Origin of the sequence: Nitrincola sp., assembly GCF_048264025.1 — a bacterium.
GTDB lineage: Bacteria > Pseudomonadota > Gammaproteobacteria > Pseudomonadales > Balneatricaceae > Nitrincola.
Map to the genome: position 1 here is coordinate 1 of NZ_JBLXDN010000007.1, position 56,247 is coordinate 56,247.

A 56,247-nucleotide genomic window follows, 5' to 3' on the forward strand; every position below is an offset into this window, starting at 1 on the left:
TGGTGGGCGAAGAGGGGTTCGAACCCCCGACCCCCTGCTTGTAAGGCAGGTGCTCTCCCAACTGAGCTATTCGCCCATAACGTAAATCTGCAAAAGTGGCGGAATGGACGGGACTCGAACCCGCGACCCCCTGCGTGACAGGCAGGTATTCTAACCAACTGAACTACCACTCCGTTTTGGTGGGCGAAGAGGGGTTCGAACCCCCGACCCCCTGCTTGTAAGGCAGGTGCTCTCCCAACTGAGCTATTCGCCCAAAACGTTGTCTGGCCTTGTGATGTAAGTGGCGGAACGGACGGGACTCGAACCCGCGACCCCCTGCGTGACAGGCAGGTATTCTAACCAACTGAACTACCGCTCCACATACATCACTACTTTTGCATTCGTTGCGTTTTGCCAAGTAGCATCCCGTAACGAGGTGCGAATTCTAATGGAATTCTGATCTTTGTCAAACAGTTCAGCGAAAAAAAATAACTATTTTTCTATCTGCACGGCAAAGATATCGATCTATGCCTTGCCACACGTGGCATACGGCTATTTTAGCAACGAATTGTTCTTGATCACAACAAACACCAACCGCTAGAGTTAGCCTACTAGTATTTCACCAAAGAGTTAGCCCATGACATCGATCTCGACCTCAGTGACAACCGCACTGGATCAATTTATCGAAAAACTGCAACAAAACTGCCAGGCCCACGGCTGGCCACAACAAGCCTACGATCCTGAATGGCCTAGCCCTTGCTGGCAAAATGAAGCTGAAGAAGGCGTTTTGACCTTATGGAAACCGGTACCACAACAGGAAGCCACCGATATGTTTCAGCGCCTAAGTGAAGCGCTGGAAACCGAACTGCATCCGGACATTGCTGATTTCTACAGCCGCTATTGGTCTGATCCACTTCCAGCTAAGGCCGAACAAGGAGAACTCTCCTTACTGCAAGTCTGGAACAAGGATGACTTCGAGCGCCTGCGTGCGAACCTGATTGGACATGCCTTAGAGAAAAAGCGCCGCAAGTTGCCATTGACTCTTTTCTTTGCAGTCACCCAACCGGATGCTAATCTAATGCTGAGCCTGGACAATGCGGATGGCAGCATCTGGCTTGAAGCACCAGGAAAGCCTCCCCACCAGCGCCTGGCTGACTCACTGGCTGAATTTATAACCACCCTTGAACCCTTACCCTTTGACTGAGAGGTACTCTGCCGTGCGCCCAACACTTCGTCTGATCCTGATAGTGACATGCATTGCCTTGATTGCAGGCTGCTCAGGCCCTACCCCCCAACGGGTCAATCTGCAACCGGAAGTTATTTCTGTCCCTCGCCTGCCGCAATCCATGCCACTGCGTGTTGATGTAGCCTACCCTTCCCGACAGTTGCAAATCGGCAGCATTGCGGACCGTCTTGGCAACGAGGTGCCGGTTTCAATCACGGATGATATCCGCACCGAACTAACGCAGGCGGCTTTGAAAACACTGGAGCGAATGGGCGTAGTAACCTCCAGTCAGGCCAATGCTCAACTGACGCTGACACTCGAAAATATCAGCTATCACTTACGTAGTGATGGTGTCCGACGTGAGCTGATCGGTGTGATGCGCATCAACATGGAAGCTGTCGATGGGCAACGGCGCTATCAAGGTGGTTTTGAATCTGAAACCCGTGAAGAGATTCTGCGCACGCCGACGGATCAGAAAACCCGGGAATTCCTTAACGACCTGGCTAGTGAAGTGCTGTTCCAGGCCTTTAACGATCCCGAATTCACCCGCTACCTGATCGCCGGAGCCAGGTGATATAAACGGGCATTGAATTTAGCCTGCCAGAGCGTATTATAGTCGGCCTTGAATAACCAGGCCGACAAGCACTAAGCCACAGCACCACTGATGGAGCGCAGGATCATCAACATGCCCGTAATTCGCAAATCCAACAAACTGATCAACGTCTGCTATGACATCCGTGGCCCGGTGATGCAGGAAGCCAAGCGCCTGGAAGATGAAGGGCACCGTGTCCTCAAACTGAACATTGGTAATCCGGCCCCCTGGGGCTTCAATGCTCCGGAGGAGATCGTTCAGGACGTGATCCACAATCTGTCCGAAGCACAAGGCTACTGTGATTCCAAAGGCGTGTTTTCAGCGCGTAAAGCGGTGATGCATGAGTGCCAGCGTAAATCGATCCGCAACATCACCCTGGAGGATATTTATATCGGTAACGGGGTCTCGGAGCTGATTGTCATGGCGATGCAAGGACTACTCAACGACAACGATGAGATGCTGATCCCGGCACCTGACTACCCACTCTGGACAGCCGCTGTCAGCCTGTCAGGTGGTACCCCGGTTCACTACCATTGTGATGAACAAAATGAGTGGTTCCCGGACATAGACGATATCCGCCAGAAGATCACCGAGCACACCCGTGGCATCGTGGTAATCAACCCGAACAATCCAACCGGTGCACTCTATCCAGAATCCCTGCTGTTGCAGATTCTGGAGTTGGCACGTGAGCATTCGCTGATTGTGTTTGCTGATGAAATCTACGACAAAATTCTTTTCAATGGTGCTGAACATACCTCACTGGCCGCACTGGCCGACGATGTGCTTTGTCTGACGTTTAATGGTCTGTCTAAAACCTATCGTGCCGCCGGGTTCCGCTCTGGCTGGATGATTGTCAGCGGCCCGAAACACCGTGCCCGGGATTATATTGAAGGGCTCGACATGCTCGCCAGCATGCGACTCTGCGCCAATGTACCGGCTCAATATGCTATTCAAACAGCACTGGGCGGGTATCAGAGCATCAATGAACTGATCATCCCCGGCGGCCGTCTATATGAGCAGATGGAGCTGGCCCACCGACTGCTTAACGCTATTCCGGGTGTATCTTGCGTTAAACCCAAAGGGGCCTTGTACCTTTTTGCAAAGCTGAATCCTGAGATGTATCCGATCCACAATGATGAAAAGTTTGCACTGGACCTGTTGCAGCAACAAAAAGTGTTGGTGGTTCAGGGTAGCGGCTTTAACATGCAGGACACTCAGCACTTCCGCCTGGTGTTTCTACCTTCGGTTGACCTGCTCAGTGAAGCGATAGAACGCATTGCAAACTTCCTGAAAACCTATGAACAATAAAGTATTTGCAACAAAGCCGGTCTATACTAAAGACGTCTAAGATCAAATCAGGAATGACAGCTAACATGTTTATCAAGATTAAAAAGAACTCTGGTATTTCAATGCAGCACAACGGCATCGACAAGCGTCATATTGTACCAGTGACCTCCAATTTTCTGCTTAACCTTGACCAGGTTGCAGAAGCGTCTTTCTACACCCTGAAAGAAACCAAGATCAGTTATGACCTCGAAGGCCACCCGATAGAATTTCCGATGCACACGGCCGTTGTCCACCTGCATATGTGCTACCTCTACGCACTTTACACAGAAGACCACAATAAGCGTAAAGGGCGTATGGCCGAGCGGCAGTATTACAAACTTTTCTTCCGCCCGGAAAATCTGGATGCTTATCAAGAACTGCGCCAGGCGATAGAAACACAGGTTGCTAACCTGTAACAGCTCAACGACTGAAGCCTCGCAAACGGGGCTTCATTTAAACACTCGTCCCGCGGGTGTTAACGTGCGTCCGCTCTTGAAACTTTATCCTCCCGCCCCTATCTAAACAGCAGATTATTAAACTTGATGGAAGCTGACTGCAATGAGAATTCTACTCTTTCTAGCCACTAACCTGGCCGTGCTGGTGGTGGCCAGCATTACCCTTAACCTGCTGGGCGTCGGGCACTATCTGGAGGGCTCTGGGCTCAATATGACCTCACTGCTCATCTTCTGTGCTGTGTTTGGTTTCGCCGGTTCGTTTATCTCACTGTTTCTGTCCAAGTTCATGGCAAAACGGGCTACCAACACTCAGATCATCGAACAGCCACGCACGGCAGAAGAACGCTGGTTGATGGAAACTGTAGCTGAACTGTCCGAAAAAGCGGGCATCAAGATGCCTGAGGTGGGAATTTTTCCGGCTCAGCAATCCAATGCCTTTGCTACCGGGTGGAACAAGAATGATGCCCTGGTTGCCGTGAGTGCGGGTCTGCTACAGCGTTTTCGACCCGAAGAAACCCGCGCCGTGCTGGCCCATGAAATAGGCCACGTTGCCAACGGTGATATGGTTACCCTGTCGCTGATTCAGGGTGTAGTGAATACCTTTGTGATGTTCTTTGCCCGCCTAGCCGCGCATGCCGTGAATAGCTTCGTAAACCGAGGAGAAGGCGGCCGAGGTATTGGCTACTTTATCACGGTGTTCGTATTTGAAATTATTTTTGGCATTCTGGCATCCGTTATAGTTTCCTGGTTCTCACGCAAACGCGAGTTCCGCGCGGATGAAGCCGGTGCGACGCTGGCCAGCCCGGCGGCGATGATCGGTGCATTACAACGCCTCAAAGCCGAACAGGGCATTCCTGACCAGATGCCGGACCAGTTAATGGCCTTTGGTATCAACAGCCACTTGAAACAGGGGTTGATGCAGTTACTCTCAACCCACCCACCGCTGGATGATCGTATCGCCGCCCTGCAGCAATACCGCTAAACCAGCAGTCAGACCGCAATCGGCAAGGGTGGTTGCGGTCTCTGCGGACCTTGTGGGTCATCATCCCGATCTGTCTGTTCGTGAATGTATGCCTGAATCGCATCAGCTACACGCACATGCAGATCAGGCAACCCCGTGTTGCCAAACAAACGATTAAACTCCAGCACATAGGGATGATCACCGACCATGGCGATATCAAACCCGGCATGATCCAGATTAAGCACCTCGGCCAAGTGCAGCGCCAGCTTTATCGCCGCTGGATGCAGCGGACTAAGATCAACCTGACCACCGCGGGAGACATTATTATGAAACCCATCCTGGCCCTGTAAGCGCCAGTAACCAGCGACCAATTGTTTACCGACGATGATGATGCGCATATCGCGATCGATTGGCAGGTATTCCTGAGCATAGATAATGTCAGTACGCGCCAGGTAAGCCGTCCAGTCAGCCCGATTTTCAATCAGAAATACCCCCTCCCCCATGCTGCTTTTGGGGATTTTGGCGACAAAGGGTAGATCCATTTTGTCCCAGACTTCTGCTACTCGCGACTCAGTATTGGCGTGTATCGCTGTTTCAGGTGTATTGGCAGGCACCAGCAGCCGGAAGGCGCGGGTCATCTCAATTTTATTATGTCCCAGCAAATAGGATGGCAAGCTCGGAAATATTTTTTTCTTTAACCCAAATACCAGTGCATTGACTTGCCAGTACTCGGGAAATAACACCCAGTCAGCGGCCAGTATCTCGTCTTTCTGGCGGAACATATTTTCGGGTTTAATGAACGTAACGCCAGGAAGGCGCAGGGTGCGGAACGCATCAAAGGATACGATGTTCATTTAGTGTGAGTCAGTAGTTGAATTGCCGCCGATTTTACTGCTGGACTAACTTGGCGTCGACTACTATTTACACTAGCTGTAGGGCAGCTGATCTCTTACAATAGCCCTCTTGCAGGAATCAGCCAGCCTAGCGCCTCCCGCAACAGGATTGTCACCTCCGGGTGCGACGATACTCACTAACTCTGAACCACAGGCTGCCACTCATGAAGTTCCGTTTTCCCGTCATCATCATCGATGAAGATTTTCGCTCCGAAAACATTTCCGGCTCAGGTATTCGCGATCTAGCCCAGGCCATCAGCAATGAGGGCATGGAGGTGGTGGGCTTTACCAGCTATGGCGATCTGACCTCGTTTGCACAGCAGGCCAGCCGTGCCTCCTGTTTTATTTTATCCATTGATGATGAAGACTTCGCTGAAGCCGGCGAAGATCAGTCCGGCTGTGCTTTGAACGCGATCCGGGACTTTATTATTGAAGTGCGTAAACGCAATGATGACATCCCGGTATTTCTGTATGGTGAGACGCGTACCTCAAGACACATCCCTAACGACATATTGCGTGAGCTGCACGGCTTCATTCATATGTTTGAGGATACGCCCGAGTTTGTCGCACGCCACATTATTCGTGAAGCGCGTAAATACCTTGATAACCTGGCACCCCCGTTTTTCCAGGCGCTGATGGAATATGCCAGTGACAGCTCCTATTCCTGGCACTGCCCCGGTCATTCCGGTGGTGTTGCGTTTCTAAAAAGTCCGGTTGGGCAGATGTTTCATCAGTTTTTTGGTGAAAACCTGTTGCGTGCTGATGTCTGTAATGCGGTCGAAGAACTTGGTCAGTTGCTGGATCACACCGGCCCAGTATCGGCCAGTGAAGACAACGCCGCACGCATTTTCAATGCCGACCATCTGTTTTTCGTTACCAACGGCACCTCCACATCCAACAAGATTGTGTGGCATTCAACCGTGGCACCCGGTGACATAGTGCTTGTCGATCGCAACTGCCACAAATCGATATTGCACTCCATTATCATGACCGGTGCCGTGCCGGTATTTTTGATGCCAACTCGCAATCATTACGGCATCATCGGCCCGATTCCAAAATCTGAATTTGAACTTGAAACCATTCAGCGCAAGATAGAGCAAAACCCGTTTGCGCGTGAAGCCGTGAACAAGAACCCGCGTATTCTAACCATCACTCAGAGCACCTATGATGGTGTGCTCTATAACGTCGAAACCATCAAATCCATGCTCGGTGATACCATCGACACGCTGCATTTTGATGAAGCCTGGCTGCCACACGCCTCTTTCCACGAGTTTTATAAAAACATGCACGCCATAGGCCCGGACCGTCCACGTTCGGAAAACTCGCTGGTGTTTGCAACCCAGTCCACCCACAAACTTCTGGCCGGCCTGTCACAGGCGTCTCAGATTTTGGTACAGGACGCCAGTGTTCGTAAACTGGATACCCACCGCTTCAATGAATCCTACCTGATGCATTCATCCACCAGCCCGCAGTATGCGATTATTGCCTCCTGTGACGTAGCAGCAGCGATGATGGAGCCCCCGGGTGGCCATGCCCTGGTCGAAGAATCCATTCTGGAAGCACTGGATTTTCGTCGTGCCATGCGCAAGGTGGATGCCGAGTTTGGCAGTGACTGGTGGTTTAAGGTCTGGGGACCTGACTATCTTGTCGATGAAGGTATTGGCAACCGTGAGGACTGGGTCATTCATGCCGGTGATACCTGGCATGGCTTTGGTGAAATTGATTCCGGGTTTAACATGCTTGATCCGATCAAGGCTACCATCATCACGCCGGGGCTCAATCTGGCCGGTGAGTTTGATGAGCAGGGTATTCCGGCGGCGATTGTCAGCCGCTATCTGGCCGAGCACGGTATCATTATTGAAAAAACCGGCCTGTACTCCTTCTTCATCATGTTCACCATCGGTATTACCAAGGGACGCTGGAACTCCATGGTTACCGAACTGCAACAGTTCAAAGATGATTATGACCGTAACCGCCCATTATGGCGGGTGATGCCGGAGTTTGCCAAAAAATACCCGGCCTATGAACGCATCGGCTTGCGTGATCTGTGTAACCAGATACACAACGTCTACAAGGAGTATGATGTTGCTAAAGTGACTACGGAGATGTATCTGTCCGAGATCGAACCGGCCATGACACCAGCTGATGCTTGGGCACGCATGGCCCACCGCGACGTTGAACGGGTGTCAATTGATAACCTTGAAGGTCGCGTCACCGCAATGCTGGTCACACCTTATCCACCGGGTATCCCATTACTGGTGCCGGGTGAGCGTTTCAATGCTACGATTATTCGCTATCTGAAGTTTGCCCGCGATTTCAACGCCCTGTTCCCTGGGTTTGAAACCGACGTGCATGGTCTGGTACGTGAGAAGGTCGAAGGTGGTGATGCTTACTTTATCGATGTCGTTAAAGATTAAGCTCACCACCTGACTGGGTGTCACCCAGGGTCAGTTAGTGCGTGTATCTGGGTCGGGCTGTGTCTGCAACAGACTGCCCAGATTATCGCGGTAACGGCCCTGCTGTTCAGCATCAGCCTGCTTGAAGCGAGTGTCCTGTTCCACCAGAGCCTGCATTAACGATTTGGCAAAGTCTTGTTGCTGCTGCACAAAATCCAACAAGGGGCTGTTGATCTGCTCTTTCAGTTGCTGCATCAACTGTTCCAGACGACGTCCTGATGTTGGCTGATCTTCGGCATCTGATAACTGCTGGGTTTGTTGATACTGACTGGCAACACTGCGCACTTCAGTACGTGTCATGCTGAGATCAAACGCACTGAGCTGGCTGGCATCCAAAGACAAGCCCCCCACCTGTTCGAAAGCCTTCTGCACATCGCCATGAAAAAACTCATCAGCCAACTGGCTGACATCACGAATCAGGTTCTGAATAGAGTCGATTTCGTCAGCATTAAGATCACCCTCGACTGTAAATGAAAAGCCGGAACTTTGCGTACGGCTTACATCAAACACCATCGCGCTGTTACCCTCTCCATCAACAGCCGCCGCGACCCCCGACTGAAAAGTATCACTGCGATCAAAGCGAATTTTCACCTGATCACCTTCACGCGTAGTAATATTCAGCTCAAAACTGTCAGCCCGCTCGAAGCGCTGCGCGACCGACATGGAGACAAGGTCCATAGCCGTGCTCTGTTCAGGTGAGAGCGCACGCAGTTTCTCAAAGGTAAGCTCTTCCGTTCGTGCTACATCGTTAGCAACTTTACCCTGAAGAACATCCAGGCCAGCGAGAATTTCTTTGGCTTCTTTGAAGCCCTTCTCCACCCCTTTCATCGCACGATCATACATCGCCTGGACTTTCTCTTCCGAATCTCCGCGCGCCCGAGCCATCTCCATACCCTGTGCAACAAAGTTACTGATACGCTCAGACACTTTTTCAGGGGTGAAGTTATTGGCATCCAGCTTTTTCAGACCATCCAGATTCATACCTGGAACATGCTGTAGCAGACTTTCGAGTATCTTGCTTTGCAATTGATTCAGTACAGGCCCGGAATCTGATTTATTAGCCGTCGCTTGTGATTGACGTGATTCACCAGAGCGTACATACGCAGGCTGGAAAGAAGAGATATTAGTCATGACCCTACCCTCAGTTTATTTGCACAGGTTATCGGCACAGGCAGCAAAAACTTTAATTTTCACCCAGAATGAAGTGCTCTCCATGGCTGCCTATCACCCAACGCTCAACGCCAGCTGTAGTATCAATTTCAGCCCATTCTGCCAGTTGATAGTAAACATTTCGCTGAATACGCCCTTCCATCCCCCTACGAATCATCAAATAGGGTGAAGGCTCTCCTGTATCCGGATCAGTTTCTACCCGTAACGAATGTTCGGCGTTAGCTTCAACGCGTTCTCCTGTGGCTGTTTCAAATACCAACACCGGCGGGTCCTGCTCCAGGCGCTGAACACTGATGACCTGAAAGGGCACATCCTCGACTTCAATGCCGACCTTCTCCACCGGAGTTTTAAGAAAATAGCGCTCACCCTCTTTCCACAGAATACGTGAAAACATTTTCACCATCGCCGCACGCTTGATCTCGCCTCCTTGATAGAACCAGCGACCATCACGGCTAATACGCATCGGAATATCGCCGCAAAACTCCGGATTCCATTGTTCCAAGGGCGGTAGTGGCTGGTCTGTACGCACCTGTTTAAGCAGGTTTTCAGGATGTGTTGGTGTTGTCATCTGTGCCTCCGGTTTATAGGTTAGAGCATAAGCCAGTGGGTGCTTGTTGTCATGTTTGTGCCTTGCCGAGATTGTGCCTTGCCGAAACAGTGCCTTGCTGGGGTGATGGTATCGCTTTGGTGTGACACGCTTTTCGCCGTCCTGGCCGCTCGACTGCCGCCCTGACCGCCATGGATGGCGGGAATGCCGAAAATGCAGGAGCATTTTTCGGCCATGGCGGCAGACGGTCACTCCAAAGCGATACCACCACCCCGCCCACAACCCTGTGCCAGTTTCAGGATAAAAAGCAGGTTATGGCATAGACCAGCAAATTAAGTTGAGGATTCGGCAGTATGGCAAGGACCTGCCGCGAATACGGATTTTAAGCTGACCTTACGCTGGCACCCAAGTTGGTGAGTGCTGATGGGATCGGGTATGGCTGACCCTGTGCGCCAGGGATGGCGCACCGGAGCCATCAGGGATGATTTCACGGCGAGTCAGACATATCCGATCCCATTAGCCCTGATTTCAACAAACCTGACCCCATGATCCGTAGTTTCAACAAACCCGACCCCATGATCCGAGTATCTATGAATACCACTCATCCATACCTACAAATATTTCACAGTGAAATATAGTTTATTGAATAGAATTCATTGTTAAACTATTCACGACTGCTACTTAACTGACAACGACATACCGGGTAATTCATGAGCCGCACACTTTCAGACAAATTCCGCGACCCGCAACAAGGGGTCTATTTTATTGGTACCACGCCACCTCGCGCTGGAACCGATGATGAAGCGATGGCGGGCATAGCTGAAAAACTACTCGGTCGTCTGGACAGTATCGATTACGATGGTGTGGTGGTGTATGACATCCAGGATGAGAGCAGCCGTACAGATCAGCCCCGTCCCTTTCCTTATATGGAAACCCGCGATCCTCGTGATTACGCCTGGTTGCTGGCAAAATTGTCTGGTCGTGACACCATAGCCTACAAAAGCGTCGCTCAGCGTGACCGCGCCAGTTTTGAAGCCTGGCTGCAGGAAACCAGTGATAAATACAGTCAGCAGCACTTGGTGCTGGTTGGCAGTCCGTCATCACACGGCCAGATACGTCTGAGCTTGCAAGATGCTTATGCCGCTCTGCGGGACAGCCAACTACCCTTTAATCTCGGTGGTGTTACTATCGCCGAACGTCATGCGGTCAAGGGGAATGAGCCGTTGCGTTTGTTGCAGAAAAGCACTGAAGGCTGTGAGTTTTTCATTTCTCAGGCTGTTTACAACCCGCAGGCCACTATCGATTTACTCACAGGCTACGCACGCGAATGCCGCCAGCGTGGTGAAACACCCAAACGCATTATTCTAACGTTTACCCCTTGCGGTAGTGAAAAAACGCTAGGATTTATGCAATGGCTAGGTATTTCTGTACCGGAAGCAACCCGCTGGCGGATTCTGGATGCCGAAAACCCCTTGTCAGAATCGATTCGTATCTGTCAGAACAGCTTAGAACAGATACTGGAAGCCTGTCTGCCACTGGGACTGCCATTAGGATTAAACATTGAAAGCCTGACCAATCGCAAGGAAGAGATAGACGCGGCAATTCAGCTGTTCAGATTGCTTAAAGCTACTCTGGATCTTCAGCTGGCTCAGCAAGCGCTGCAATAGCGGCTTCCATGTCGGCCCGCTGCTGCTTGAGTTCAGCAATGCGGGCCGGGTCCCAAATAATCTGCGCGGCGTCAAAATCGATGCGGTACTCAACCTGACGCAAAAAATCCATACCTAACAAGCCATCATGTGCCCCGGCTCCCCCCTGAAAGTCGATGATATCAGCACGAGGGCCATCAATCTGATAAGGACCTATCTCAATACGATCAAAGCGTGCCGAAAAGGTTTCGATCACATCCCCGCTTGCCACCTGTGCATACCCAGAAGGGCGTGCATCAATGGGTAACTGCGCCAATTTATCACGATGAAACACCGTTGAAGACGCTCCAGTATCCAGAACCATCAGGGTATTGGCGGTACGTCCTCGCAAGGTCACCTTAACAGGTAGCATCACTGAGTTGCCCCGCATTGTCAGAGGCGTTTGCAGTGCTGCAATGGCCTGATCCAACTGCCGTAAGTATTGCTGCTGTTGCTGCGCACTCAAGCGTGCCTGTCGTTCCAGCTCCAACTCATCACGACGCTCCGGGGTCAGCCGCGAACCGCGGACCTCCAGTTGATCACGATAGGCATGCGGTACTTTGCTGATGTTATCGACATAAACACGCCGACCACTCTCATCAATGTAACGGAGAATCTGCGCTTGCAGTGCTGTTGAAGGTAAAAAACAGAGTAACGCGAGCGCTAAGTAATGGGCACAAAGGGTAATAGGCTTCCTATGCATCAAGCTAACTCCTGTATAAAATTGACCTGTATCCGAGTTTTATAGCTCAGATACAGGCCAATTTCCACTACCACTCACATCAATATCATCACCACACATGATGCTGTCAATCCGCCCATAAATCGATTGAACAGACGCCAATGATGTGGGGTTTTTATCAACCGTCCCAGTAACACGCCAAAACTGGCCCAGAGTGCGATGGATGGCAGATTCACCACGGCCATGGCAAGAATAATCAGTACCACAGAGGCAATAAACGCATCGCCGCTAAGGGTGAAGGAAGCCAGGGCTGAAATAGCCATCATCCAGGCTTTGGGATTAACGAACTGAAACAGGGCCGCCTGAAAAAAAGTCAGCGGGCTACCGGTCATTTCTGTACGGATTTCAGGTGGTGGCGAGTGAAAAATTTTCCAGCCCAGCCAAAGTAAATAACCACTACCTAACACTTTTAACAGCGTCATTAATTCCGGCCAACGCTCAAACAGAATACCCAGACCCAAAGCCACTGAAGACATTAGCAACATCACACCCGCGGTAATACCCAGCATATGTGGAATGCTGCGCACAAAACCGTAATTAGCGCCGGATGCCGTCAGCATGACATTATTCGGGCCAGGTGTGACCGACATGCTGAATGAAAACAGCAAAACCGGGATCATCAACGTCAGCAGTTCATAGCCAGGCAGTTCCATAACCTCCTCCAAAATTGTATTGTATGGATACAATTTAATTAATATAGTTAATATTGGGTTTACAAATGCATACAATTAACCATAGTGTGTATTAATTAATGCAGCAATTACTTAATTGTCCTGCAAACAATCCTTTGTATTCAGGACAATCAACTCGGAGGCCAGGTGAGCATTCAACAAAAAGCACGATCCCGCTGTCACTGGCTACCCACACTGGATAAAAGCCAGGATACCCTGTATCTGACACTGGCCGATCAGTTGGCGGCCGATATTGCGGCGGGCAAGATGAGTCCCGGTGATAAACTGCCCCCTCAGCGCCTGCTGGCTGATGCTCTGGGCATCACACTGGGTACCGTAACGCGGGCTTATCGGGAAGCGGAACGCCGTGGACTCACTGAAGCCCGAGTGGGTAGTGGTACGCGTGTACGGGGTACCCAGGCCGATGAACCGGTATTTCACCACCTATCCCGTGCCAGTGCTGGCAGCATCGACTTGTCACTCAGCATTCCGATTCCCAATCCGATTCGGGCAGAACAACTGGCCTTTTGCTTGCAGCAGATAGCTAATCAACCAGACATAACGCGTCAGGCATTGGCGTATCAACCGGAGCAAGGCAACCTGATCCAGCGTGAAACTCTGGCTGAATGGATGACACGGCATCAGTTACCCGTTGATGCCAGTGAGCTGCTGATCACTGAAGGTGGACAGCACGCAGATTATCTGGCCATGCAGGCACTGATCCGACCGGGTGAAGCCGTGGCCTCTGCCGCGTTAACCTATCCAGGTATGATCGCGATTGCCCGACAATTGGGTCTTAAACATATTCCGGTTCCAACCGATCATCAGGGCATCCGTCCGGATGCTCTCGAACGACTGTGTCAGCAACAAAAAATTCGACTGCTTTATGTGATGCCGGAGTACAACAATCCGACCGGCGAACATATGAGCCAGGCCCGCCGCGAAGCGATTGTAGAGATTGCTCGACGTCACGACCTGCTGTTACTCGAAGATGGCATACAGTATGTGATTCCATCACACCGTGGCACACCCTTTTATCGCCTGGCGCCGGAACGTTCACTGTATATTTTTAGCGTATCTAAAATTATTGAAGGAGGGCTACGCTTCGGTGCCTTGCGGGCACCCTCTAATTTGATCCCCAGGCTGAGTGCAGCGCTACGAGCTCAATGCTGGTCGGTTCCCGGCTTGATGGGGACTATTGCCTGCCAATGGCTCAGTTCTGGTAACGCCGACACCTTGATTGACTGGCAATGGACTGAAGTCAGCCATCGCCAGGCATTGGTTAAGCAGGCATTATCCCACTATGAAACCGAAGCCCATGCGTATGGTTTTCACGCTTGGTTAAAACTGCCAGAACCTTGGCGAGCTGTGGATTTTGTGGCTGAAGCTGCACGACGTGGTGTCACTTTGATCGCATCAGACCCTTTCTGTGTTGGTAGCCATCCGGCACCGCAAGCCGTCAGAATTTGCGTCACCCCTCCGGCAGAAACCGCTATTTTTGAAACCGGTATACAGCGACTTGCCACGCTGCTGCAAGAAGGGCCTTCCCATGCGGCACCTCTGGTATAAGTTGTTATATGGGCGTAAAATAGTCAATCGACCGATTTGGCTTAAGTTTGACTTTCCTCAGGTATCCACCATGGCATTATCACGCCACATTTCATCACGTATTATTCTTAACGCTGCGCTGTTTTCCTTGCTATGCACGGCCGTCCAGGCCGAAGAAACACAAGAGATTTTCAGCGAACAGCAAGCCATCACTGAAGTACGTGAACGCTGGGTACTTAATCTCTTTTTTGAGAATGACCTGTTCAGTCAAACCGATCAGCAATACACCAATGGCGTACGGGCTTCCTGGGTTTCACCTGACATAGACAGCTTTATTGATGATGAACGCCTGCCTCTGTGGATGCGCCAAGCCAACCGATTACTGACGCCTCTGGATCCCGTCGCACCGGGATCAAGGGAAGAAGTCAGCCGCCGGGTTGTTTTTTCTCTAGGCCAGAAGATGTATACCCCGGATGACTCGGAAGGCACCAGCATTGATCCTGATGATCGACCTTATGCAGGCTGGCTTTACGCTGGCCTGGGTTATCACACCCGTACGCTGAACCGACTGAATTCGTTTGAAGTTAATCTGGGTATGGTTGGTCCGGCATCGCTGGCAGAGGAATTTCAGAACCTGGTTCATGATATGCGTGGTTTTGATCGCTTCAATGGCTGGGATAATCAATTACATAACGAGTTGGGTGTCCAACTGGTTTATGAACATAAAAACCGCGTTTTCCAGGGTCGGCTAAGCGACACAATACAGCAAGACCTGATCCTGCACGGTGGCGGTAGCCTGGGTAACGTAGCCACCTACCTAAATACGGGTGCCCAATACCGGATTGGACGAAATTTACCGGCCGATTTCGGTACTTCAGCTCTGCGTCCAGGTGGGGATAACAGCGTGCCCGCCCATACCAATGGTAAGAGTACCGATAATTGGGGTATGCATGGCTTTGTTTCCATGGATGGTCGCTGGGTACTGCACGATATTTTCCTTGATGGTAACACCTTCCGTAGCAGTCATTCCGTGGATAAAGAGGCTTTGGTGGGAGATTTATCCATAGGTGTTGCGGCCACTTTCGACCGTTGGAAGCTATCTTATGCCAATATCTGGCGCAGCAAACAGTTCAAATCGCAGGCAAGCTCTCATAGTTATGGGTCGCTAACGGTTTCTTATTCTCTTTAAACAGCCACATAAGCTAACCGGTTACGCCTGAAACCGGTTCATCTATCGGAAAATTTGACACCTAAAGCCTTCCGCTGCCAGATGGATACTAACGTATTAGCATCCAACCGGATAAATACTGCGTAATCAGTTAATATATGCAGAATAACAAATGAAATCTGGACGAACGGCTGATTTATTACAACAATGAATGAGTTCAATAAGGGAAGATGTGAGGTGACAGAACACCAATGACTACTTTGGCAGGTCTGGGGTCAGGATAATTTTCATAAAAGGGCAGTGTTATGGCACTTCTGAAAAAAAACTTATGGTCAATTTTCTACATTTTGACCCTGCTCTTTACCCTTTACTTTGCTTTTGTCTCTTACGCCCAGTGGCAACGGCTTTTCGCCGACGCCAAAAACTCCCAAGAAAACACCCTCAAACTGATTGCTGGCTCCACTCAAGCCCTTTATAGAACCAATGAGATCATGCTAGACATCCTCGGACACCGATTTTTAGAGGATGCCACCTACCAAGACAATCAAAACGCCATGACCATGCTTAATGCGGCCCTTGAAGAAAGCCCTGCAATCATCGCCATTGCCCTGGTTGACCCTGAAGGAAACATGCTTTTTGCCACCAACAATCTGGATGTATCTAATTTCCCTAACCTCCTGGAGCAACCTCAATCTCGTGCTTCATTTATGCAAGTGATGGATTCCAGGACAATGGTTTTTGGACGAACCTATTTCTTTGAGCCCTTCCAGGACTGGATTGTTCCTATCCGCAAAGCCATACGCAATCCCGATGGCAGCGTCTATCGTGTTATCACGGCGGCTTTACGCCTGGAAGATTCTTTTGGACACATAGTCAAAACGATTGACCATGAAAACCGTTATATTTCATTAATTGTGCGTGAGGACATGCACGTGCAATACGCCAGTAACGGCAAAGAACTCGATTACCGCCCCTACCAGGAGCTGCTTTCAAACAGCAAACAAGAGGCGATGAAACAAGCCATAGCGAAAGCCCATAGCAACGAGTTAGATGGCTTTTGGCACGACTATCAACCCATCTCGTATGTGGATAGCTCGGAAGACACCTCCCAATTAGTCTCCATCCAATATAACACCGCCTATAACCTCTGGTTTATGCTCATGACTGAAATGAAAGTGCTTTGGCAGGAGTTTGCCAAGGCACTAGGCGCCTATTTTTTGATTTTTGTGTGTGTGGAAGGAATACTGTATGTTCTGTTTCGCATCATTGCCACCGCGGAGGCCAAGCGTAACGCGGACTTGCTTCACCAAGCTACCCACGATCAACTCACCGGACTTTTAAACCGCAGCTACCTCAAAAATAATGTGCATCACTGGATTTACCCGCAAGCTAGCCCTTTTGGACTGCTCTATGTGGATCTGGACAATTTCAAAAATGTTAATGACAGTTTTGGCCACCATCACGGTGATTTGTTGTTGCAAGAGCTGGCACAGCGGTTACGTACTATTTCACCCAAAGGGGCTGCATTATTACGCTACGGAGGTGATGAGTTCATTCTGCTAACGCCCACCCATGATGACAAGGTTCTGATAGCCTTGGCAAAGCAACTCATCGACACGGCGTCAAAATCCTATCAGATTAACTCTATGCGTTTACATGTCGGTGCCAGTGTGGGTATTGCAAAATACCCACAGCACGGCGAAAGTATGGATGATTTGTTGCGTGCAGCCGACATTGCCATGTACGAATCCAAGCGTCTTAAAAACACGGTGCATCTTTTTAAAGACGCGATGCAAGAGAACTACCTGCGCAACATCAATATTGAACAAGCGCTTCGCGGTGCCATAGAAAATCATGAGTTTTTCATGGTTTATCAACCGCAAATCAACGCCGATGGCAGCTTTTACGGGGTAGAGGCGTTAGTTCGCTGGAACAGTCCAATCCTTGGCAGCGTCCCCCCGGATGCCTTCATTCCCGTTGCGGAAACGGCTGGACAAATGCCCACTCTGGGGCGATACATCATTGAAACCACCTTCAAAGACATCAAGCAGATACAGCAGGCTCTTGGCACCACGTTTTACACTTCTATTAATCTGTCTGCGCGGCAACTGTTAGAACCTGACTTTGCGTCTTATTTTATTGGCAAGATGCAGCAAGAAAACATCAATGGTGTTTGGGTAACCTTGGAGATTACTGAGAGTTTGCTCATTGAAGATATTCCAAGTGTTCTGCCCCTCTTGCACACCCTCAAAAGCTACGGTGTGCAGCTATCTATGGATGATTTTGGTACAGGCTATTCTTCTTTGAGCATGTTGCGCATGCTGCCCATTGATGAGCTGAAAATTGACAAAAGCTTTATTGATGCCGCTTTAGCCGACAAAAGTGCCCAACAAATGGCCCAAAGTATTGTCACTATCGGTAAAAACCTTGAAATTGATGTAGTAGCCGAGGGAATAGAAACCCAAGAACAGCTAGAGATGCTTACCCGTTTTGGTTGCGACAGGTTTCAAGGCTACTATTTTGCTCGACCTCTGGGTAAAGAAGACTTGGCTCACTTCGTTAAAGAAACGCTTTCGCTGATCAGCCGCCGGCCAGTTTGACCTTAAAACCTTCCGCTTCCAGGATAGATTTAATCAACTCTCGCTGATCACCCTGTATCTCAACAATACCGTCTTTGACCGATCCCCCGGTACCACAACGTTGCTTGATCTTCTTAGCCAACTGTTTCAGTTCAGCTTCGGCCAAAGGAATTCCGTTGACAGTCGTAACACCCTTGCCCTTGCGACCAGCCACTTCACGGCGGATACGCACTATGCCGTCCAACGTTGCCAGACGTGACTGCTCAGCTAACTGCTCACAAACACATTCAGCCAGCGGCTGAGAACACTCAGGGCAATGTTTTCCGCTTTCAGTCGAATAGACCAGTCCACTGAGTTGATCTTTTAATGATGCCATTCATTACCTCCTATCACTCGGTACAGCTTAACCTACTCCGCCGCCTATCTGGCGAGCCAAATAATTGGCGTAAGTGTCTGTCATTCCGCCAATAAAATCTACAGCACGCATATAGCTGTCGTACAACGGCCAACTTGCCGGAGGTGCATGAATACCCAGCAAGGTAATAATCTTTTCGGTACGATACCCCAAGGCTTCGCCCTGTCGCTGATGGGATTCATACACAGCATCGCAGAAGGCATCCAGTAAGACACCCAGGGTGGTGTAGGCCCCCACCTCCTGCTCGGCTTTACGGTTATTTGGAAATACGCGGGTACGGGCAATACTTTTGGCCGTGTTCAGTCCTTCAGCCACCATCGGATCACCATCACTGAGCAGTTCCCCCTGGAAAGAACCCGCCATGATGGATTCATAATGCTGACAATAGGTCTGCACCGCCGCATTGACCATGTTTTCCATGGCTTTGCCACGCAGTGCCGAAATCTTGCGCCGAGCGGAAGCCTGAGAGTTGAAAATAGCATCATCAAAACTCAGATCGCCACACAGCTGCAGCAAGATAGGTTTGACCTCCTCGAAGGTGAGAATCTGTAGTTCGATGGCATCTTCAAGATCGAGGATGGCATAACAGATATCATCGGCGGCTTCCATCAACCAGGCCAATGGATGGCGTGACCAGTAATTCTCTCCCAGTGAAATAAGGCCCAGCTCATTACCCAAAGCATTGAGGATATCCACTTCGGTCTGGAATACACTGAACTTACCCTTGTCCCCCCCCTGATCCACCGTCCAGGGATACTTTAACAACGTGCCCAGAGTGGGATAGGTCAAACGCAAGCCACCGTCAAACAAATTGTTCTCGATACGAGTGACCACCCGAAATCCTTGTGCATTACCTTCAAAGGTTTGCAGGTCAGCCAGTTGCAGTGGGCTTAAACTTTCAAAGCGCGGATCTTTGGCATGCCGCCTGAACCAATCACGTATTGCATATTCCCCCGCATGGCCAAACGGCGGGTTGCCGATGTCATGCGCCAAACAGGCCGACTGGACTATGGTACCCAGATCATGCGGTGTTACCCAGGAGGGCAATTGATCAGCAAGCAACTCGCCTACTCGAATGCCCAGGCTACGCCCTAAACTACCGACTTCGATCGAATGGGTCAGTCGGGTATGAATATGATCGTTCAATGCCAGTGGGTGTACCTGAGTCTTGCGTCCCAGACGCCGAAATGCACTGGAAAAGACAATGCGATCATTGTCCTTGTGAAAATGACTTCGACCTGTCTCTTCAGCTGTCAGCAACTCATGACCATAGCGTTTGGTGGTTAACAAACGTGACCATTGCATACTTCTGCCCATGTTTTTCAATCCTGCTTGAGCACGAGTGCCTGACCTTCAAACGCCACACCCGACCAGCCGTGACGCATGAAGTTACGAATATTCTGATGATCGTCAGCCTCGGGATGCTGCAACACATCCACAAGGTAATAGTCACCGAAAGCGTTCAGAGTGGCAGTTTCACTCAGGCCATGTTGTTGGGCAAAGGCCAAGATTTTGCACGAGCCGTTGTTGCTGCCTGCTGCATTTAACAATTCACCGTTACGAAAAGCCATCGGGGTAAAATCATAAAAGTGATCAATACACGCAATAACCTGGGTAAAACTAACCGAAGCCCGCTGTAGGGATTGAATCAGCATTTCAGGAGTCATAGCCTGTTGTGTCATTAGATAGGGTTTCCTCAGGGAATACGTAAGGTCAGGGTGCCATCACGCTGGGTCATTTCAAGGTTTTTCATAAAGCTCATTCCCAGCAGCACTATGTCAGACGGCATATGCGGATTGATATGCGCCTGAACATGATCCAGACGGATATTACCTAACTGTACCGTTTTCAGCTCTGTCTGGTAAACATCAATCACACCACTGGCCGTGGTAACACGGCTGGACCGCCCGGGCTGCAATTGCGCCTGTCGCGCGACAGCTTCTGGCACACTGATTGTAGTCGCTCCGGTGTCGAGCAGAAATACCACCGGATGACCGTTGATCATTCCCGGTGCAATGTAATGGCCACTGCGATTACGCTGCAACACGACTTCTGCTGGCCCGTCTGTTTCTGCCAGTGTCAGATGCTGGTTAGGATGATCACGACGCTCAAGATAACCACTGAAGTAAAGGGCAAAGGCGAGCAACAACAGCAACCAGAAGGCCACCTGGAACAGGCGTGCAGTCGTACGACGAGTCTGATCCGGATGCCTCATAAAGGATTATGCCCTGTGTTTCAATGCTATTACGTCAGAGTATACCTAGGAGCGCTGCTGATAGTCATCCAAAGCGGACTGTCGAGCCGACTTATAGTCAATAATCGGCGCCGGTCGCCCCATCGACTGACCTGCACCCGGGAGGTGGCGTTGTCGACGTGATACATTAGCCAGTTCCGGTAGCCAATGCAGCAGAAAAGCGCCATCTGGATCGAACTTTTCACTCTGAAGCTGGGGATTGAATATACGAAAATAGGGCGCGGCATCAGCGCCTACCGATGCCGCCCATTGCCAGCCACCCAGGTTAGAGGCAAAGTCAGCATCGATCAGGTGTGCCATAAAAAAATCGGCACCCAAGCGCCAGTCAACGCGTAGCAATTTGGTCAGAAAAGAGGCAACCACCATGCGCAAACGGTTGTGCATCCAGCCGGTAGTCAGTAACTGTTTCATCGCTGCATCTACAATGGGATAACCAGTTTCACCACGACACCAAGCGTCGAACAAGGCAGGCTGATGCTGCCAACTGATACGCTGTTCCACGTCAGCTCTGAAGGGCTCCAGGCGGCTCATCTCTGGCCAGGCGACCAGCAAATGACGGTAAAACTCCCGCCAGATCAACTCGTTCAACCAGATACTGTCCAGCCAGGCATCGCTTCCAGACTCAACCTTAAGGCATTGCAAGCACTGTAAGGGCGACAGCGCACCAATAGACAAATAGGGCGACAAGCGCGAGGTGCCATCGATAGCGGGAAAATCCCGCTGACCGGCATAGTCACTTACCGCGTTGTGGATAAACGCATTCAGGCGGGCATGCACCGCCGCTTCACCGACTGGCCAGCCTTGCGGATCATAGGGCATTAACCGTGAAGCCAGTGCCTGGTAACCCAAGTCATCAGGGAGACTATCCGAAGGAGTGATGTCGGGCTGAGCTGCCGGCATACCCAAGGGTTCGGGTAGCTGTTGCAGGTATTTTTGTCGCCAGGCGCGACTGAAAGGCGTGAAGACTTTGAACATCCCACCCTGCCCGGTCACCACCTGACCCGGTGGAATAATCAATTCGCCATGATACCCCAGGCAACGTACCCCAGCCGCCTCCAGTTCAGCGCAGACCTGTTGGTCGCGACGACGTTCATTGAGTGGGTATTCGTAGTTGAAATAGAGTGTATCCGCTTGCAACTCAGTGGCCAGTTGCTGCAACGTAGCGGGTACCTCGCTAAAACGATTAAGCTGCACGACCCGCAAGCCAATATTCAATTCAGCCAGGTCTGACTTCAAAGCCCTAAGCTGATCTCGCCAAAGTGCCAGCCTTGCGGGTGCCTCACTGTGTAACTGCCACTGCTGCGGCGTCAGCGTTACTACAGCCGTCACACCCGCTTGTGTTTCACAGGCATAAAAAAGCGCCGGATTATCCAGCCGGCGCAAATCGTTACGTAACCAAACCAGTTTCATCGACACGCTTACATACCAATAAAGGGTTGAACCAAACGCCCCATCAGCCCGGTAAACTTCAAAGGAGCATCTGTAGCAATCAGACAAATACAGTCTTGGTCTGTATCTACCAACGGCTGATGATGCACTTCGCCATCCAGGTCAGCCACATCACCAACACTGAAGCGTCCGATTTCATCCGAGTAAGACCCGCTCAGGATCAGGGTTAGCTCACTGCCGCTGTGGGTGTGGTGCGGGACAGAGACACCCGGTGCTATTTTTAGCAAGCGTGTAGTGCCCTTACCGCCAAGATTCAGATCGATATGATGAACGCCGTACCCCAGGCGTTTCCATGGAAGCTGCTCCAATGAACTATTGATGTAATGATACAAGGGCGCAGGGACACCCGCTGGTATTTCTGGTGACTTGACCAGTGATGAAACTTCCGTCGCCATGTCATCATCCAGGCGTGCCATTAATTGATCCAGAGCACTGTCATGTAAGGGTAAAGGGGCGATTTTATCCAGCAAAACGCCGCCGATGGCTTCGGCCTGACGCACTCGCTCGCAGCATTCCGGGCACCAATGCAGGTGACAAGCAACCAACAGTGCCATGCCTTGGGGTAAACTACCGGCTGCATAAGCCATCAGGGTAGCATCGTCGAAGTGGTGGCGAATATTCATTCTTCCTCCCCCCAATGTGCTTTGAGTTTACTAAAGGCCAGACGCAGTCTGGATTTCACACTGCCTAAAGGAATGCCCAGTTGATCGGCAATTTCGGAATGGGACTTGCCCTCGTAATAAGACAGGTGCAGCACCTGTGCCTGATTTTCAGGTAACTGAGCTATAGCGTTTTGCATACGTTCTTCAATAATGGCATGTTCTGACATATCGCGTTGATCAGGATCGGGTTCTTCTTCAGGTAATTCATATTCCACCGCCTTTTCACGACGCATACGGTCAATACAAAGATTTCGTGACAGAGTGAAAATCCAGGTACTGGCACTGGCTTTAGCTGAGTTGAACATATGGCTTTTGCGCCATACGGACAACATCGCCTCCTGAGTGACCTCTTCAGCCGTAGCCAATGGCATGCCCAGGCGAACGATATAAGCCTTCACTCGGGGAGCAAAATAGCCAAAGATAGCCGCAAATGTTGCTTTGTCTTGTGTTTCTGCCAAAGAAGTAAGGCGTGCTGACCATTCATCACGTTCCTTTTTTTTCTTCTCTTCGGTGATTTTGATGACTGCGTTCACTTCGCCTCCCGTGGGCTCATCTTCCTGCATTACATACTCCTACGCTGCCATTAAACGGGTGGATCACTGAAAAATAAATCTAGCCAATTGAAGATAAAATACTACAAATCTAGTAAACCCTGATGATCTACAAGCTTATACCGAAACGTAAGCTATGGATATATCGAGACACATCGGCATGAGGCCAGATTTTATGAATGTAAAAGTAATGCGTCCCCTGAGAATAGCGGTTATTGGCTCAGGCATCTCAGGCTTGTCCTGTGCCTGGCTACTGAATCAAAACCACGACGTCACCCTGTTTGAAAAAGATGACCGTCCCGGAGGACACTCCAATACAGTCGATGTGAATTTTTCCGACGCCACCAGCCTGGCGGTTGATACAGGTTTTATCGTATTCAATCCGGTCAACTACCCCAACCTGGTGAAATTTTTTGACCACCTGCAGGTTGACAGTGTTGAGACAGAGATGTCATTTGCCGTGAGTATGGATCAAGGTCAACTCGAATACAGTGGCACCAGCCTGAATGGTTTGTTCGCACAGCGTCGCAACCTGGTGCGCCCTATGTTCTGGAAACTAATCCGGGATCTGCTGCATTTTTACAAACACTCAGACAGTTTCGCTAACAATCCCGCAAATGCCAACTTATCCTTGGGTGAATTATTGCATCAACAGGGTTACAGTCACGCCTTTATTCATCAGCATCTGATCCCTATGGGTGCCGCCATCTGGTCAACACCGGCTGATAAAATGCTGGACTATCCAGCTTTGACTTTTCTACGTTTCTGTCAGAACCATGGCTTGGTACAACTCACAGATCGGCCACAATGGCGTACCGTCGTGGGCGGGAGTCGAGCATACGTCAACAAGATTATCCAACAGCTGAAAAACCCCATCAGACTCAATAGCCACATTCATCGGATTCACCGCCACAACGGCCAGGTGATTCTGGAAGACCTGCATGGCAAGCGCGAGACCTTTGATCATGTCGTTATGGCCGGTCATGCCGACCAGTCACTCGATATGCTGGCCGAACCAACTGTTGATGAACAGCAGTTACTGCAACACTTTCCTTATCAGCGTAACCGTGCCATTTTGCATAGTGATACCACGTTGATGCCGAAACGTCGTGCCGCCTGGGCCAGTTGGAACTATCTGGCCAGCACAGCGGCGGACCAGACCGCGGATGTGAGCGTGACTTACTGGATGAACGGCCTGCAACACCTGCCCGAAGACAAGCCCTTATTTGTCACACTTAACCCCGTTGAAGAGCCTGAAGCCGGTAGCATCCATCGCAGTTTTCTTTACGACCATCCAGCGTTTAACCTGGAGTCTGTCGCGGCACAGCAAAAACTCTGGAATCTGCAGGGCGTACAGAATACCTGGTATTGCGGTGCCTGGTTTGGCTATGGCTTTCACGAGGATGGGCTGCAATCTGGCCTTGCCGTGGCTGAAGCACTCGGTGGTATGAGACGCCCCTGGCATTTGGATAACCCTAACAGCCGTATTCATGTCATGCCCAGAACCCGTCCAGAAACGCGCTTATGCCGGGAGGCAGTGGCATGAACCAAGCATTGCACTCTGGCATTTACCTTGGTGAGGTGATGCACCAGCGTCTACGCCCGGTAAAACACCGCTTTGTGTATCGGGTCAGCGCCTGGTTGATCGATCTTGATGAGCTTGAAGCACTGGATCAATTCAAGTGGCTCTCTATCGATCGCTTTAACTTGTTTGCATTTTATCAACGTGATCATGGTGATGGTTCAAGTACAGCGCTAAAAACTCAGATCAAAGCCCTGCTGCAGCAACACCATATCGATACGGGTTCTGGCGCTATTCGCTTACTCTGCTATCCACGCCTGTTTGGCTATGTGTTTAATCCATTAAGCGTATTCTATTGCTATAACGCATCCGGCGATCTTAGCGCCATTCTGTATGAAGTCAGCAATACCTTTGGCCAGCGTCACAGTTACCTGATACCTGTCGAGACGACCTCCGCAAATGCTATTCGCCAACAAGCTGACAAGGCTTTTTATGTATCGCCGTTCATGCCGATGCAAACCGCCTATCAATTCCGATTACAGCCACCGGATGAAAACCTGGCTGTTATGATCCGCCAAACTGACGATCAGGGTCCGTTGTTTGATGCCACCTTCTCCGGGCGACGTATTGAAATCACCCAACAGTCGATACTGAAAACCTTCATCCGCCACCCGCTCATGACCCTAAAGGTAATCGGTGGTATTCACTGGGAAGCACTGCGCCTCTGGCGCAAGGGTATGAAAGTTCAGCCTCGGCCAGATCAGCCTAGTTATCGTGTTTCGCTGGTCAATACACAAGGAGTCACGCTGTCATGAAGCCTTCTAACTATCAATTACCGCATACAGGTGAGCTGCTGGCCGAGCATAGCTGGTTTAATCGTACGTTATTGAAAAGTGTATTGCGTCAGCTACCTGAGCTGAATTACGGCACCCTGGACCTGCAACTGCCTAATGGACAGCAGCTACAGCTGGGCAAGGTGCAGGAGGGCGAACCCAGAGCTGAAATCCGCCTGAACAATTTCCGCCCACTGCGCCGCTTACTGCAAGGTGGACAACTCGGTATGGCCGAAAGCTATATGGCCGGTGAGTGGGACTCCCCGGATCTGGTAGCACTGATGCGCTGGGCGCTGGGTAATGAGCGACAGATGCCGGATCTGAGTAATGGCAAACTTTGGCTGCGCCTGCTCAACCGACTGCTACATTTGCGCCGAGCCAACACCAAACGCGGCAGTCGACGCAATATTGCCTACCATTACGACCTGGGCAACGATTTTTACCGACTCTGGCTGGATCCAAGCATGACCTATTCCTCTGCCCTGTTTAGCTCAGCTGAACAGTCGTTGTTTGAAGCGCAGCAGCAGAAATATCGACGTATTGCACAAATGCTGGATCTGCAGCCTGGCCAGCAAGTACTGGAAGTCGGCTGTGGCTGGGGCGGTTTTGCCGAGCTGGCCGCCACTGAATTTGGTGCCAGTGTGCATGGCATTACTCTGTCACAGGAACAGTTGCAATTTGCCCAACAGCGCATAGCCGAGGCAGGCCTGTCTGAGCAATGCAGCTTCAGCCTGACCGACTACCGTGATCTCGAAGGCCAGTATGACCATATTGTTTCCATTGAAATGTTTGAAGCCGTCGGAGAGGAGCATTGGGCCACCTACTTCCAGACACTTCAACGTGTACTTAAACCGGGTGGTCGTGCGGTGCTGCAAGTCATCAGCATTGCTGAAGAGCGGTTTGAGGAATACCGCCGCAATCCGGATTTTATTCAACGCTATATTTTCCCGGGAGGGATGCTACCCAGTCCATCACGCCTGCAAGCCGCACTGGAACTGCAGCAACTGAAACTCACCGACAGCCAGTTTTTTGGTCTGGATTATGCAAAAACCCTGACCATCTGGCGGCACAATTTTATCGAGCAATGGCCAAGAGTGCAGGCACAAGGCTTTGATGAGCGTTTTCGCCGTATGTGGCTCTATTATCTGGCCTATTGCGAGGGCGGCTTTCGCCATAACACAGTCGATGTTGGCCTTTATCAGTTGGAGCACTCATGAGCCAACCGCTTACGCGGCAGGCACTATTCAGCTATGCACTACCGGCCTTACCGCTGGCCGTGCCTACCGTTGCTATTTATATTCTGCTACCCACCTACTATGTAGAAGAAGTAGTTTTGCCGCTGTTCATCACCGGGTTACTGTTGATGCTGGCACGCTTGAGCGATGTCATTACCGACCCATTAATCGGTCGCTGGCTGGACTTCGCCTCTCCACGGCAGTTCAAAGCCACACTGGTTACAGGCGGCTTGATCTGCATCCCCTCATTGGCACTACTCATACACCCGCTGGCGTCTGCACCAGGCCTGTCACTGCTGTTCGGTGCACTCTTTTTGTACCTGGGGTGGACGCTGGTGCAAGTACCTTATATTACCTGGCTCAGCCATCTGAGCGACAGTAGTCTAGAACGTACTCGAGCTGTGTCATTACGGGAAGGTTTTGCTCTGCTGGGGTTATTAGTCTCTGCAACTGTGCCCTTGCTGGTACTCGCCGGACTCAGCAGCACACAGATGCTACAAGTCATGGCGTTGATCACCTTGTTACCGGGTGGCTGGTTTATTTTCCGACTCCTGACCCGCCTACCCGGTCCTCAGCCGGGTGAAAACCTGTCACAAGGACATTGGCGCGACTTAATCAAAAACAGCCCAGCCATGCGTTTAGTGGCCGCCTGGTTTACCAATGGAATCGCCAATGGCATTCCCGCTGTGCTTTTCCCGCTGTATATCACCTCGGTACTGGGGCTTGAAGCGACCACCAGGCCGGTTTTTATTCTGATCTATTTTATAGCCGCCTGCTGTGCCCTACCGATCTGGCTGAAACTGAGTAAGCAGCTGGATAAGGTGTTGCTCTGGCAAGTCGCCATGCTGATAGCCATAGCAGCCTTCCTGCCTGCAGCCTGGCTGGGACCGGGTGACACCTACTGGTTTGTGCTTATTTGCGTGATTACCGGTGCCGCACTGGGGGCTGATTTGGCGTTACCCCATGCGATCCAGGCCGAAGTGACCGACTGGGATAGATTCCGTTACCGCCGCCGACAAACCGGCTTGCTGTTCGCTGTTTGGAATGCCGCCACCAAACTGGCACTCGCGCTGGCTGCAGTGGTAGCACTGGGGTTACTGGAGCTGGCCGGATTTGAACCTGAATTGGCGGCCCCGGCAATGGCGCTAGGGCTGATCTATGCCCTGATTCCCAGCGTATTGAAGGGTGTAGCCATTATGATGCTGTGGCAATTCCCACTTAAAAGCCGTCACCACAAGGTCATTATGTATCGACTAACCCAACGATCTGAGCGGAGCTCTAACAATGATTTACAGATTAAGCCGGTTGCTTCTGATCAGTCTGCTGCTGGCAGGGTGTAGCCACATGAATATAGACGAGTTTGAACAGCGAGAACCCAAACTGGTACTTGAGGAATACTTTCAAGGGAGAATCTATGCCTGGGGTATTTTTGAAGATCGCTTCGGTAATCTACGACGTGAATTCAAGGTAGAAATAGATGCACGTATGGAGGGCGATACCCTGGTACTGGATGAATACTTCCTCTATTCAGATGGTGAAACTGACCGGCGTGTCTGGCAAATCACACCAACGGCTGAAGGCGAATATCAAGGACAAGCGGATGATATTATCGGTGTAGCACTTGGACAGATCAGTGGTAATGCGCTGAACTGGCGCTATCAGATGGACCTGAAAGTCGGAGATAGCAGTTGGCGCGTCAGCTTTGATGATTGGATGTATTTACAGCCAGGTGGTGTATTGATTAACCGCGCCAGCGTTAAAAAATGGGGCGTAGAACTCGGTCAGGTCACCCTGTCATTCATTCGGGCTGAACAACTCAAGGAACCGCCCTTCAACCTGATTCCGGAATAATCAGCTTGCCGACATACGCCGCTTTATCAGACGTAATAACCCGCCGATTAAGGGTAGGCGCAGATACACCGGCGCACTGTCCCAGTAATCGATATGCTCAGTGATCAGGCCATTATAGTGATCAAACTCCAGGCGGGTGGCACCCTCAACAGATAACAAACCGATAACTGGCACCTTGGCGGTAAACTGCCAGCGCAACCAGGCATGATCGGCATAGACACTTTGCTCCAGCACGTTAAAGGCCGGGTTTTCGGTGTTTTCGAACATATCCTCCAAGATCCGACGCATCTTGCTGAAGCCCCGGACATCGTTGAAAGGATCACGAAAATGCACCTGTTCAGTCACCAAATCTTTAAATTGATCGAGTGTCTCTGGGCTCAGATTACTGAATACCTCGCAATAGCGCTCGCAAAGCTGTTTGGAAGGCGTAAGTGGCATCTAGTTTCCTCAGGGTAACAATTTCCGCGTCAGCCTGAAGTAGAGTGAATAGGGCAACAGACGCAGTACTTTTAACAGCATGACAAAAATTCGTGGAAATGCAATTTCAAAACGCTTGGTTTGCAAACCACGAATGATCACGGCAGCCGCCTGATCCGGCTCGATCAGGAAGGGCATGGTAAAGGTATTCTTATCTGTCAGTGGGGTTTTTACAAATCCCGGGTTAATCAACGACAGCTGTATGCCTTGCGCCAGCAGTTCAGGATAGAGTGCTTCGCAGGTATTAATCAAGGCCGCTTTGCTGCCACCATAGGCAGCCGCCGTAGGTAGCCCGGAATAACCGGCTACAGATGCCACCACACCTATTTGTCCGCGCTGACGACTTAATAAATCAGGCAACAAAACCGACAGACAGTTCACTACGCCAAAATAGTTAACCGCCATCAGTTGTTCAAAGGGTACAGGAGTAAAGCCCTCCAGACTCACCGGCTGATGATTTCCGGCATTCAATAACACCAAATCCGGTACGCCATGATCAACACGGAGCTTTTGCCAGGCGACCTGCACAGCTTCCAGAGAAGTCACATCACAAACCAACGGATGTAACGAGCCTGAGGGAATAGCATTATTGATCTGAGCACAGCTTGCCAATAAAGCCTGTTCGTGACGACCACTGATGATGACCTTAGCACCCTTGCTGGCTAACTGTCGCGCTACGGCCAAACCAATACCGCTGCCCCCGCCGGTAATCCACACCAACTTCCAGCGACTATCCACGTTGACCTCCAATATAACGGTTGATCAGGCGTATACGCGAATTGTCTCGCGCACTGAACTCCATGCCCAGCCAACGGCCCTGTTCGTCATACCAGGTGTCGGTGTCCTCAAGTTCCCCACCTAAGCGGTATAAGCGCACCGGTACCTCTTTATCACCAGCAGGCGCGGTTGACTCACCCAGAAATTCCACAGCCAGCTGACTGGTCTCACCGGTCAGGGTATTAAGCACAGCCGATTGAGACAGAATCGCCATATTCCAATGGTTGGTGGTCAGCAGCTCGGCCGGTAGTTGCTGCGATTGATTCGCTTGAGTCAGTTGCAGATGCTCACCCTCACGACGAGCGAACAATTCTGTCAGGTCACCATCATCATCAACACGCACATCCAGCCGCTGTAACTGCCCCTGCTGCCACCATTCACTGGCAAGGTAACGGTACTCATAGGAGAATAACGCCAGAAAACGGATGCGCAGATCCATCTCGATATCCACCCGCAGCATGCCCTGCTCTTCACTGAAGTCCAAACGGTGTGTGCCAATGGTTTGACCACTACGCTGCACATCAAATACCAGCGTACCACCATAGAGTTCGATGACCTGATCGGGTGTTTTCACCTCAGGTGCCAGTTGATTTGCATGTAATATTGATGAGGCCAGGAAACCAGCCGTGAATAGCGTAACGACAATTGATCTGAACATAATAAGCTCCTTTTACTTAGGTACGTAAAAGGAGCTCAGCCAGTTCAGCGGCTACCTATAGCAGCGCTGCTGTGAATTACACGCGAAAGCGTGATACCAATTGGTTCAGACGTTGTTCCAAAGAAGCCATGCGCTCAGAGGTATTGGCCACTTCATCAGCGTTGCGCTTACCATGCTCGGCAGTATCAGCAATTTTCTGAATACTCTGACTGACTTCATTGGCCACCGCTGTCTGCTCTTCTGCCGCACTGGCAATTTGCGTATTCATTTCAGTGATGGTGCCAACAGAACGTGCTATGGTTTCCAGAGACTCATTCGCACCAGCCGCCCGTTTCACGGTATCCATAGATGTTTCACGACTGCGCTGCATCACGCTGACCGCATCGCGTGTACCCGCCTGCAGACTATCAATCATCTGCTGAATCTCATTGGTGCTCTGCTGCGTTCTGTTCGCCAGGGTTCTGACTTCATCAGCAACCACAGCAAAGCCCCGTCCATATTCGCCGGCACGCGCGGCTTCGATGGCGGCATTCAATGCCAACAAGTTGGTTTGATCAGCAATATTTTTGATCACGCTGACCACTGTTCCGATCTGTTCGGCATTTTCACCCAGCTTCTCAATAACATCCGCAGCTCGGTTAACATCATCAGCCAGGTTATTGATGGCCTGAATCGTCTGACTGACAATCTTCTGACCGTCATTCGCTTCTCGATCAGCTTCCAGAGCGGCCGCTGCGGCTCTGGAAGCACTCCCAGCGACCTCTTCGACCGCGGCTGACATTTCATGAATAGCCGCAGCCACCTGAGTGGTTTCTGTTTGCTGCAGGGACGAATCTTCATGGCTGCGCGTAACCACAATTTTCATCGCCTCAGTCGATTCGGTTAATTCTTCCACTGAAGTTTTAACCTCACGAACCAACTGATGAATCTTGTCAGTAAACAGGTTGAACTCTTTGGCCACATCCCCAATTTCATCCCGACTGATAACATTAAGACGTTTGGTCAGATCACCTTCACCTTCAGCAATATCTTTCAGTGCAGCTGACGTTTCCTGAGCGGGTCTGACAATTCGACCACCGATAACCCATACGGCAAGGAACACCAGGACCAGGATAACTACCGCACTGATAACAATACGCAGCAGCACGGTCGTTACTTCGGCTTCGAACAGGGCCTGCTGAACTGCTACAGCCTGTTCCACATCATCGATGTAAAACCCGGTACCCACTATCCATTGATTAGACAGCAAAGGTTCGGCGTAGCTGAGTTTAGGGGTCAGGCCATTGCGGGTGGGTTCATCCCAGATGTAGCCCACATAACCACCTCCATTAAGACCTTCCCTAATCAGGTCTCTGACCAGATAAACCCCCTCAGGGTCTGTCAGATCATTCAAATTACGCCCTTCCAATTGCGGCGACATACCATGTACCAGAGTATTACCGAGCTTATCAAAAATAAATATGTAGCCATCTGATCCAAAACGCATACTACGCAGCACAGTTTTTGCAGCATCCAGCTGTTCAGCTGAAGGGTTGGGGCTGGTCATGTAGGGCTTGACGGCGGTGATCGCAATTTCAACATAATGCTGCAAAGCCTCACGCTTGGCATCCATCATGGATTCACGAATACGCTCTACTTCAGCAGTACCGGCAGCACGCATCTGGAAATTTACCAGCAACAACAATGCCAGCGTAATCATCAGCATCGGTACCAGTGCCATCAGCAGCAGCTTCGACTTAAGTTTCAATGTGTTCATCCAGGACTTCCTTAGATATTACTTTTATTTTTAACAGCTGGCATTTTGATGGAATTAGTCAGTAAAATCATGCTCTATTTTTCAACAACATATTTAACACTAAAATCCACACAGGGATCCCCTCATGAAAAAAGTGAGTATTTTTGTCATACTTTTAACACTTTTGCTGCCTATACAGGCCGTTGCACAAGAACCTTCCGTACAGATTCGCATGATTACCAGCCAGGGTAATATTGAACTGGCACTGGATCCGGTTAACGCCCCTGTCACTGTGGAAAACTTTCTGGCTTATGTGGACAGTGGGTTCTACGAAGGACTGACATTCCACCGGGTCATTCCTAACTTTATGATTCAGGGTGGTGGCTTAGATGTAGAGCTTAAAAAGCAGGATACACGATCCGCTATTATCAATGAATCAGCCAATGGTTTAAGTAACCGCCGCGGCACCATTGCTATGGCCCGTACCAATGACCCTGACAGTGCTACATCGCAGTTTTTTATTAATGTTGCCAACAACGAAAACCTGGATGGTCACCCGTTGCGAGCAGGCTATACCGTGTTCGGCGAAGTCACAGCGGGTCTGGATGTAGTATTCGGTATTGCTCGGGTTCCAACCCGGTCACGCGGTGGACTTCAGAATGTACCTATCACACCGGTGATCATCGAAAAAGTGGAACGTATCCTACCCACTGAATAAGCGTTAAGGGCTAACGTCGGATTGCGACATAGACACTTTCAAGCTGCAGTGCCAGTTCGATTCCTTGAAAAATCTGAATGGATAGGGGCAGGCTGGCTTTACCCCGACTTTGCAGGCGTTCACGAAAGCGCTCACACAGTGACGTGTCTGGCAAACTCACCTGCGCGGTAAAGTCGGCGGTAACCGGTAGCAGATAACGCACATGGCTTTCAGCCGCAACTACATTAACATCCTCACCCTGATCACGGGCATAGAGTGTGGTCAGACTCCAGCCAGCCAGGGTGGCCAGGGCTGTCAGCGAACCCGCAAAACCGGTACCCTTGTCATTCACATTTGCCGCTAACGGGGCACTGAGTTGCAGTTGTTGGCCATCATACTCACAGGTCGAAATCGCCATCGCACGCGTCAGGGGAATGGATTGCTGCAGCTCGTGCAAAAAGGCGGTCTGTTTCATCCAAGACCCCATTTCTGTACAAACTCACCGGGCTGTGGGCAGGGAACGACACGGTGCTTACGCGCCTTGCCAAGATAAATGAAACCGACTATCTGTTCATCGGCTTCCAGACCAAGGCGTGCCATCACCTGCGAATTAAAGGCCATGGCGCCACTGCGCCAGATAGCATCAACACCCTGTGCAAAGGCGGCCAGCAGTATGCCATGTGCCGCACAACCGGCAGCCAATTGCTGCTCTATAGCCGGCACTTTGGGATGAGGTTGCAAGGCCGCGATCACCACAATAATCAACGGTGCTCGCAAAGGCGCATTGAGTAACTTCTGGATCTCCTGCTCACTCATATCCGCCTGCGTTGCACGCGCGGCATCGACAAAAACCCGTCCCAATTTTTCTCGGCCCTCCCCTTCTATCTGCAGAAAACGGTAAGGTCGTAAACCCCCATGATCCGGAGCCCGCAGTGCAGCCCGATAGATCAGATCCAACTGTTCAGCCGTAGGAGCAGGTTCTTCTAAAACCGGTGATGAAACGCGTGTTAACAACAGATCTAGGGCGTTCATGGAGTATCCTGTGGTTTATTGGCGTGATAGTCGTGGATTGCCCGGCTCACCCGCCAGACTGGAGCGATAGGGATTGATATCCAAGCCACCGCGGCGCAGATAACGGGCATAGACTGTCAGCTTCTGAGGTTTGCACGCATGCCAGATGTCCATAAAGATATTTTCGACACACTGTTCGTGAAAATCGCCCTTTTCGCGGTAAGAGATCAGATAAGCCAGCAGCCCGCTATGGTCTATCGCAGGCCCTTTATAGCGTATCTGGATACTGGCCCAATCCGGTTGCCCGGTTACTGGACAGTTGGATTTGAGCAGATGGCTAACCAGACTCTCTTCTACCACCCGCGTTGTCGTTTTCAGGCATTCCGGTGCCGGATTGTAATGACTAACCGTCAGCGGCAGTTCATCCAGGCACTCGCCCTGCAGGCGTTCGATCGGCGCGGCATCATTCACTTTGATCAGCCGCACCTGCACCTTGCCGCCCGCCGCCGCGCTCAGATCTTGCTGCAGGCGTGCCACCACCTCAGATTCTGACTGAAAGCGGGTCAGGTTGAAGGAGTTAAGGTAAAGCTTGAATGACTTGGATTCGATGATGTGGCTGGAGCTAGCCGGAATACGAAATTCACCGATACGCACCAGGGGTTTGCCCTGCTGATTCAGCCAGGAAATCTCATAGGCATTCCACAGATCAACCCCTTTGAATGGCAGACTATCACGCCCAATACCACGGGCCTGCCAATTCAGATCACGGGCGATGGGATAGAGCAATGACGCGTCATACTGGTTGATATAACCAGTTTCCTGCCCCAGGGGTGAATGCATTACCACATCATCTTCGGTCATTAACTGCGAATTCCTTTACCGGTATTAAGCAGATGCATAGAGTAAGCACCCAGTACAACAATGAAGCCTGTAATCATAGCAAAGGCAAACACAATATTGATATCACTGACCCCCAGAATACCGTAACGAAAGCTGTTTACCATATACAAAATCGGATTCAACTGAGACACGCCCTGCCAGAAATCCGGCAGCAGAGAGATGGAATAGAATACCCCACCCAGGTAAGTCAGTGGCGTTAAAATAAAGGTCGGCACGATGGATATATCATCAAAACTATTGGCATACACTGCATTGATAAAGCCACCCAAGGAAAACACAATCGCGGTCAGTATCACGGTACTCAGCGTGATCCAGAAGTGACTGATATGCAACTGGGTAAAGAACAGCGACAAAATCGTCACAATAATCCCGACTCCCAAGCCTCGTGCAGCGCCCCCGGTGACATAGCCGGCCAGAATCACCCAGTTGGGTACCGGAGCTACCAGCAGCTCTTCTATATTGCGTTGAAACTTGGTACCAAAGAACGATGACACCACATTGCTGTATGAATTGGTAATCACTGACATCATGATCAATCCAGGCGCAATGTACTCCATGTAGCCAAAGCCGCCCATTTCACCAATACGTGACCCGATCAGGTTACCGAAAATAATGAAATAGAGGGTCATGGTAATCGCTGGTGGTAGCAGAGTTTGTACCCAGATACGGGTAAAACGGCGTATTTCTTTTACCAGCAATGTCCAGAAAGCGATAAAGAGTAACTGCGCGTTCATACAGCCGCTCCCTTGCTTAGAGTTTTTTCCACCAGTGACACAAATAATTCCTCAAGGCGGTTAGATTTATTACGCATACTCAGCACGGTGATTCCCTGTTCGGATAGCTGTGTAAATAGCTGATTGACCCCCATGTCCTTTTGTATATTCACTTCCAGGGTATGGGCATCGATCTGGCGGAGGGTGTAACCCGATAGTGTTGGTGTTTCCACTAAATCAGCGGCCAGATCGAGGATAAAGGCTTCAGTATTCAGTGTCTGCAGCAGTCTTTTCATACTGGTATTTTCGACAATACGGCCCTGATCGATTATGGCAATGTTACGACACAAAGACTCCGCTTCTTCCAAATAATGGGTAGTCAAAATAATCGTTGTACCACGCGCATTGATCTCTTGCAGAAAGCTCCACATGGAGCGACGTAGTTCGATATCGACACCGGCTGTAGGCTCATCGAGAATCAGTAGTCTGGGCTCATGCACCAGTGCTCTGGCAATCATCAAACGGCGTTTCATGCCACCCGATAACATACGCGCAGGCTCATTACGTTTTTCCCACAGCCCCAGCTTCTTTAAATAAAATTCGGAGCGCTCCAAAGCCTGTTTACGACTGATACCGTAATAACCTGCCTGAGTGACGACTATGTCCTGCACCCGCTCAAAGGTATTAAAATTAAACTCCTGCGGCACCACACCCAGTTGCATCTTAGCCTGGGTTTTCTCTGTATCCAGATCATACCCGAAGATCTTAACCTCACCGGCGGTTTTATTCACCAGCGATGAGACAATCCCCAGCGTGGTGGACTTGCCTGCACCATTCGGGCCCAGTAACGCAAAGAAGTCGCCCTCTTTTACCTCAAGCGAGATACCTTTGAGAGCTTCAAAGCCGTTGTTGTAGGTTTTCTGCAGTGAATGAATTGCCAGTGCGATAGCCATAGATAGTCCTTGTGAGTGACCGAACCCTCTATATGTGGATCAAAGTCATAATTTCAACCGGAACGCCTGGATCAGAACCCCAGTAATCGCCGACGTAATGGACGTATGACCAGTATCAACAACACTCCCAGCGCAGAAATTTCCAGCCATTCTGGCAGCAACTCCTGAACCTGACTAGCCTGTGTCACTGGGTTCAGCATCAACCCTTGCAACGTCTGATCCAGTAACCAGCCCAATAGGGTCGTCACCACTAGAATGCTGCTTAGGTACACTAGCAGCGCCTGGTTACCAAACTCACGTCTCAGCACCCCCAGCGTGGCCAGACTGGTGATAGGGCCTGCCAGTAGAAATACCAATGCCATCCCGGGCGTGATACCGGAGAGCAATAAACCCGCTGCGACCGGTGTGGCCGCTGTAGCGCAGATATACAGGGGGATTCCTATAATCGCCATCACAAACAGCGACAATAGACCACCCGACATGCCGCTGAGAGTCTCCGGAGGCACCAGCGTTACCAGCACGCCAGCCAACAATAAACCGGCAATTAACCAGGTACTGATATCATCAAGCAGATCACCAAATGCATAGATCAAACCGCCCGCCAGACGCCCCCTGACCCGATCATGTGATGAAGACGCATGATCGTGGCCCCTCCCAGTTGCCGTGCTACAACCACTGTCGCAACAGCCGGACGTTGTTTTTACTACGGGCAATTTTACCGGTGCACTCGTTGCGGTCAGAGACACCATCAACCCGGTTGCAATAGCCGTTACCACCGCTCCCAGTACTCGCATAAACGCCATCAACGGCCCCAATAAAACGCTGGTCAACAGTATAGAGTCTACGCCGACTCCGGGCGTTCCGATCAAAAATGCCGTAGTGGGTCCACGACCTGCTCCCCCACGATGCAAAGCCAAAGCCGTCGGTATTGCACCACAGGAGCACAAAGGCAAGGGTACGCCGATGACAGCAGCCCTGGCTATGCTACCGAAGCCTCGCCCACCCATCCACCGCTGCAGCAGCTGCTCCGGCATATAGGCCTTAATCAGCCCCGCAATCAACAACCCCATCAGCAACCAGGGTGCAGCACTCAGGGCCACACTGAAAAACTCGGCTATCCTAGTCATTATCCTCACCTGCGACACTTGTGTAATTAGACAATATTAACTAGCCTAAACCCTGTAATCGTTACAGGGTCAAGGAAATGTCAGAAAAATATCGCATTGGTCGGATTGCGGCCCTTACAGGCTGTTCAGCAGAAACAATTCGTCATTATGAAAAACTGGGATTGCTGCAAAAACCAGCACGAAGCGCTCAGGGGTATCGCTATTATGATCATCACGCATTGCAACGAATAGGTTTTATTCGCCATGGCCGCTCACTGGGCCTGGATCTGCATAGCATTCAGGAATTGCTGGATCTGGCGGACAACCCGGATGCAGACTGCAGCGCCGCTGATGCCATTGCCACTCACCATCTGCTGCAGCTGGAAAAACGGATTACATCCCTGCAAGCACTTGCGGATGAATTACGTCAGGTGGTCAGGCAATGCCGTGGGGGAACGACTTCCGAATGCCGAATCATTCAAACCCTGTTTGAACAACAGCATGAACAAGCCAATACAGGCCGTACAGAAAAAACTGATTTTCGGGCAGGAAGCGCCCATTGATTAGAACTGATAACAAAGGAAAGGAAAAGCGTGTAAATGGCGTCCCATAGGGGGTTCGAACCCCTGTTACCGCCGTGAAAGGGCGGTGTCCTAGGCCACTAGACGAATGGGACGTAATACACTTGCAAACAGCAATTTGGAGCGGGAAACGAGACTCGAACTCGCGACCCCGACCTTGGCAAGGTCGTGCTCTACCAACTGAGCTATTCCCGCTTTACTTCTTCTCAGGCCTACTGAGTAGAAATGGCGTCCCATAGGGGGTTCGAACCCCTGTTACCGCCGTGAAAGGGCGGTGTCCTAGGCCACTAGACGAATGGGACGTAGTACACTTTCAAACATCAACTTGGAGCGGGAAACGAGACTCGAACTCGCGACCCCAACCTTGGCAAGGTTGTGCTCTACCAACTGAGCTATTCCCGCTTTGCTTCTTCTCAGGCCTACTGAGTAGAAATGGCGTCCCATAGGGGGTTCGAACCCCTGTTACCGCCGTGAAAGGGCGGTGTCCTAGGCCACTAGACGAATGGGAAATGGCGTCCCATAGGGGGTTCGAACCCCTGTTACCGCCGTGAAAGGGCGGTGTCCTAGGCCACTAGACGAATGGGACGTAAACTTGCACTTTTTCATACACTCTTCGAAACAGGCCATGCTCCGGAAGAGGCGCAAATAATACGTAGACAGATAATGCTCGTCAACACCTGAGTTTAAAAAAATTCAAAAACTACGCATTCTTTCGCTTTCTGCCACGTTGATTTGGCCAAATGCAATGCGGGAAGCGCCAGACTAGGTTAGTATTAATGCGTCCACCTCGAGTAACCGAAGTACATTATGACGCCAACAGAAACTGCTGCGATTATCCTGACTGGAGTCTTCTTCATGGCTATGGTGGCTATTGCCATACAAACTGCCGAAAACCAGCGCCGTGAAAGACAAATGCAACTACTTGCCGTACGCAACCAGATTCGCGGTACAGAGCACCTGCTGGATAATATGCCAGCCGAATTCCAGACAGCGGAACTCAGAAAGCTATTAATTGGCTATCTGCGCAGCCTCTGGCACAGTGCCAGCAAACTGGATCGCTCCACTGGACACCAGCAAGCACTGCAAAAACTGGATGAACGCGATAAAGAGCCTTTCAGCCCACCAGCCTTTCCGCAAGATCAGATTACTCTGTTTCACGACCGCAATACGGCACAGCGTAACCGTTCACTGATACGTGAAACAGCCCAACTGATTAACAATCTGAAACAGCAAAGCGCCATCAACACTCAGACTTGCCAGCAACAGTTATTACAGCTTAAAAATGCTTATGTACGCTGTAATTGTGATCTGCTGTTGCAAGATGCCCAACAGGCGTTGAATGATCAGGGCGCACAAGTTGCTGTGCATAAATTTCGCAGCGCACTGATGCAACTTCAGCGCTTGAATAACAAGCATCAGCTAGACTCGCAGGTGTTTAATCTGAGCCAGCTAGTGGAGCAACTCAATGAGCAGCTCCACGAACTACACAATAAAAAACCCCTGCCTGAAAACCCTGAAACGACCTCTCCACACAACTGAGAAATCAGCCGGTCAATACGCCATCTCGATAGTCATTCAACGCCTGCTCTATCTGCTCCATGCTGTTCATTACAAAGGGCCCGTACTGCACGATAGGTTCGTTCAACGATTTAGCCGCTATCAGCAACAATCTAGCCGGCTGTCCGTTGGTTTTCAGCTCAAGCTGATCCCCTTCAGCCAACTCAATAGCAGCCTCTGGCAACAACGCCTCATTATTTAACTGCACCTCACCCTCAAACAAATAGACAAAACCACTCAGCTCAGCATCTACCGGCAAGGTTAAATGGCTATGAGGCTTCATACTGATGTCGATAAACACCGGTCGAGTCACTATTCCCTGCACCGGACCCGTATAAACCTGCCCTTCTATCTCCAACTCACCGGCCACCAGACGCAATGTGGCCTGATCAGTCTGAATGACCGGAACCTGTTCAGGCTCAATATTTTGATAGGACGCTGACTTCATTTTCTCCGCAGCCGGCAGGTTGATCCACAGCTGAAACCCACGCATCAGCCCTGACTCCTGCTGTGGACGCTCCTCATGAATAACCCCACGACCAGCGGTCATCCACTGCACCCCACCGCTGCTCAGCAAGCCTTCATTACCCATGTGATCACGGTGCAACATACGGCCGTTCAACATGTAAGTGACGGTTTCAAAGCCACGGTGTGGATGGGGTGGAAATCCGGCAATATAATCATCAGGATTATCCGATGAGAACATATCCAGCATTAGAAATGGATCTATGCGCAGATTCTGCCGATGCCCGATACTGCGCTTAAGCTTAACGCCTGCACCGTCCTGACTATCTACTGATTTGATAATACGTTTGATTTTTCGGGCTTGCATAGCTCACCTCCCGCTTTAACTTAGTGTTAAAGCATCCAGTTCAGCACGTGCCTGCTCAATCACACCCTCAGCACCTGCCATATTCAGGCCTTCAGCATAGACCACTTCAACCTGATTCAAACCAACAAAACCAAGAATCAGTTTTATCCAGGGTACTTGAAAATCCAGCCCCGCATCACGGTACTGACCACCGCGTGTTGCCAATACATATACCGGGCGATCCTGCAGCAAACCTACAGGCCCCTGCTCTGTATAACGGAAGGTCACCCCATTTTTGGCGATCTGATCAAACCAGGCTTTCAGTTGTGAAGGGACAGCGAAGTTGTACATAGGTGCCGCCAGCACCAGCACATCAGCCTCTTTGACTTCAGCAATTAGCTGATCTGACAGTGCGGCTATGGCCTGTTGCTCTGGGCTACGCTGTTCTGCTTCAGCAGACAAGGCCGCAATCGTTTGCATATCAAAATGGGCGATAGGTTCAGCAACCAGGTCGCGCACCACGACACGCCCGTCTGGGTTTTGCTGCAGCCAACGCTTAATCAGACGATCAGCCAACTGAGCTGACTTGCCATCATCACCAAATACACTGCTTTTAACATGAAGTAAGGTTTTCATTGCACATCTCCTAAGATTTGATTTGATGAAGTCATTATGAGGTTTGATTTATAGATAATAAACAGCAATAATTCGCTTAATTTCATCTACTAATTAGATATATTATCGATGCAAGTCACTCTTGAGCAATGGCATACTTTTATCACCGTAGTTGACTCACAAGGCTACGCCCAGGCGGCCGAGACACTGCGCAAAAGTCAGTCTTCTGTCAGCTATGCCATCAACCGACTGGAGCAAAGCCTGGGCGTTGCAGTTTTTCGTATTGAAGGACGGCGTGCTCAACTGACTGAAGCGGGCGAAGCTTTGTTACGGCATGCGAGGGATCTCACCGAACATGCTCACAGAGTGGAGACCTTGGCCAAGCATTTTGCACAGGGCTGGGAAGCGGAAATCCATCTGACTATAGATACCATCTTTCCTGAAGATCTTATTCTGCAGGCACTGAACCGTTTTGCTGAAGAACAACCCCAAACACGCATCCTGCTGGCCGAAAGTACCCTGAGTGGTACAGATGAAGCCTTGTTACGCCGAGAGGCTGATCTGGTTATCGGTCACCGTGTACCGCCTGGTTTTATCGGGCAGGCATTAATGAATATTGAATTTATTGCCGTTGCGCACCCCCTACACCCACTACACCAGCTGCCAGCACCGCTGACTATCGAGAATCTTCGTCATCACAGGCAACTGGTGGTACGGGACTCCGGCAGTCGAAAACTGGATGCCGGCTGGTTAGGTGCTGAGCAGCGCTGGACCTTCAGCAACGGCAGTACATCAATCAAAAGTGTCTGTGCCGGCATGGGGTTTGCGTGGTATCCACGGCTAAAAATTCAACAATACCTGGACAAGGGGGAGTTAAAACCCCTACCCCTGGAAACGGGTGCCAGTCGCTTCGTACCTCTCTATCTGGTGATGAGCGAAGGTGAATTTGCCGGGCCAGGAACTCGACGCCTGGCTGCACTAATACAAGAGCTCGTCATCTAAGCTATCCTTTACTACGTATAAACGATTAAACACCTTCCACGAGGCTTTAAGGTATGTCACGTTTTATGGGATTACTCATCATGATCAGTTGCTTCTTTTCAGCACAAAGCCACGCCGAGGCCGATATCGATCAACTACTTGACCACCAACTCAGGCGTTTGCATGCTAATGAGACCGTGGATCTGAAAGTGGCGTACCAGGGCAAGCCTATGCTATTCGTCAATACCGCCAGCCACTGTGGGTTTACCGGTCAATTTGAGGGCCTGGAAGCCTTACATCAACGTTATAAAGATAGAGGTTTGATCGTAGCTGGATTCCCGTCCAACAGCTTTCGTCAAGAGGCCAATGATGAATCCGAAACGGCCAAAGTCTGCTTTTTCAACTTTGGTGTCAGTTTTGATATGTATGCCCCAGTCAGCGTAGTTGGCAGTGATGCCCACCCAATTTTTGCTGAACTGGCTCGCCAGTCAAGAGCGCCTCGCTGGAATTTTTACAAGTATCTGATTGACCAGAATGGTCGTGTTGTAGAGGTGTTTTCGAGCACAACCAGCCCGGATTCCAGGCGGATTGAGCAGGCTATAGAAGCCCTGCTCGGCAGCTGAACGACAGGTATTGCCGTTCGAGCTGAGGGGTAGATCAATGCTTGTTTAGACGACCCAGCAGACTGTCCAGCAAGCTTTTCATTTTGTCACAAGCACCGGCTAGTGCCTTATGGGTCGTGTCGGCATGCTCGGTTACAGCCTGAGGCTGCAAACCAGCCAAACGCACTTCCAGTACGCAACGCTTGTCGTGATCACCGGGCTTGTGAGCATTCTCATCATGCAGATGCACTTCAACACGGGTAATTTTTTCGCCGAAGCGGCCCAGTGCTTTTTCAACAACGGATTCAACATGGCTTATCAGCGCATCATCATTTTCAATGCTGCTGTCGGTATTAACCTGAATAATCATTCACTTCTCCATCGGATACGGGTAATAGCCACTGATTTCACGATTCAGCAGAACTTGAAACATCTGGAACCACAACGGAATATCAGCGTCGGCTGAATTTTAACCTTTAGCTCGCTCCAGCGCCATAAACCCGTAATGTCCTGAGTGAATCAATTTTATCTAGGATCAAATTGGCGTAATATTAGCGCCTTTCCACAGAACCTTATGTCAATCGGAGCTTTATATGTTTAGATGGTCAATAGCGCTTGTCGGCTCCGCCCTACTACTGGGTGGCTGTGCTCCAGGACACCTGTATATAGAAGAAGGTGTCGTCGAATCCATAGATCAACGACTGGAAGTACAGGATGATCAGATCAACCGGTTGACCGGTACACAGTTGCAGGTCATTGAACAACTGGCCGTCACACAAGAAACGGTAATCAGTCGTCTCCAGGCGACTATTGCTGAGCAGGTTAAACCACCCGAATGCAAACCAGTACCCCGATTAGTCTGCCCTCAAGCGGAGAACAACGGCAGCGTAATGCTGGGTGGAATGGAAAAGCAGCTAGTGGGCGAAACAGAAAAAGTGCATATTTCACCGATGGACCTGGTATTCAATGCTCGCATTGATACTGGAGCAACCACCTCATCACTGGATGCTCGCAACATTCAGCAGTTCGAGCGTGATGGCCGTCGCTGGGTTCGATTTGATACACAACATCCTGAGACTGGTGAAGAAATATCTTTTGAGCGCCCGGTTGTCAGACGTGTCAGAATCAGCCAATCTATTAGTGATGAGTATGAGCGCCGCCCCGTAGTCGAACTGCATTTTACCCTAGGCAGCATTAGCCATACGGCGGAGTTTACGCTGAGTGACCGCAGTCACCTGGATTTTCCGTTGCTAATTGGCCGCAACATTTTGCTGGACCAGATGGTGGTTGATGTCAGCAGACAGTACATTGCACCTATCGATTTTTTGTTTCAGCCGGATTAACCGACTGAAACCCTGTTTGAGGACACAGCCGAATGGTATCCAGAGTACCGTTTTACTCCACTATCGCCATCCTGATACTTACCGGACTCAGCATTGCTGTTATGCGACATATGCAGCTGGGTATTCCTTTTTGGCCGGGTGAGCAGAAACAGGCCTGGTTGATTGAAGCCCGTATCGACTTTCAAGGCTACAATGAACCGATACTGGCCAGCATGATGCTGCCGGACAACCCTCCGGGCTTCACCCTGATCAATGAGGTTGCCGCCTCATCAGGCTACGGCTTTGCTATCATCGAACATGATGGTCAGCGCCGAGGAGAATGGTCCAAGAGCAGCGCGGCCGGTCTACAAACTCTCTATTACAAAGCACAATTGATTCCAGATCCTGACAGAGTTGATATGACTGAGTCACCTCGACCACTGGCAAGGCAGGTGCTTTGGAGTGATGCTGAAGCGACAGCGGCCAGCGATATTATTGACCAGGCCCGAAGCAAGTCGAGCACAGCCGAAAGTTTGACCCGTGAACTGTTGCGCCTGTTACGTAACCCTGAACCTGGACAAAATACGGCACTGTTACTGACTAACCACTCAACAGCCGAAGCGCTGGACAAACTACTCAATCAAGCGGGTGTTCCAACACGGCTGTCTGTCGGTTTGTATCTTGAAGATGCACGTAGACGTCAAGGTTTAACGCCGATGATTGAGATTTTCACCGAAGGTCGCTGGTTGGTGTTTGATCCACAAACTGGATACCAGGGGCTACCGGAAAACCTGCTGTTATGGCAGCGAGGAGGTGACTCTTTGTTGGATGTTGTTGGCGGTCAGAACTCACGTGTTAGCTTTTCAATGATAGAGCAGACGCTACCATCATTAGAACTGGCGCAGTCGCAATTTGCAGGCCAGGGACTAGCCTGGTTGGGCGTACACAGCCTGCCAATTGAAGAACAAAGCATGTTCAAACTGCTGTTTCTGTTGCCACTGGGTGCCATGGTGGTGGTATTCATGCGCATTATCATCGGATTAAAAACCTCCGGCACGTTTATGCCAATTCTGATCGCACTGGCTTTTCTGCAAACCTCACTGGGCCTTGGGTTAATCAGTTTTATCAGTATTGTCGCTATGGGGCTGGTCATCCGCACCTGGTTGTCACGCCTTAATCTGCTGCTGGTGTCGCGTATCGCTACCCTGGTGGTGCTGGTGGTATTTCTGGTTTCCCTGCTCAGCCTGGTAGGCTATCAGCTAGGTTTCAGTACCGGCATGACCATTACCTTCTTCCCGATGATCATCATCGCCTGGACGATTGAGCGCATGTCCATTTTGTGGGAGGAGGAAGGTCCGAAACAAGTTATTGTTCAGGGTGGGGGTAGCCTCCTGGTAGCCGTGTTCGCCTACCTGGTCATGCAACTCCCCTTGTTCGGTCACCTGACCTTTAACTTCCCGGAGCTGAACCTGGTCATCTTGGCAATTATCATGCTGATGGGACAATACACAGGTTATAAACTTTCCGAGCTACGCCGTTTTCGTGCCATGCTGGAGCAACAATAATGCGCTGGGCCAGCCCTTTTCGCTTACACAAATTTGGCATACTGGGGATGAACTGCCGTAATGTCGACTTTATTGGACGTTATAATCTGCGACGCTTTTATCCACTCGTCGACGACAAACTCAAAACCAAACTTTTAGCTGAAGAGTACGGCGTGGCAACACCCGCTTTGATATCAGTGGTCAGAACCCAACATGAAATCAGTCACGTCGAAGAGCGGCTGATGCAGCTACAAAGCTTTGCCATCAAGCCATCCAGAGGTTCCGGTGGTAAAGGCATACTGGTTATTATCGGCCGCCGAGGTGATCTGTTCGTTAAATCATCCGGTGCTGAAATCAGCCTGGAAGCAATCAAACGCCATCTGACCAACACCCTGGCGGGCCTCTACTCATTGCGGGGAAACCCGGATGTGGCCATTATCGAAGATCTGATTGAATTTGATGACACCTTTGAAGGCTACTCTTACGAGGGTGTACCGGACATACGTATTATTGTCTTTCGTGGCTATCCGGTCATGGCCATGTTACGCCTGGCAACTCATGCTTCTGACGGCAAAGCCAACCTGCACCAGGGTGCCGTTGGTGTCGGCCTGGACATTGCCACAGGACGCAGTCTGAAAGCTGTGCAGTTTGCTGTTCCAATTGAACATCACCCTGATACCGGTAAGCACCTGATCGATATGGTCATCCCTGACTGGGAAGCCATGCTACTGCTAGCATCACGCTGTTATGAAATGAGCAATCTCGGCTATATCGGCACAGATATCGTATTGGATAAATCACGCGGCGCGCAATTACTGGAACTCAATGCCAGACCAGGACTGTCTATTCAGGTTGCCAATGGGCGGGGACTATTACCCCGATTACGGCACATAGAGAAAATCCACAAGCCCCACAAAACGGCCGAAGGGCGAGTGAACTATGTGATGCAAACCTTTTCAGCTCAAGGGCTCTGATAGCTTGCCCTGTTGATAGGACATGCCCGGATTGACCAGAAAACGTCCCTTCATCGCCTCACGGCCTAACAACATACGAAACAACATATTGTCACGGCTGGTTAACGACAGCGTGATAGGGAAGCGTTGATCTCCCAGCAGCATATCCGTGGTAATAAAATAACGCTCAGTGGTGTGACCACCTGAATCAGTCACTCGACGCACATCGGTAACAGGGGCTTCACACCAGACCTCTGTAACCTCATTATGCTGCAGCGGATGCAAGCCGAACCTTACCCAGCGCTGATCTCCCTTATAAAACTCTTCTACGGCGAATGCATGCAGTGCCGAACTCCTGGCACCCGTATCGACTTTACATTTAAGCGCAGAAATACCCAGTTGCGGCAAAGCGATCCACTCCCGCCAGCCCAGTACAGCCATATCAGTTTCTGTTGTTTTCGTCATGTTATTCAGTTCTTTACCTGTATGTTCAAAAAATTAAAAAAGATCAATTTCGCCTGCCACAGGCTGTGTTTCAATTTCATGCATATAGGCTTTTTCACGATCAATGATCGTAGTGTTATGCAGCGAGTGAATTTTCTTCAGCATGACTTTTCCGCTTTGTGGAAAGAAATACACTTTTCTTGGATAAATATCCAGCACATCCTTGCCTAGCACCGGGATTAACTCGTTACGAAGATGCTCCATAACAAATTTGACATTGCGTTGCCCTACATTGACGAAGTTCATGTGCTTCAATACCTGGCCACCACCAAACACCTTGGCTTCAAGTCGGCTACGACAGGCTCCCAATTTCAGCAGGTGGTTAACCAGTAGCTCCATGGCATAGAGTCCATAGCGTCCAGATGCGGCAATCGGGCTATTGAGTTCAGCGCTGGAGTCACGCGGCAACATGAAGTGGTTCAGTCCACCGATGCCGCTTAGACGATCACGCAAGCAGACAGACACGCAAGAGCCCAATACGGTTACAATCATCGTATTCTCATGTGTCGCAAAGTACTGTCCTGGGAGCACTTTGACAGCTTGGGTATCAAAATAGCGGTCATAATAGCAATTTGTAGCTAAGTTCTTATCATTCATCATGGAGCTTTATCCTGCGCTACTAACGCAATAGCGCGCACCAGAGTATCTGGTACTCAAAAAAGATCGATATCTCCACTTCTCATCGAGCTGGTAGATACAGGGTTGGACTTACGAGCCCGTCTGTCTTCACGGAACTGCTTGATACTGTCACGCAACGACTGCTCATCTATATTTTTAGCTTCATTTTTCAGCACGCTTGCCAGTACCAATAGATGACGTTGCTCATCTATGGTGTGCTGTATGGTCTGACTGCTCATATCCTGAAACTGCATGGCACGCATTGCATCAAACAATGCCGTCATCAACTCCTTGGAAATGGATTCCATTCCCTGAGTAATCTGCTGATCTTTTTCAGTTTTAGACATTAAATTCTCGATTGTTCTTTGTACTTCCTTTTTAGCTTCCATAATAAAGGACATATCCTGAGAGGCGATGCGACTGACGTCTTTAACCAGTGCCGAAATCTGAGCATTCATCTCATTCAAATTATTCTGAATGGTTTTACTGAAACTGGCTGAACGACTGGAAAGTGCCCTGACCTCATCCGCCACCACAGAAAACCCGCGGCCACTATCACCGGCACGCGCGGCTTCAATTGCAGCATTCAAAGCCAATAGATTGGTTTGCTTGGAAATATTGTCGATATCATCCAGGGTTTTCATTAGCGTCGGCATTTGATCAGAAAGATGCGATACCCGCTCAAGCATTTCCATGGAATCAGTGCTCATTCTTACCGTGGTTTCGACAAAGCTGTTCATCGTTTCCAGGGTGTTATGCGCAAAGCCACCCATCTGACCAGACACTGGCTTACCCTGCTTTTTATCAGTATCGCCATACAACAGCATGGCCACATCAGCCTGCTGCCGCTCTATCTGTTCCTTGAGTTGCGCGAATGACTGAGACAAGGTGTTCATGGCATCATTTTGCATCTTCTGCAAAGCATCCATGTCATTCACACTGCCGGAGACAACCAGTTCAATGCAGGCACCAATCTCTTGCATCTCGTCAACAATATCATCATTACCACTTGTCGCCACAGGTTGATTCACCGGTTTCAGATTGCTATCCGACCCTTTCAATGTAACGGCCACACCCATGACAAGAGCCACCAGCACACCTAGTGCCGGATAAACCCAATGAGCCAATAGACTCCCCACTGCCAGCGCTGCCAGCCAAATAAATACGTTAAATCTAGTCATCGTGCTTTTCCTTAAACTCGGTTAATTCGCTGGCCTACTATCTCTATCACACGACCAGGCATTGCTGTAACAGGTAAGACTTCATCTACGGCGCCCAAGGCTATAGCCTCTTTCGGCATACCAAAAACAATGCAGCTTTGCTCATCTTGTGCCAAGGTTGCCGCACCGGCATCTTTCATTGCTCTTAATCCTATAGCACCATCCTTCCCCATACCGGTCAGAATCACCCCGATAGCATTGGCACCGGCTACGCGTGCAGCGGAGAAAAACAACACATCCACAGACGGGCGGTGCCGGTTGACTGGTGCCGAATCGCTCAGCACTGTCATGTAATTCGCACCACTGCGTGCGATCTCCAGGTGTGCATTACCCGGAGCTATATACACCTGCCCAGGTAGTAAGCGTTTATTGTGGGTTGCTTCTTGTACCTGCAGGGTACAGAGTTTGTCGAGTCGTTCAGCAAAGGTTTTGGTAAAATTTTCAGGCATATGCTGAGTAATCATGATGGCTGGCATGTCAGCTGGCAGGGGTTCAAGAAACTTACGTATTGCTTCTGTTCCACCAGTGGAAGCCCCCACAAAGATAACCTTCTCTGTTGAAGAGTAACCACGGCTTATACGGGTAACATTCCCCCGCTTTGGTGTGGCTAAAGCCACATTGGCTGAAGCACAGATGCGCAGTTTTTCAGCAATTAGCTCGGAGTAGCTTTGCAAACCTTTGGCAATATCCACTTTAGGTTTGGCAACATAATCGATGGCCCCCAGCTCCAATGCTCTGAGCGTTACATCAGACCCCGTATCCGTCAATGAGGATACCATCAGCACCGGCATAGGGCGTAAGCGCATCAAGCGCTCAAGGAACTCCAGGCCGTCCATGCGTGGCATTTCGACATCCAGCGTCAGTACATCCGGGTTATGCAGTTTAATCAACTCACGTGCAACCAGCGGATCCGGTGCAGAAGCAACGACCTGCAAGTCCTGATGGCTATTGATTATTTCAGTCAGTAGCTGACGAATAAGTGCTGAATCATCTACCACTATTACTTTAATTTTTTCTTTTTTTATCAACTAAATAACTCCACATCATCTGACATGTCAGCTTCCATCAAGCGATTATAATAATCGGCTTCCCTATCCAGAATAGTTGTGTTGTTAAGCTTTTTCAGCTTTTTTACCCTAACCAGCCCCGTGCGGGTAAAGAAGTACACTTTACGCGGATAAACATCCAGCAGGTCCCGCGCCAGCACCGTTATGCGCTCTTTCTCAAGGTAGGACACTACAAATTGGCTATTGTGCTCACCCATTTTATGCCCACCCGGTGACGCTATTGCATTGCATGCACCAAATACTTTGGCTTGCAGTTGTTCACGCTGCGCGCCATTTTCAATCAGTTGATTGATTAAGGTTTCCATCGCATGGTTGCCATAACACATGGCTCTGTTGATCAACGAGTCATCTCGGTGCTGTTCAGGTAACATGAAGTGACACATACCGCTGATGCCAGTGAGAGGGTCTCGAATACAGGCACAAACACAGCTACCCAGCACCGTGACCAGAATCATGTCACGCCCCGTCACATAATATTCACCGGGAAGAATTTTGACGGCATCCAGTTCAAAGTAGGGGTCAAAATAGATATCCGGCACCGGTGTATGCGGCCTGTCAGTAGAGGCATTCATCCATTAGACCTCAGTGAAGGGTTAGTACGCACGGGGTAAAAAATAGTCTGGCCCTGTGAGCGAAACAGATCGGCCGCATGCTGAAAGCTTTCAGAATGACCAGCATAGAGCAAGCCTTGCTCAGACAAGAGCGGATGAAAGCGAGATAGAATGCTGTACTGCGTCGCCTTATCAAAATAGATCATGACATTACGACAGAAAATGGCATCAAAGCGTCCTTTAATCGGCCACTTAGGCATGAGCAGATTAAACGGACGAAACCTTATCAATTGCTGCACCTCCGGTCGGATACGCGCACTTCCACTGCGCGCACCACGCCCCTTGTAAAAAAACCGGTGGACCCGCTCATCAGGCAGTTTTGCCAGACGCTCCATGTCATAAATACCAGATTGAGCATGCTCAAGCACACGTGTATCGACATCGGTCGCCAGTATCCTGACCGGTGGGTCCCAGCAGGCAAAGGCTTCAATCGCTGTCATCGCCAAGGAATAGGCCTCTTCACCGGTTGAACAGGCACTTGACCAAATGTTAAACGGTCGCTTAGTTCCAGCCTGTTGGGCCTGCATTGCCTCAGCAAGATAGTCAAAATGATGTGATTCGCGAAAAAACGCCGTCAGGTTAGTTGTCAGCGCATTGATGAAATCCTGTGTTTCATCTTCATGCTGTTCCAAATAATCCAGATAGTCTGAAAACTCGGTCAGATGCAAGGCACGCAAACGTCGGGCTATACGGCTATAAACCAGATCACGTTTTTTATCTGTAAGCGAAATCCCCACGCGATCACGAATTAACTTACGAATACGTTCAAAGTCCTCATTTCTGAATACAAATTCGCGATCCACTGGCCACCCGCTTCCTATATGCGTTGTTTCTGATTCACATGCATCATTCAGATTTAAAATTCCTCCCACTCGTCTTCAGAAGTGCCTGAGGACGGTAAACGTTTAACGGCAGTTGGCTTTTCCACTTTATTAGCCATAGCTTTAGCTTTATTTACCGGACTTGCTTGCAATCTGGGTGCCCGAATAGCTTTTCTGTCAGACGAGCTGATTTTAAATACGGAAATGGCTTGAGATAATGTAATCGCCTGATCCTCCAGGGACTCGGCAGCAGCAGCGGCTTCTTCCACCAATGCCGCATTTTGTTGGGTCACATCATCCATTTGTGTTATCGCCTGATTGATCTGCTCAATACCCTGACTCTGCTCTTCAGATGCAGCCGATATTTCCGCCATAATATCAGTGACACGTTTGACCGATTGGATAATTTCGGTCATTGAGACACCGGCCTCACTCACTAATCGGCTACCATGCTCAACAATTCGGGTGTCCTCTTTGATCAGCGCCTGTATCTCTTTAGCGGCAGCAGCTGAGCGTTGCGCCAGGGTTCTTACCTCACCGGCCACGACCGCAAAACCACGTCCCTGCTCCCCCGCACGAGCGGCCTCAACAGCTGCATTCAGAGCCAATATATTGGTCTGGAAAGCGATACCGTCAATCACACTGATGATATTGGTGATTTTTTCAGCGCTGGAGGTCAGTTCCTGCATAGTAGTAACCGCCTCTTGTACTTTACTCCCACCCGCTTCAGCGACAAGGTTAGCTTGCCCGGCCAGTTGATTGGCCTGGCGGGCATTATCAGCATTTTGTTTTACCGTACTGGTTAACTCTTCCATACTGGACGCGGTTTCTTCAAGGCTGGATGCCTGCTCTTCAGTACGCTGAGACAAATCGGTATTGCCGGCAGAGATCTCGGTAGCCGCCGTATTAACATTTTCTACAGACTGGTTGATTTGCTGAATAACGTCAGCCAATTGCATCACAGTAGTATTGGCAGCACTGGCCAGAGCACCCAAATCCCCTGGATACTGTCCCTGAACCTGCTCAGTCAAATCCCCGCTGGCAAGCGCCTGCATCACCCGTTGAATTTCCATAAACGCTGTTTCCAGCGCAGAAACCGACTGGTTAATCATATTTTTCAGCTTCAACATTTCGCCGGAAGCATCGGCATCAACACGATGCCCAAACTGCCCCTGAGCGACATGAGTCATAACATCCACTATGGAATCAACACTGTGTTTGAGTGACTGCATACCATAGGCTGCATTTTCAAGCATCAGTCGATAATCACCTCGAACCAGGGCCGGATTAATTGACACACCAAACTCACCTTGACGGATCGCCTGCATGACTTTGGATAGCTCCTCCATGGTGACACGAATAGTTTCTGCACTGTGGTTGATACCCGTTTTCAGCGCATCAAGATCCCCGGCGTAATCGCCCTGAATGCGGGCACTGAAGTCACCTGATGCCAGGGCTTCGATGGTACTGTTAGCTTCTTCAAGGGCGTGTTTCTGCGAATCTAGTAAGGTATTGAAGGCACGAATAACCTGGCCGATTTCATTCTTCTGGGTATAGTTCACCTGTTCATTAAAGTTACCACTGTCGCGAACACGCTCAACCGCATTCACCAGAAGCGTCAAAGGACGTGTAATGCCACGCGTAATAACAATACCCAAGCCGGCTGCCAGAAGAACACCGATTAACATTGCCAGCAGGCTAATGATTTCTAACATTACCGCCTGACTGATACCAAACTCGACATCTTCGGCAGCCGCACTCATATTCAGTTGCACCACCTGTTTCAGTGCGGCAAACGCCGCTTCCTGATAGCGCAGAGTTTCACCCATGGTGACTTCAGCAATACGATTTTGAAGATCACCCACATAAGCCTGCGGGTTGGCGCTACGCCGTTCATCCAGTTCCTGGTGCAAGTCGGCTATGGCGTTATTTGCCGACAGCCAGTCCGGCAAGGTCGTTTGGAACACCTGCCAGGCCTGCTCTTCTTCAACCGACTTGGGCAAAGCATCATAACGATTTACCAGGGCCCGATAGGTCTCACGACCCTCAGCGATAACCTGATACTGACGATTACGAGACGCCGTATCAGCACTTTGATCCATCAACGTTCTGAAACCAGTTACAACACTATTCAGTGCCACCTCCATCTCAAGTACAGTCTGTACAGCCGGCAGGCGTCTTTCACCGAGCTCAGCAATGATCGTTTCACTGCGAACAGCTCCCCAGTAGCCCAGACTGCCAAGCAGCAGTGCAATGAGAGCTACCGCCGCAAAGCCAGCGGATATTTTTGCTTTAATTGTCATTACCAGGTCCCCTTGTTTGTAAGACGTATACTTAGAACTCTTCCCACTCGTCCTCATTAGCTCTTATGGGAGGAGGTGCTAAGCGTTTGGCTGGTTTTACCAGGTTGGGTTTTACTGCGGTTTTTTTCACCGCTGCACGGGAGGCCTGTAACCTGGGAGGCTTACGAACCAATGCAGACTGTTCATCCAGTTTGAACACAGCCACAGACGTTGCTAAAGACCCTGCTTGCTCTTCAAGAGATTCAGCGGCGGCAGCCGCTTGCTCAACCAAAGCGGCATTCTGCTGGGTTACGTCATCCATCTGAGTGACAGCCTGATTCACCTGCTCTATACCTTGGCTTTGCTCTTCAGACGCGGCTGATATTTCACCCATTAAGTCAGTCACACGTTTCACCGATATAACGATCTCTTCAATGGTTTTACCGGTTTCAGTAACCAGATCACTACCTTCATCGACGATACTCACTGAACGACTGATCAACTCTTTGATTTCTTTGGCTGCCGCAGCTGAACGCTGCGCCAGCGAGCGTACTTCCCCCGCCACCACAGCAAAACCACGCCCCTGCTCACCGGCACGAGCGGCTTCAACAGCCGCATTCAATGCCAGAATATTGGTCTGGAACGCTATACCATCAATCAGCGTGGTGATATCTGCAATTTTGCTGGAACTTTCGCTAATTGCATCCATTGTTTTAACCACGCGGCGCGCTTTCTCGCCGCCACTTTCAGCTATCTGAGCTGCACTTTGTACCAGTTGATTGGCCTGGCGTGCGTTATCCGCATTTTGACGTACGGTTGAAGTCAGCTCTTCAAGACTGGATGCTGTTTCCTCCAGGCTGGATGCCTGCTCTTCAGTGCGCTGTGACAAGTCCGTGTTACCAGCCGCTATTTCCTGCGCGGCCGTATTGATTGCATCAACTGACTGCTTGATGTCACTCACCAGTGACTTCAGGTGCTCAACCGTCGAGTTTGTACTTGCTTGAAGCTCACCAAAGGATCCACGGTAATCACCGGTGACCTGCTCAGTCAGCTCACCTTTTGACAGATGGTTCATGACCCGCATCACTTCACGCAGGCCTGTATCTGTCACGGACATCAGCTTATTGACGCCGTCTCCCAGACGCTTGAAAAAGCCCTGCAAATGATCTGATTCGATCCGCGCACTGAAGTCGCCCTGTGTCGCTTTTTCAACCAGATCGGTGACACTCTGTTCAACCGCCACTTCGTCTGTGCGATCTTTCCATTCCACAACGGATCCCAGGCATTCACCTTCTTGATTAAAAATCGGGTTAGCGACCAGATCAAAGGTACGACCACCGATAGACACGGTAGCTTGGTGTTTACCTTGCAAAACGGACAACATTTCGGGATTTTTATGCAACAGATCAATGCTACTGCCGACTAGCGTTTCCGGATTGAAACGCGGCAGCTCCTTACGAATATCAACTGCCGCACTACGGAACATCTCCAATACGGCCGAATTTACATAAATGATTTCGAAACGGGCATCCGCAACCAGCACATTGGCTGACACACTATCGAGTGCATTTTTAATCCGCAGATTAATATCAGCGATACGCCTGGTTTCAGTAATATCGCTATTCAGCTTGGCTTGCATGCTCTCCAATGCCAGTAGAACCTTCCCTATTTCGTCATGGCGATCCACTTGAATGACATTATCCAGCTTGCCATCGGCAATCTGCCCAAAATAACCTATGGCACGATTGAGCGGATTCACAATAGCGCGGATCAGCAACCAACCGATCAACGCTGACAAGAGCACGCCAACCACAATCATCACTACAGCGATTTGTCGAGTGCGCTCATACTCGGCTATTGCAGCCAGATATTCCTGCTCGGCAACTGTGACCTGTAGCTGCAGCAACTCTGTTGCCAGATCATGGGCCTTACTGAAAGCTGGATTAACTACGCGAATCATGTGCATATTACCCTGACGAAAATTGCTGTCTTCAAATAATTCCACGGCAATCAGCAGACCATTTTGTACGAAATCTCGTCGGGCTTCGGCAAAGCTGTTAGCCAGCGCTCGCTCGTCCGGCAACAGGGAAGACTGCATATACACTTCCCAGGCTTGGGTAATAGCCGCAATATTTTCGCGAACCCGATCAGTATGCAACTGTATAGTGTGATTATGCAGCGTATGCTCCTCCAGCCGCGGATCATGCATTGCGGCCAGTTGCAGCTCAATGATGTTACGTTGCATTCTGTATTCGATATCCGCCAGTTGATGCGAAGGTACAAGACGGTCTTCAAATACTGTTTCCAGTCGCAAATCAACGTTGTGCATACCATTAAGCCCCATGCCACCGATAACAATCAG

General features: G+C 50.2%; 56 protein-coding genes and 9 tRNA genes (1 of these 65 only partly in view). 23 read left to right on the plus strand and 42 right to left on the minus strand.

Features of this window, described 5'->3' with window-relative positions:
- From ACN0R1_RS06960 to ACN0R1_RS06975, 4 genes are all read right to left on the minus strand, one after another.
- Positions 1-76: transfer RNA gene (locus tag ACN0R1_RS06960), tRNA-Val, on the minus strand.
- Between the two features lie 20 nt (positions 77-96).
- A tRNA-Asp gene (locus ACN0R1_RS06965) sits at positions 97-173 on the minus strand.
- A gap of 4 nt (positions 174-177) precedes the next feature.
- Positions 178-253 (minus strand) — tRNA-Val (locus ACN0R1_RS06970).
- A gap of 28 nt (positions 254-281) precedes the next feature.
- A tRNA-Asp gene (locus tag ACN0R1_RS06975) sits at positions 282-358 on the minus strand.
- Positions 359-616: 258 nt separating this feature from the next.
- On the opposite strand from ACN0R1_RS06975, the gene syd reads away from it, so the two are divergent.
- The 5 genes from syd (at position 617) to htpX (ending at position 4,559) form a co-directional block, all read left to right on the plus strand.
- A complete protein-coding gene (gene syd, locus ACN0R1_RS06980) occupies positions 617-1,183 on the plus strand; it encodes a SecY-interacting protein (protein WP_417581279.1) in 567 nt (188 codons plus the stop codon).
- A gap of 13 nt (positions 1,184-1,196) precedes the next feature.
- Positions 1,197-1,778 carry a YajG family lipoprotein gene (locus ACN0R1_RS06985; protein ID WP_417581281.1) on the plus strand — a complete coding sequence of 194 codons (582 nt, stop codon included), beginning with the start codon at positions 1,197-1,199 and terminating at the stop codon, positions 1,776-1,778.
- A gap of 111 nt (positions 1,779-1,889) precedes the next feature.
- Entirely contained in the window at positions 1,890-3,104 is a 1,215-nt protein-coding gene (locus tag ACN0R1_RS06990; RefSeq protein WP_417581283.1) for a pyridoxal phosphate-dependent aminotransferase, read from the plus strand.
- Positions 3,105-3,169: 65 nt separating this feature from the next.
- A complete protein-coding gene (locus ACN0R1_RS06995; RefSeq protein ID WP_417581285.1) occupies positions 3,170-3,538 on the plus strand; it encodes a hypothetical protein in 369 nt (122 codons plus the stop codon).
- 142 nt (positions 3,539-3,680) lie between these two features.
- A complete protein-coding gene (gene htpX / locus ACN0R1_RS07000) occupies positions 3,681-4,559 on the plus strand; it encodes a protease HtpX (protein ID WP_417581287.1) in 879 nt (292 codons plus the stop codon).
- Between the two features lie 8 nt (positions 4,560-4,567).
- On the opposite strand, the gene ACN0R1_RS07005 is transcribed toward htpX, so the two are convergent.
- Positions 4,568-5,392, minus strand: coding sequence for an ATP-grasp domain-containing protein (locus ACN0R1_RS07005; RefSeq protein WP_417581289.1), 825 nt, complete (start codon positions 5,390-5,392; stop codon positions 4,568-4,570).
- Positions 5,393-5,595: 203 nt separating this feature from the next.
- Here ACN0R1_RS07005 and ACN0R1_RS07010 point away from each other — a divergent pair, with 203 nt between their 5' ends.
- Entirely contained in the window at positions 5,596-7,848 is a 2,253-nt protein-coding gene (locus ACN0R1_RS07010) for an Orn/Lys/Arg decarboxylase N-terminal domain-containing protein (protein WP_417581291.1), read from the plus strand.
- 30 nt (positions 7,849-7,878) lie between these two features.
- Here ACN0R1_RS07010 and ACN0R1_RS07015 read toward each other — a convergent pair whose 3' ends face one another.
- Both ACN0R1_RS07015 and ACN0R1_RS07020 read right to left on the minus strand, forming a co-directional pair.
- Positions 7,879-9,018 carry a DUF5610 domain-containing protein gene (locus ACN0R1_RS07015; protein ID WP_417581293.1) on the minus strand — a complete coding sequence of 380 codons (1,140 nt, stop codon included), beginning with the start codon at positions 9,016-9,018 and terminating at the stop codon, positions 7,879-7,881.
- Between the two features lie 52 nt (positions 9,019-9,070).
- Positions 9,071-9,625, minus strand: a complete 555-nt coding sequence (locus ACN0R1_RS07020; protein WP_417581295.1) for a DUF1285 domain-containing protein — start codon at positions 9,623-9,625, stop codon at positions 9,071-9,073.
- Positions 9,626-10,314: 689 nt separating this feature from the next.
- Here ACN0R1_RS07020 and ACN0R1_RS07025 point away from each other — a divergent pair.
- Complete coding sequence (locus ACN0R1_RS07025) at positions 10,315-11,271, plus strand: hypothetical protein (RefSeq protein ID WP_417581297.1); 957 nt, start codon at positions 10,315-10,317, stop codon at positions 11,269-11,271.
- Here the strand turns inward: ACN0R1_RS07025 and ACN0R1_RS07030 are convergent.
- Together ACN0R1_RS07030 and ACN0R1_RS07035 are read right to left on the minus strand one after the other, a co-directional pair.
- A complete protein-coding gene (locus tag ACN0R1_RS07030) occupies positions 11,231-11,992 on the minus strand; it encodes a retropepsin-like aspartic protease family protein (RefSeq protein WP_417581299.1) in 762 nt (253 codons plus the stop codon). The genes ACN0R1_RS07025 and ACN0R1_RS07030 overlap by 41 nt on opposite strands.
- Before the next feature lie 74 nt (positions 11,993-12,066).
- Complete coding sequence (locus ACN0R1_RS07035) at positions 12,067-12,684, minus strand: LysE family translocator (protein WP_417581301.1); 618 nt, start codon at positions 12,682-12,684, stop codon at positions 12,067-12,069.
- Between the two features lie 165 nt (positions 12,685-12,849).
- Here ACN0R1_RS07035 and ACN0R1_RS07040 point away from each other — a divergent pair, with 165 nt between their 5' ends.
- From ACN0R1_RS07040 to ACN0R1_RS07050, 3 genes are all read left to right on the plus strand, one after another.
- Entirely contained in the window at positions 12,850-14,271 is a 1,422-nt protein-coding gene (locus ACN0R1_RS07040; RefSeq protein ID WP_417581303.1) for a PLP-dependent aminotransferase family protein, read from the plus strand.
- Positions 14,272-14,341: 70 nt separating this feature from the next.
- Entirely contained in the window at positions 14,342-15,439 is a 1,098-nt protein-coding gene (locus ACN0R1_RS07045; protein WP_417581305.1) for a lipid A deacylase LpxR family protein, read from the plus strand.
- A gap of 284 nt (positions 15,440-15,723) precedes the next feature.
- Entirely contained in the window at positions 15,724-18,018 is a 2,295-nt protein-coding gene (locus tag ACN0R1_RS07050; protein WP_417581307.1) for an EAL domain-containing protein, read from the plus strand.
- Here the strand turns inward: ACN0R1_RS07050 and ACN0R1_RS07055 are convergent.
- Genes ACN0R1_RS07055 through ACN0R1_RS07085 form a run of 7 tightly spaced genes read right to left on the minus strand, consistent with a single transcriptional unit; the run spans position 17,999 to position 23,340 of the window.
- Positions 17,999-18,373: a translation initiation factor Sui1 gene (locus ACN0R1_RS07055; protein ID WP_417581309.1), complete on the minus strand. Its 375-nt coding sequence runs from the start codon at positions 18,371-18,373 to the stop codon at positions 17,999-18,001. The genes ACN0R1_RS07050 and ACN0R1_RS07055 overlap by 20 nt on opposite strands.
- A 27-nt stretch (positions 18,374-18,400) precedes the next feature.
- Entirely contained in the window at positions 18,401-19,729 is a 1,329-nt protein-coding gene (locus ACN0R1_RS07060; RefSeq protein ID WP_417581311.1) for a deoxyguanosinetriphosphate triphosphohydrolase, read from the minus strand.
- 5 nt (positions 19,730-19,734) lie between these two features.
- Positions 19,735-20,094 (minus strand): HopJ type III effector protein, encoded by a 360-nt coding sequence (locus ACN0R1_RS07065; protein ID WP_417581313.1) that lies wholly within the window; start codon positions 20,092-20,094, stop codon positions 19,735-19,737.
- A 14-nt stretch (positions 20,095-20,108) separates the two neighbouring features.
- The gene (locus ACN0R1_RS07070) at positions 20,109-20,627 is read right to left on the minus strand and encodes a retropepsin-like aspartic protease family protein (protein ID WP_417581315.1); all 519 of its coding nucleotides are present in this window, start codon (positions 20,625-20,627) and stop codon (positions 20,109-20,111) included.
- A 45-nt stretch (positions 20,628-20,672) separates the two neighbouring features.
- Entirely contained in the window at positions 20,673-22,076 is a 1,404-nt protein-coding gene (gene phrB, locus ACN0R1_RS07075; RefSeq protein ID WP_417581317.1) for a deoxyribodipyrimidine photo-lyase, read from the minus strand.
- 8 nt (positions 22,077-22,084) lie between these two features.
- Positions 22,085-22,738 carry a ChrR family anti-sigma-E factor gene (locus ACN0R1_RS07080; protein ID WP_417581320.1) on the minus strand — a complete coding sequence of 218 codons (654 nt, stop codon included), beginning with the start codon at positions 22,736-22,738 and terminating at the stop codon, positions 22,085-22,087.
- Positions 22,735-23,340: a sigma-70 family RNA polymerase sigma factor gene (locus ACN0R1_RS07085; RefSeq protein WP_417581322.1), complete on the minus strand. Its 606-nt coding sequence runs from the start codon at positions 23,338-23,340 to the stop codon at positions 22,735-22,737. The genes ACN0R1_RS07080 and ACN0R1_RS07085 overlap by 4 nt, the downstream gene beginning before the upstream one ends.
- Positions 23,341-23,503: 163 nt before the next feature.
- On the opposite strand from ACN0R1_RS07085, the gene ACN0R1_RS07090 reads away from it, so the two are divergent.
- Genes ACN0R1_RS07090 through ACN0R1_RS07110 form a run of 5 tightly spaced genes read left to right on the plus strand, consistent with a single transcriptional unit; the run spans position 23,504 to position 28,769 of the window.
- Complete coding sequence (locus tag ACN0R1_RS07090; RefSeq protein ID WP_417581324.1) at positions 23,504-24,874, plus strand: NAD(P)/FAD-dependent oxidoreductase; 1,371 nt, start codon at positions 23,504-23,506, stop codon at positions 24,872-24,874.
- Positions 24,871-25,665 (plus strand): DUF1365 domain-containing protein, encoded by a 795-nt coding sequence (locus ACN0R1_RS07095; RefSeq protein WP_417581326.1) that lies wholly within the window; start codon positions 24,871-24,873, stop codon positions 25,663-25,665. Before ACN0R1_RS07090 ends, ACN0R1_RS07095 begins: the two co-directional genes overlap by 4 nt.
- The gene (locus ACN0R1_RS07100; protein WP_417581328.1) at positions 25,662-26,900 is read left to right on the plus strand and encodes a class I SAM-dependent methyltransferase; all 1,239 of its coding nucleotides are present in this window, start codon (positions 25,662-25,664) and stop codon (positions 26,898-26,900) included. The genes ACN0R1_RS07095 and ACN0R1_RS07100 overlap by 4 nt, the downstream gene beginning before the upstream one ends.
- Positions 26,897-28,258, plus strand: coding sequence for an MFS transporter (locus tag ACN0R1_RS07105; protein WP_417581330.1), 1,362 nt, complete (start codon positions 26,897-26,899; stop codon positions 28,256-28,258). The genes ACN0R1_RS07100 and ACN0R1_RS07105 overlap by 4 nt, the downstream gene beginning before the upstream one ends.
- Before the next feature lie 4 nt (positions 28,259-28,262).
- Positions 28,263-28,769, plus strand: coding sequence for a DUF3833 domain-containing protein (locus tag ACN0R1_RS07110; RefSeq protein ID WP_417581332.1), 507 nt, complete (start codon positions 28,263-28,265; stop codon positions 28,767-28,769).
- On the opposite strand, the gene ACN0R1_RS07115 is transcribed toward ACN0R1_RS07110, so the two are convergent.
- The 4 genes from ACN0R1_RS07115 to ACN0R1_RS07130 all read right to left on the minus strand — a co-directional run bounded on the left by ACN0R1_RS07115 (position 28,770) and on the right by ACN0R1_RS07130 (position 32,437).
- Complete coding sequence (locus tag ACN0R1_RS07115; RefSeq protein ID WP_417581334.1) at positions 28,770-29,207, minus strand: nuclear transport factor 2 family protein; 438 nt, start codon at positions 29,205-29,207, stop codon at positions 28,770-28,772.
- A gap of 9 nt (positions 29,208-29,216) precedes the next feature.
- Complete coding sequence (locus ACN0R1_RS07120) at positions 29,217-29,984, minus strand: SDR family NAD(P)-dependent oxidoreductase (RefSeq protein WP_417581336.1); 768 nt, start codon at positions 29,982-29,984, stop codon at positions 29,217-29,219.
- Positions 29,977-30,681: a DUF6134 family protein gene (locus ACN0R1_RS07125; RefSeq protein WP_417581338.1), complete on the minus strand. Its 705-nt coding sequence runs from the start codon at positions 30,679-30,681 to the stop codon at positions 29,977-29,979. Before ACN0R1_RS07125 ends, ACN0R1_RS07120 begins: the two co-directional genes overlap by 8 nt.
- 76 nt (positions 30,682-30,757) lie before the next feature.
- Positions 30,758-32,437 carry a methyl-accepting chemotaxis protein gene (locus ACN0R1_RS07130; RefSeq protein ID WP_417581340.1) on the minus strand — a complete coding sequence of 560 codons (1,680 nt, stop codon included), beginning with the start codon at positions 32,435-32,437 and terminating at the stop codon, positions 30,758-30,760.
- Between the two features lie 124 nt (positions 32,438-32,561).
- On the opposite strand from ACN0R1_RS07130, the gene ACN0R1_RS07135 reads away from it, so the two are divergent.
- The gene (locus ACN0R1_RS07135) at positions 32,562-33,134 is read left to right on the plus strand and encodes a peptidylprolyl isomerase (RefSeq protein ID WP_417581342.1); all 573 of its coding nucleotides are present in this window, start codon (positions 32,562-32,564) and stop codon (positions 33,132-33,134) included.
- A gap of 10 nt (positions 33,135-33,144) precedes the next feature.
- On the opposite strand, the gene ACN0R1_RS07140 is transcribed toward ACN0R1_RS07135, so the two are convergent.
- The 6 genes from ACN0R1_RS07140 to ACN0R1_RS07165 form a co-directional block, all read right to left on the minus strand.
- The gene (locus ACN0R1_RS07140; protein ID WP_417581344.1) at positions 33,145-33,588 is read right to left on the minus strand and encodes a YiiD C-terminal domain-containing protein; all 444 of its coding nucleotides are present in this window, start codon (positions 33,586-33,588) and stop codon (positions 33,145-33,147) included.
- Complete coding sequence (locus ACN0R1_RS07145) at positions 33,585-34,145, minus strand: nitroreductase family protein (RefSeq protein WP_417581346.1); 561 nt, start codon at positions 34,143-34,145, stop codon at positions 33,585-33,587. Before ACN0R1_RS07145 ends, ACN0R1_RS07140 begins: the two co-directional genes overlap by 4 nt.
- A gap of 15 nt (positions 34,146-34,160) precedes the next feature.
- Positions 34,161-34,985 (minus strand): NADPH-dependent 7-cyano-7-deazaguanine reductase QueF, encoded by an 825-nt coding sequence (gene queF, locus ACN0R1_RS07150; RefSeq protein ID WP_417581348.1) that lies wholly within the window; start codon positions 34,983-34,985, stop codon positions 34,161-34,163.
- Complete coding sequence (locus tag ACN0R1_RS07155; protein WP_417581350.1) at positions 34,985-35,758, minus strand: ABC transporter permease; 774 nt, start codon at positions 35,756-35,758, stop codon at positions 34,985-34,987. Before ACN0R1_RS07155 ends, queF begins: the two co-directional genes overlap by 1 nt.
- Positions 35,755-36,690 (minus strand): ABC transporter ATP-binding protein, encoded by a 936-nt coding sequence (locus tag ACN0R1_RS07160; protein ID WP_417581352.1) that lies wholly within the window; start codon positions 36,688-36,690, stop codon positions 35,755-35,757. The genes ACN0R1_RS07155 and ACN0R1_RS07160 overlap by 4 nt, the downstream gene beginning before the upstream one ends.
- Before the next feature lie 71 nt (positions 36,691-36,761).
- Positions 36,762-37,817, minus strand: coding sequence for an SO_0444 family Cu/Zn efflux transporter (locus tag ACN0R1_RS07165; RefSeq protein WP_417581354.1), 1,056 nt, complete (start codon positions 37,815-37,817; stop codon positions 36,762-36,764).
- Positions 37,818-37,894: 77 nt separating this feature from the next.
- On the opposite strand from ACN0R1_RS07165, the gene ACN0R1_RS07170 reads away from it, so the two are divergent.
- Positions 37,895-38,359: a MerR family transcriptional regulator gene (locus ACN0R1_RS07170; RefSeq protein WP_417581356.1), complete on the plus strand. Its 465-nt coding sequence runs from the start codon at positions 37,895-37,897 to the stop codon at positions 38,357-38,359.
- A gap of 37 nt (positions 38,360-38,396) precedes the next feature.
- Here the strand turns inward: ACN0R1_RS07170 and ACN0R1_RS07175 are convergent.
- From ACN0R1_RS07175 to ACN0R1_RS07195, 5 genes are all read right to left on the minus strand, one after another.
- Positions 38,397-38,472 (minus strand) — tRNA-Glu (locus ACN0R1_RS07175).
- 24 nt (positions 38,473-38,496) lie between these two features.
- A tRNA-Gly gene (locus tag ACN0R1_RS07180) sits at positions 38,497-38,572 on the minus strand.
- A 31-nt stretch (positions 38,573-38,603) separates the two neighbouring features.
- Positions 38,604-38,679, minus strand: a tRNA-Glu gene (locus ACN0R1_RS07185).
- Positions 38,680-38,703: 24 nt separating this feature from the next.
- Positions 38,704-38,779 (minus strand) — tRNA-Gly (locus ACN0R1_RS07190).
- Between the two features lie 108 nt (positions 38,780-38,887).
- Positions 38,888-38,963: transfer RNA gene (locus tag ACN0R1_RS07195), tRNA-Glu, on the minus strand.
- Positions 38,964-39,184: 221 nt separating this feature from the next.
- Here ACN0R1_RS07195 and ACN0R1_RS07200 point away from each other — a divergent pair.
- Positions 39,185-39,916 (plus strand): hypothetical protein, encoded by a 732-nt coding sequence (locus ACN0R1_RS07200; RefSeq protein ID WP_417581358.1) that lies wholly within the window; start codon positions 39,185-39,187, stop codon positions 39,914-39,916.
- A gap of 4 nt (positions 39,917-39,920) precedes the next feature.
- Here the strand turns inward: ACN0R1_RS07200 and ACN0R1_RS07205 are convergent, their stop codons facing one another.
- Both ACN0R1_RS07205 and ACN0R1_RS07210 read right to left on the minus strand, forming a co-directional pair.
- Positions 39,921-40,766 (minus strand): pirin family protein, encoded by an 846-nt coding sequence (locus ACN0R1_RS07205; protein ID WP_417581360.1) that lies wholly within the window; start codon positions 40,764-40,766, stop codon positions 39,921-39,923.
- A gap of 15 nt (positions 40,767-40,781) precedes the next feature.
- Complete coding sequence (locus tag ACN0R1_RS07210; RefSeq protein ID WP_417581362.1) at positions 40,782-41,381, minus strand: FMN-dependent NADH-azoreductase; 600 nt, start codon at positions 41,379-41,381, stop codon at positions 40,782-40,784.
- A 108-nt stretch (positions 41,382-41,489) separates the two neighbouring features.
- On the opposite strand from ACN0R1_RS07210, the gene ACN0R1_RS07215 reads away from it, so the two are divergent.
- Both ACN0R1_RS07215 and ACN0R1_RS07220 read left to right on the plus strand, forming a co-directional pair.
- Positions 41,490-42,362 carry a LysR family transcriptional regulator gene (locus tag ACN0R1_RS07215; RefSeq protein WP_417581364.1) on the plus strand — a complete coding sequence of 291 codons (873 nt, stop codon included), beginning with the start codon at positions 41,490-41,492 and terminating at the stop codon, positions 42,360-42,362.
- 53 nt (positions 42,363-42,415) lie between these two features.
- Positions 42,416-42,964 carry a glutathione peroxidase gene (locus tag ACN0R1_RS07220; protein WP_417581366.1) on the plus strand — a complete coding sequence of 183 codons (549 nt, stop codon included), beginning with the start codon at positions 42,416-42,418 and terminating at the stop codon, positions 42,962-42,964.
- Positions 42,965-42,998: 34 nt separating this feature from the next.
- Here the strand turns inward: ACN0R1_RS07220 and ACN0R1_RS07225 are convergent, their stop codons facing one another.
- A complete protein-coding gene (locus ACN0R1_RS07225) occupies positions 42,999-43,313 on the minus strand; it encodes an HPF/RaiA family ribosome-associated protein (RefSeq protein ID WP_417581368.1) in 315 nt (104 codons plus the stop codon).
- A gap of 223 nt (positions 43,314-43,536) precedes the next feature.
- Here ACN0R1_RS07225 and ACN0R1_RS07230 point away from each other — a divergent pair, with 223 nt between their 5' ends.
- From ACN0R1_RS07230 to ACN0R1_RS07240, 3 genes are read left to right on the plus strand one after another with little or no spacing between them, the layout of a single operon-like run.
- Positions 43,537-44,286 carry an ATP-dependent zinc protease gene (locus ACN0R1_RS07230; protein ID WP_417581370.1) on the plus strand — a complete coding sequence of 250 codons (750 nt, stop codon included), beginning with the start codon at positions 43,537-43,539 and terminating at the stop codon, positions 44,284-44,286.
- A gap of 32 nt (positions 44,287-44,318) precedes the next feature.
- Entirely contained in the window at positions 44,319-45,830 is a 1,512-nt protein-coding gene (locus ACN0R1_RS07235; RefSeq protein WP_417581372.1) for an inactive transglutaminase family protein, read from the plus strand.
- On the plus strand, positions 45,830-46,783 hold the full coding sequence (locus ACN0R1_RS07240; RefSeq protein ID WP_417581374.1) for an alpha-L-glutamate ligase-like protein: 954 nt from the start codon (positions 45,830-45,832) through the stop codon (positions 46,781-46,783). Before ACN0R1_RS07235 ends, ACN0R1_RS07240 begins: the two co-directional genes overlap by 1 nt.
- Here ACN0R1_RS07240 and ACN0R1_RS07245 read toward each other — a convergent pair.
- The 8 genes in view from ACN0R1_RS07245 to ACN0R1_RS07280 are tightly spaced (at most 53 nt apart) and all read right to left on the minus strand, a layout consistent with a single transcriptional unit that may run on beyond the window.
- Positions 46,766-47,227 carry an ATP-dependent zinc protease gene (locus tag ACN0R1_RS07245; RefSeq protein WP_417581376.1) on the minus strand — a complete coding sequence of 154 codons (462 nt, stop codon included), beginning with the start codon at positions 47,225-47,227 and terminating at the stop codon, positions 46,766-46,768. The two genes, ACN0R1_RS07240 and ACN0R1_RS07245, sit on opposite strands and share 18 nt — an antisense overlap.
- A 33-nt stretch (positions 47,228-47,260) precedes the next feature.
- Positions 47,261-47,866 carry a chemoreceptor glutamine deamidase CheD gene (cheD, locus tag ACN0R1_RS07250; protein WP_417581378.1) on the minus strand — a complete coding sequence of 202 codons (606 nt, stop codon included), beginning with the start codon at positions 47,864-47,866 and terminating at the stop codon, positions 47,261-47,263.
- A 53-nt stretch (positions 47,867-47,919) separates the two neighbouring features.
- Complete coding sequence (locus ACN0R1_RS07255; protein WP_417581380.1) at positions 47,920-49,065, minus strand: methyl-accepting chemotaxis protein; 1,146 nt, start codon at positions 49,063-49,065, stop codon at positions 47,920-47,922.
- An 11-nt stretch (positions 49,066-49,076) separates the two neighbouring features.
- On the minus strand, positions 49,077-50,129 hold the full coding sequence (locus ACN0R1_RS07260; protein ID WP_417581592.1) for a protein-glutamate methylesterase/protein-glutamine glutaminase: 1,053 nt from the start codon (positions 50,127-50,129) through the stop codon (positions 49,077-49,079).
- On the minus strand, positions 50,129-50,743 hold the full coding sequence (cheD, locus tag ACN0R1_RS07265) for a chemoreceptor glutamine deamidase CheD (RefSeq protein ID WP_417581381.1): 615 nt from the start codon (positions 50,741-50,743) through the stop codon (positions 50,129-50,131). Before cheD (ACN0R1_RS07265) ends, ACN0R1_RS07260 begins: the two co-directional genes overlap by 1 nt.
- Complete coding sequence (locus ACN0R1_RS07270; protein WP_417581383.1) at positions 50,740-51,585, minus strand: CheR family methyltransferase; 846 nt, start codon at positions 51,583-51,585, stop codon at positions 50,740-50,742. Before ACN0R1_RS07270 ends, cheD (ACN0R1_RS07265) begins: the two co-directional genes overlap by 4 nt.
- 53 nt (positions 51,586-51,638) lie before the next feature.
- A complete protein-coding gene (locus ACN0R1_RS07275; protein WP_417581385.1) occupies positions 51,639-53,906 on the minus strand; it encodes a methyl-accepting chemotaxis protein in 2,268 nt (755 codons plus the stop codon).
- Between the two features lie 31 nt (positions 53,907-53,937).
- A protein-coding gene (locus ACN0R1_RS07280; RefSeq protein ID WP_417581387.1) for a methyl-accepting chemotaxis protein crosses the window boundary here: on the minus strand, positions 53,938-56,247 show its 3' portion. It continues 60 nt past the right edge of the window; only the last 2,310 of its 2,370 coding nucleotides appear in the window; its start codon lies off the right edge, out of view — the gene reads right to left on this strand; the stop codon is at positions 53,938-53,940.

Excerpts from the sequence above, each read along its gene's own strand:
- ACN0R1_RS07275 (WP_417581385.1), bottom strand. The coding sequence starts at position 53,906 with ATGACAATTAAAGCAAAAATATCCGCTGGCTTTGCGGCGGTAGCTCTC.
- ACN0R1_RS07210 (WP_417581362.1), bottom strand. The coding sequence starts at position 41,381 with ATGAAAACCTTACTTCATGTTAAAAGCAGTGTATTTGGTGATGATGGC.
- ACN0R1_RS07240 (WP_417581374.1), top strand. The coding sequence starts at position 45,830 with ATGCGCTGGGCCAGCCCTTTTCGCTTACACAAATTTGGCATACTGGGG.
- ACN0R1_RS07235 (WP_417581372.1), top strand. The coding sequence starts at position 44,319 with ATGGTATCCAGAGTACCGTTTTACTCCACTATCGCCATCCTGATACTT.
- ACN0R1_RS07125 (WP_417581338.1), bottom strand. The coding sequence starts at position 30,681 with ATGTTCAGATCAATTGTCGTTACGCTATTCACGGCTGGTTTCCTGGCC.
- ACN0R1_RS07060 (WP_417581311.1), bottom strand. The coding sequence starts at position 19,729 with ATGGGCAGAAGTATGCAATGGTCACGTTTGTTAACCACCAAACGCTAT.
- ACN0R1_RS07020 (WP_417581295.1), bottom strand. The coding sequence starts at position 9,625 with ATGACAACACCAACACATCCTGAAAACCTGCTTAAACAGGTGCGTACA.
- ACN0R1_RS07100 (WP_417581328.1), top strand. The coding sequence starts at position 25,662 with ATGAAGCCTTCTAACTATCAATTACCGCATACAGGTGAGCTGCTGGCC.
- ACN0R1_RS07230 (WP_417581370.1), top strand. The coding sequence starts at position 43,537 with ATGTTTAGATGGTCAATAGCGCTTGTCGGCTCCGCCCTACTACTGGGT.
- ACN0R1_RS07095 (WP_417581326.1), top strand. The coding sequence starts at position 24,871 with ATGAACCAAGCATTGCACTCTGGCATTTACCTTGGTGAGGTGATGCAC.
- ACN0R1_RS07200 (WP_417581358.1), top strand. The coding sequence starts at position 39,185 with ATGACGCCAACAGAAACTGCTGCGATTATCCTGACTGGAGTCTTCTTC.
- syd (WP_417581279.1), top strand. The coding sequence starts at position 617 with ATGACATCGATCTCGACCTCAGTGACAACCGCACTGGATCAATTTATC.
- ACN0R1_RS07080 (WP_417581320.1), bottom strand. The coding sequence starts at position 22,738 with ATGAATATTCGCCACCACTTCGACGATGCTACCCTGATGGCTTATGCA.
- ACN0R1_RS07025 (WP_417581297.1), top strand. The coding sequence starts at position 10,315 with ATGAGCCGCACACTTTCAGACAAATTCCGCGACCCGCAACAAGGGGTC.
- ACN0R1_RS07055 (WP_417581309.1), bottom strand. The coding sequence starts at position 18,373 with ATGGCATCATTAAAAGATCAACTCAGTGGACTGGTCTATTCGACTGAA.
- ACN0R1_RS07065 (WP_417581313.1), bottom strand. The coding sequence starts at position 20,094 with ATGACACAACAGGCTATGACTCCTGAAATGCTGATTCAATCCCTACAG.
- ACN0R1_RS07245 (WP_417581376.1), bottom strand. The coding sequence starts at position 47,227 with ATGACGAAAACAACAGAAACTGATATGGCTGTACTGGGCTGGCGGGAG.
- ACN0R1_RS07155 (WP_417581350.1), bottom strand. The coding sequence starts at position 35,758 with ATGAACGCGCAGTTACTCTTTATCGCTTTCTGGACATTGCTGGTAAAA.
- ACN0R1_RS07205 (WP_417581360.1), bottom strand. The coding sequence starts at position 40,766 with ATGCAAGCCCGAAAAATCAAACGTATTATCAAATCAGTAGATAGTCAG.
- ACN0R1_RS07225 (WP_417581368.1), bottom strand. The coding sequence starts at position 43,313 with ATGATTATTCAGGTTAATACCGACAGCAGCATTGAAAATGATGATGCG.
- ACN0R1_RS07145 (WP_417581346.1), bottom strand. The coding sequence starts at position 34,145 with ATGAACGCCCTAGATCTGTTGTTAACACGCGTTTCATCACCGGTTTTA.
- ACN0R1_RS07070 (WP_417581315.1), bottom strand. The coding sequence starts at position 20,627 with ATGAGGCATCCGGATCAGACTCGTCGTACGACTGCACGCCTGTTCCAG.
- ACN0R1_RS07255 (WP_417581380.1), bottom strand. The coding sequence starts at position 49,065 with ATGACTAGATTTAACGTATTTATTTGGCTGGCAGCGCTGGCAGTGGGG.
- ACN0R1_RS07130 (WP_417581340.1), bottom strand. The coding sequence starts at position 32,437 with ATGAACACATTGAAACTTAAGTCGAAGCTGCTGCTGATGGCACTGGTA.
- ACN0R1_RS06990 (WP_417581283.1), top strand. The coding sequence starts at position 1,890 with ATGCCCGTAATTCGCAAATCCAACAAACTGATCAACGTCTGCTATGAC.
- ACN0R1_RS06995 (WP_417581285.1), top strand. The coding sequence starts at position 3,170 with ATGTTTATCAAGATTAAAAAGAACTCTGGTATTTCAATGCAGCACAAC.
- ACN0R1_RS07170 (WP_417581356.1), top strand. The coding sequence starts at position 37,895 with ATGTCAGAAAAATATCGCATTGGTCGGATTGCGGCCCTTACAGGCTGT.
- ACN0R1_RS07165 (WP_417581354.1), bottom strand. The coding sequence starts at position 37,817 with ATGACTAGGATAGCCGAGTTTTTCAGTGTGGCCCTGAGTGCTGCACCC.
- ACN0R1_RS07035 (WP_417581301.1), bottom strand. The coding sequence starts at position 12,684 with ATGGAACTGCCTGGCTATGAACTGCTGACGTTGATGATCCCGGTTTTG.
- ACN0R1_RS07010 (WP_417581291.1), top strand. The coding sequence starts at position 5,596 with ATGAAGTTCCGTTTTCCCGTCATCATCATCGATGAAGATTTTCGCTCC.
- ACN0R1_RS07015 (WP_417581293.1), bottom strand. The coding sequence starts at position 9,018 with ATGACTAATATCTCTTCTTTCCAGCCTGCGTATGTACGCTCTGGTGAA.
- ACN0R1_RS07110 (WP_417581332.1), top strand. The coding sequence starts at position 28,263 with ATGAATATAGACGAGTTTGAACAGCGAGAACCCAAACTGGTACTTGAG.
- cheD (WP_417581381.1), bottom strand. The coding sequence starts at position 50,743 with ATGAATGCCTCTACTGACAGGCCGCATACACCGGTGCCGGATATCTAT.
- ACN0R1_RS07030 (WP_417581299.1), bottom strand. The coding sequence starts at position 11,992 with ATGCATAGGAAGCCTATTACCCTTTGTGCCCATTACTTAGCGCTCGCG.
- ACN0R1_RS07045 (WP_417581305.1), top strand. The coding sequence starts at position 14,342 with ATGGCATTATCACGCCACATTTCATCACGTATTATTCTTAACGCTGCG.
- queF (WP_417581348.1), bottom strand. The coding sequence starts at position 34,985 with ATGACCGAAGATGATGTGGTAATGCATTCACCCCTGGGGCAGGAAACT.
- cheD (WP_417581378.1), bottom strand. The coding sequence starts at position 47,866 with ATGATGAATGATAAGAACTTAGCTACAAATTGCTATTATGACCGCTAT.
- ACN0R1_RS07005 (WP_417581289.1), bottom strand. The coding sequence starts at position 5,392 with ATGAACATCGTATCCTTTGATGCGTTCCGCACCCTGCGCCTTCCTGGC.
- ACN0R1_RS07105 (WP_417581330.1), top strand. The coding sequence starts at position 26,897 with ATGAGCCAACCGCTTACGCGGCAGGCACTATTCAGCTATGCACTACCG.
- ACN0R1_RS07220 (WP_417581366.1), top strand. The coding sequence starts at position 42,416 with ATGTCACGTTTTATGGGATTACTCATCATGATCAGTTGCTTCTTTTCA.
- ACN0R1_RS07135 (WP_417581342.1), top strand. The coding sequence starts at position 32,562 with ATGAAAAAAGTGAGTATTTTTGTCATACTTTTAACACTTTTGCTGCCT.
- ACN0R1_RS07050 (WP_417581307.1), top strand. The coding sequence starts at position 15,724 with ATGGCACTTCTGAAAAAAAACTTATGGTCAATTTTCTACATTTTGACC.
- ACN0R1_RS07140 (WP_417581344.1), bottom strand. The coding sequence starts at position 33,588 with ATGAAACAGACCGCCTTTTTGCACGAGCTGCAGCAATCCATTCCCCTG.
- ACN0R1_RS07215 (WP_417581364.1), top strand. The coding sequence starts at position 41,490 with ATGCAAGTCACTCTTGAGCAATGGCATACTTTTATCACCGTAGTTGAC.
- phrB (WP_417581317.1), bottom strand. The coding sequence starts at position 22,076 with ATGAAACTGGTTTGGTTACGTAACGATTTGCGCCGGCTGGATAATCCG.
- ACN0R1_RS07115 (WP_417581334.1), bottom strand. The coding sequence starts at position 29,207 with ATGCCACTTACGCCTTCCAAACAGCTTTGCGAGCGCTATTGCGAGGTA.
- ACN0R1_RS07160 (WP_417581352.1), bottom strand. The coding sequence starts at position 36,690 with ATGGCTATCGCACTGGCAATTCATTCACTGCAGAAAACCTACAACAAC.
- ACN0R1_RS07090 (WP_417581324.1), top strand. The coding sequence starts at position 23,504 with ATGAATGTAAAAGTAATGCGTCCCCTGAGAATAGCGGTTATTGGCTCA.
- htpX (WP_417581287.1), top strand. The coding sequence starts at position 3,681 with ATGAGAATTCTACTCTTTCTAGCCACTAACCTGGCCGTGCTGGTGGTG.
- ACN0R1_RS07085 (WP_417581322.1), bottom strand. The coding sequence starts at position 23,340 with ATGCAGGAAGATGAGCCCACGGGAGGCGAAGTGAACGCAGTCATCAAA.